The organism is Chryseobacterium bernardetii, from assembly GCF_003815975.1.
Lineage (GTDB): Bacteria > Bacteroidota > Bacteroidia > Flavobacteriales > Weeksellaceae > Chryseobacterium > Chryseobacterium bernardetii.
Genome location: NZ_CP033932.1, coordinates 3,375,590 through 3,433,260, shown reverse-complemented (window position 1 = coordinate 3,433,260; position 57,671 = coordinate 3,375,590). Strand labels below are relative to the sequence as shown.

Sequence of the window (57,671 nt, the reverse complement as noted above, 5' to 3'; positions counted from 1 at the left end):
GGAATTACCACAACAGAATTCGGAGTGATTGGAGTATTGCCGGAAATTGCCGCCACATTTAATATTTCCATTGAAAAAGCAGGTTGGCTGTTGAGTGCCTTTGCCTTAACTGTGGCTGTTTTTGGTCCGTTTATGCTAATTGCATTGTCATCATTCAAAAGAAAGAGCCTGCTGATTTCTTCTCTTTTTATTTTTACAGTAACCAATATTCTTTCTGCTTATATTGGAAATTTTTATGGATTATTGGTGGTGAGAATGCTTCCTGCATTTTTTCATCCCGTTTACTGGTCTATTGCTTTATCTGTTGCCGGCATGACGTCTGATCCTTCTGATAAGTCCAAGGCAGTGAGCATCATCTTTTCCGGGCTTACATTGGCTACTGTCCTGGGTGTTCCTTTAGCCACTTTAATGTCTGATCTGTTTTCCTGGCAGTCATCATTTTTATTAACCGCTTTTATCAATATGGCTGCATTAACTGGAGTCCTGTTTTTACTGCCTTCCATTGAAAAAGAAACTGAGGCTCCAATGGTATTTGATTTTAAAATACTCTGGAATAAACATCTCTGGAGTGGTTTGTTCATTGCATTTTTTACGATTTCGGCTATGTATTCCACTTATGGTTATATGGCAGATCTTTTGAAGAATGTAACGCAAATGAATGGAAAACAGATCAGCATTATGCTCTTTATGTTCGGTATGGTTGGAATTCTTGGAAATAAAATAGCAGGAAAGTATATGAGCAGGTTTCCGTTTCAGATTACTTTTATATTTCTTATTTCATTAGCAATCATCCATCTGTTGATCTATTATTATGGGATTTATTTTATTCCAATGGTCTGTATTATTGCATTTTGGGGACTCGTTCATTCGGGTGGATTTCTCATCAGCAATATAAATGTAACCTCTTCTGTTTCCGGTTCTCCGGAATTCATCAACAGTATTTTTACTTCCTGCGGAAATTTTGCAGTCACTGCCGGAACTTTATCCGGTGGGTTCTGGATTGCTCATTATGGTATTGAGAATATTATGGGATCCAGTATAATTACCATAGCATTGGCTCTGATGATGATACTCACCAAGGGTAAGCGTGTGAAATAAGCAGCTTTCGGTCTCTATTATAAGATTTTAAAACCTGAGTGTATTCAGCTGGCTGAAATCCTCCTTATCATATATAGTCTGAATACTTCCGTTTTGCAGCAATGCAATTTTATCGCAGGTATGAAAAAGAGTTTCAATAATATGAGAACTGATCATAACCACTTTGTTCTCTGATTTTAACCGTCTGATAATATCATAAAGGAGATGTACACCTTCAAAATCTACTCCGTTGAAAGGTTCATCCAGAATATTAACGGGCTTATTCAGCATCAGCATTCCAATCAGCGCCAGCTTTTTCTTCATTCCACTGGAATAATACTGCACATATTTTTTCAGTGGAAGTTTGAATTTTTCAATCATTTCTTCAATCTCATCTTCTTTTTTTGAGGAGAAATAAGACAGATATTCTTCTCCGGTAATATAAGGGTAAAAATAGTTTTCCGTTTCCAGGTAAGAGATCTGCTTCCGTTGCAAACGCTCATTTTTCCAGTTAATATTTCCGGAAAATGACAGACTTTGATATAAAGTCTCAAATAAGGTGGTCTTGCCTGCTCCGTTTTTTCCGAGAATTCCCAAAATACACCCTTCTTCAATAGATAAGCTCAGATCATTTAAAACTTTCTGATTCTTAAATTCTACATTTATATTTTTAATTTCCAACATAATTTCTAATCGTTTGGTTAGCCCCTCTTATTCCTGATTTAAGAAGAAACAGCGCGGGAATAATGGTGATACTACACAGCAAGTATTCAAAATACACCGCCATACTGTAATCGCTTTCCTTATTTTTATGATTATAATTTTTATATTTCCTAACGAGAATCAACAGGAGATATAGATTCATAAAAGCCAAATAGTACAGTATATAGAAGCTTTCGTATGGATTTAGAATTAAAAACGAACAGCAGACCGGCAAAAGCAGTGCATTGAAAAGCACAGTGTTTTTTCTTATCTTTTCCTGTAATGTATACTTTCTGAAATACATTTCAAGCATTTCCTTACTCTCATGCGGCTGATAAACAGGAGAAATGAAATCCAGTACAAAAGTTCCTGCCAGGATGAGTGTTACTATATGATAAGAGGAAAACATAACAATAACAAATCCAAGGATTACCTTCCAGCTGTTCTTTCGCAGAAATCCTTTCCACTCAAACAGAATGTTGGGTATAAAGCCCCATTTTAAACTCAGCCAGGGGGTTGCTCTTGGCGGAACAAAAGCTAATACAGCTATCAGTAAATATAATATTAATCCTGTTTCTTCAATTTTATAATTGATATTTCCCAATAGTAAAACACTGTACATAATTACTGTTTCCAACAGAATGACCCATCTCCAGCTTTGTACAAAAACCTTTTTCAGAAACGGAATGTCCTTCCTTTCTCCATGAAAAAAGCCTATAAGTATAAAAAATATGGCCGGGTAATAGTAATATTCCGGCAGTTTTATAGCGACCAGAGCGCCTAAAACAAGCAATACCGGGATACTGACCTTAGGATTGAGATTGAATATCCTGAAACTCTGACTGATTCTGAATTTAAAATGGCTGATTAGTTTTTTCAAAAGCTACTGATAATATCTTATAAGTTTTAATGAATATGCTTTATCAGATACAATTTGCTCTGACTGGCAGTAAAAAGCTGAAAGTTGAGATTTTTATCTGAGAAATACAAATAGGAAACATATTCTTTCTCCAGCTCAGCTTTGGAAATTATGATCTTAAGAAATACATTTTTCTTTTCCTTACGTTGTTATTTTCCTCTCCTGCTTCCTGCCTTTACAAAAAACCATCAAACCTGCGCTACTGGCAAAGGTTTGTGCTTTTATATTGTATTTTGGTTATCACTATGGTTCCTGCATGATTTTTTTAACTTCATTAAATTCATTTTCGATAACTGTATCAGGCTTGTAAGTTAATAAGGAAACGATAATATTGGTTACTAAGGAAAGAATGAATCCCGGAATGATTTCATACCATTCTTTCAATGGATGCTGAAGATACACCCAGGCCAGCACAGTAATTCCTCCTGCCATCATTCCTGCAAAACTCCCCTGCCAAGTTGTTTTCTTCCATAAAAGAGATAAAAGAATCAATGGTCCGAATGCAGAACCAAAACCAGCCCATGCATTCCCTACCAGATTAAGGATGCTGTCTTTAGGGTCTAACGATAAAAGTCCGGCAATAACCGCCACCAACAGAACAGATAGTCTGCTGGCCACCAGGAGCTGCTTGGGAGTTGCTTTTTTATTCAGGAAAGCTTTATAAATATCCTCCGTTAACGAGCTTGAAGTTACCAATAACTGAGAAGAAATGGTACTCATTACTGCTGCCAGAATGGCTGTTAACAGAAAGCCTGCAATAAACGGATGGAATAAAATACGGGAGAAGTAAATGAAAATAGTTTCTGCTTCAGTTTTTGATCCGTCAAACCTCATCATGGTTTCGATATCAAATTTCTGCAGGTAAGCAATTCCTACCAACCCGATAGCTAAAGCTCCGGCAACAGTAAAGATCATCCATGTAATCCCGATCTTTCTTGCTTTTACCAGGTCTTTTGGCTTATCAATGGCCATGAAGCGAACTAAAATATGGGGCTGTCCACAGTATCCTAATCCCCAGGCTAATAAAGAAACAATACTTATTGTAGTGGTTCCCCGGAACATATCCAGGTATTTTGGATCTTTAGCTTTAATCAGTGATAAAGTTTCTCCTACTCCTCCAATCTGAGTAACGGCAACAATAGGTACAATAACCAAAGCCAATACCATAATGGTTCCCTGAACGAAATCCGTAAAACTTACTGCCAGAAACCCTCCTAAAAACGTGTATAAGACCACTACTAAGCTTGTTAACAGCAGCCCTGCGGTATAATCCATTCCGAAAGCTGATTCGAAAAGTTTTCCGCCGGATACCATTCCTGCTGAGGTGTAAAGAGTGAAAAATACCAGAATAAAGATAGAAGAAGTGATCTTCAGAAGATGGTTTTTATTTTTAAATCTGTTTTCAAAAAATACGGGCAGTGTAATGGCATTTTGGGCAACTTCGGTATAAATCCTGAGCCTTGGTGCCACAATAATGTAGTTAAGAAATGCGCCAAGTGTTAACCCTATTGCGATCCATGAACTGGAAATACCGGAAAGATACATAGCTCCCGGAACTCCCATCAGCAGCCAGCCGCTCATATCCGCAGCACCAGCAGACAGTGCCGTAACAGCAGCTCCCATTTTTCTTCCTCCAATTAAAAATTCCTCCGAATTGTTTGTTGATTTTCTATAAGAATATATGCCTATACCTATCATTAATAATAGATACAACCCCACAGAAATCCCTTCATATACTTGCATATCATTTTTTTTATGAAGCCGAATATAGCCATTTTTTAAAAAATGAAGAAACACCAATCCAAAGCAGTATTACCTGCTATATGCTAAAAAGTACGTCCAATAAAGGAGACTTTATATAATTTGTAAACCGGTTGAAAGGTCTTTAGGATTACATATGCATAATACTTTTCATATTGTTTTGCTCTATTAGCACTTACTTCATCAACTTCTGAGCTCTTCTCAGGTTATCGGTGGCCTGTAGAATTTTATTTTTCAGAATAGGATTATAATCAGGATTTTTCAGAAGGAACTGATTAACTACCTCAAGAGCCTTTGGGTTCTGATAGCTGCCGAATGTAGAACGAAGCCAGTTATCCGGAAAAAATATATCTCCTGTTTTCTGAATCTCCTGTAAAATTTCCAGGCTCTCAGGAAGATAATGAATGGAGGTATGCTGCCTTAACGGATGATGCAGATAACTCAATGCTGAGCCTACTGCCGACTCATTGGCTCGGTTCTGTTTTTGCATAAGCCCGTTGAAGAAATCATCACGAACTTTCTGATCAGACGAAGCAGCCTGCATAATAATTTTAAAACGGTTTACCCGATCCTGGTTTTTAATTCTTGTCAGCTGCTCCTGCAAAAGCCCAGTATTATTTGAATTTCTTATTGATAAGGCTAAAGCAAGATTGGTGAAGTCTTCATCATTAAGCGAAACTCCCTGTGGCGGAGTCTGAGATTTCCAGATCGTGTACAGATTATCATATGCCTCCTTGGATTGGAAAATATTCTGATAGCCATCAAACACAATTTTCTTATTATTTTTTGCTGTTTGCTCCTGTAATGCTTTCCATAAAATATTTTCCAGATTTACAGACTCTTTCAGCCTGGTATTTTCCGGTAAGAAATTCCAGTAAATAGAAGAAATATACCCTGTAATCAAGCGAAGATTCAGTTCCGTAGTTTCTTTAGACAGCTGTGTTGCAAAAAATGTTAATAATTCCTGAGCGTCAATCCCTGAGCTGTTCATCATATTTTCATATAACGAAATATAGGCGCTGGCACGGCTTATCGGATCTTTTACCAGAGAAAAGTCTGAGATAACCGATTTATCCGTTTTGAATACTCCATAGGCAATCCCTGATGAATTTTGGAGGATAAACAAAGGCCTTCTCTTTCCTTTTAATCCGGAAATATCCTGTTGCTTTGCATCTAATTTAACATTAACCTTTTCAACACTGTCAGGATAAAATAAACTGATTTCGAATGCCTGTGGCCATAATTTATGTTCTTTTCCATATTCCGGCTTTTGGATAACGGTAAAACGTTCTATTGTATCACCATTATATTTCACATCATAATCAATAACAGGTCTTCCCGGTTCATTTACCCATACTTTATTCCAGCTTTGCAGATCTTTTGGCGTGTGTTTATCAAGAATAGCAATAAGATCCGGCCAGCTTGCATTATTAAAAGCATATTGGGTAAGGTATTCGCTTACTCCTTTTCGGAAGTCTTCTTCCCCGATCAGCAATTCCAGCTGCCGCATCATAATAGGTGCTTTGTTATAAATAATAGGTCCGTACATCATTCCTGCATTCTGGAGGTTATCTAAAACCTGACGGATGGGATTTGCTCCTAATGTACGGTCTACAGAATAAGCCGCCGGGAAATGAGTTGTTAAAAACTTAAGATCATATACCCTTTTATCTGCAGATGCTCCGGTACTTTTATCAGCCATAAAATTGGCAAAAACTTCCTTCATCCAGACATCATTGAACCAATCCATCGTAACCATATCCCCGAACCAAAGGTGAGCCACTTCATGGGCAATCAGATTGGACCGGTTGTTCAGCTGATTCTGCGTAGCATTCTTATCTAAAAACAAGGTAGAATTCTGGAACAATATGGCACCCGGATGTTCCATACCTCCGAATTGGAAATCCGGAACAACTGCCATTCCATGCTTTTGGAAAGGATGTTTAATACCTGTCCATTTTTCATAATAGACAAGTGAATTGTGGTATAATGTAAAAATAGAGTCCATGCTGTTCTTAATTTTCACAGAATCGGTTTCACGGTATAGCATTCTGGAATCCTGCTGGCTGATTTTTTCAGTATGGTTCTTAAAATCGCCGGCAGCGAAAGAAAAAAGATAAGTAGGAATAAGATCTGACTGATTAAACTTCAACGTTTTCTGTCCGTGCTGAACAAAGGTATCACTAAGTTTTCCGTTGGATATGGCACTCCATTTTTCAGGAACTGTCAATACCAGGGAATAGTTAGCCTTCAGGTTCGGCTGATCGAAACATGGAAACATAGTTCGGGCGCGATCCGGCACAAATAAGGCATACAAGTAGCCATCCCGTCTGTTCAGCGCTCCGTCTCCTGCCAGAAAATTAAAATGAATCTGGTTAGACCCTGATTTAAGATATTTTGCATCAATAATCACATGTTCATTTTCCAGAACCGGCTTTATTTCCTGCCCGTTCACTGATACGGATAAAAGAGATGAGGGATTCTCCTTAAAATCGATTAGCAATGGAGACTCATTTTGTTTTTTATACTGAAAACGGAGAACTTCAGTTCCGGAAATCCTTTCTGTCTTATTTTCAGGAATTTTCAGGCTGAGTTCATATTGAATCTCACTTAATGTACTTTTTCTCAACTTTGCCAGCTCATATGAAACTCCTGATTCTATCTTGGCCCAAGATTTCATTTGTGCATGGTAGCCGGTATTGAAAACAACTAAGAATAATGCTAACAGACGTACTTTTTTCATACATCAAATATAAGGATTGGAAGCTAAGGGAAAAACATCAATTTCGGATACAGCTGTAAAATTGAGTTTTTATTTCAAGCACCAACGAGGTTCTTTTTACCGGACAGCTATTATTTACTTATCATTTATCATTGTATACTACCAGAATCCGGTTGAGGAAAGCGGTTATCTTTGTAAATCTCTCTTTTAAGCAGTTTATTGAGTAAAATGACATTCCCGCTGTATTTACGGCAACAATATCATTTTCTTTTAATAAAAGGAATAGAATAATCATCACTTTTTCAGAATACTCAGCATCTTCCAATGCAAAATCTTCTCCGATGATACTGCTTACTTCTTTTCTTAATTCTTTAATATTACGTTTTTTTAATTTTTCATAACAAAAATCCACTTTTAAACAGTCGCTATCCGGAAAATTAAGAAATGCGAAAATATCAGAATGGTTTTTAACATCACCTTTCATGTGGCGCAATTTCCCTGAATTGATATCATTTACTAAATAAACCTTTCCTTTTTCAAAATGCATACTTCCTATTATTTAATGATTTCTAAAAATGCCAATACTGTAACAAGAATCATAAACCCTAATGCCGCATGGTACCCCATAAGTGCAGTATAGGTACTTTTGTGATAAGCATCCAAATGTTTAATATTTACCAAAATCCCAACACCATTTAAAACTATAACAGCGGCCAGAATTATTTTTCTACCTGTAAAATTGTTTCCCAATATCCAATAAAAGAAAACAATTCCTACGGTAATAATAATCAAGGAAAACAGTTCTAATTGAGTTTTCTTCATAAATTTTTTATCAGTTCTTATTAAAAAAATGATTCCTTACCTTTATAAATACTACATACAAAAGAGTTAAAACTGCAGCACCCACTACAATAAGAATCCACCAATAAGGAAGCACCCAAAACAGGAAATATTTAAAAGAATTAATACTATAAGACAATATATTATCTGATGGATAGATTTGTTGAAAAGCGCTGTCTGTAAGCCCTAAAGCGAAAATAGGTATCGACAGCAATATCACGCATAAAATAAAAGCCTTTATTGTATTTTTTCTCATCATCCGGTCATTTATATTTGAAGTTTTTACAGTTCCATTAATTATTTCATAAAGCTACATACTATTGTTTCAGCTTACAACTACTTTTTTTTCAAAAAATTAAATTTATTTTTAAATAAAAAACACATATACAGGATCGTTAACAAAGGTTTTTCAAAGAAAACTGACAAATTATTTTTTCATCTATTTATAATAATTCCAGATAAACGAAATTATTTGTACTTATTATCATAAATTATTAATACTTTAGCGGAATAATTGAAACGAATGGGCATACTCCTTAAACCAATTGATATTGTAGATGACATTTCACAGGAAGACTTCCTTGAGAAATACTTAAAGCCATGTAAGCCCGTGGTCATAAAAAATATGGCAAGAAAGTGGCCTGCATATCAAAAATGGACCATGGAATATATGAAAGAAGTAGTAGGTGACGTTGTTGTTCCTTTGTATGACAGTGCCAAAGCAGATCCTGCAGCTCCTATTAATACTCCCACTACCAAAATGCCTTTTGGCGAATATGTAGACCTGATTCAACGGGAGCCCACAGATCTCAGAATTTTCTTTTTCGATCCAATTAAATTTGCCCCAAAACTGTTGGATGATTATATTCCGCCTAAAAGTTTAATGGGTGGATTTTTAGATAAATATCCGAGTATGTTTTTTGGGGGTAAAGGCTCTGTGACTTTCCTTCATTACGACATCGATATGCCGCATATCTTCCATACCCATTTCAATGGAAGAAAACATGTCCTTCTTTTCGAATATAAGTGGAAAACCCGTTTGTATAAACTTCCTTATGCAACTTATGCACTGGAAGATTATGATATTGCCAACCCTGATTTTGAAAAATTCCCAGCCCTGGATGGTATTGAAGGAATAGAATGCTTTCTGGAACATGGCGATACCCTGTTTATGCCTACCGGCTGGTGGCACTGGATGAAGTATCTGGATGGTTCATTCTCTCTTTCTCTTCGTGCATGGGATAAAAGCTGGGCTGTAAAAGCACATTCTCTATGGAATCTTGCTGTTCAGCGTAATTTTGATAATTTCATGAAAGGCAGATATAAAAAAAGATATATGGACTGGAAGGAAAGAAAAGCTGTTGAAAGTGCCAACATAGCTCTGAAGAAAGGACTTCCTAAATAATTGCACTTTAATTTACCGGTTTTATGGGAAATGCAATGTAAAAATGATTAAATTGCATAATGAACCCGTTCCCTTAATACCTGATGTATGTTCGAAAAATTGATTGACAGCTTCGAGAAGCTGTGTCTTCAGATTATTATTGAAATACTGCTGGTGCCGGTAACCATTTTTAAATTGTTCCAGGATCCCCGCCGCTGCTACGACCTTTCTGTTCATGAAATGGAAAAGGAAGAAGGTGAACGGTTTCACGACTACCTGTCTCCTATTAAACTCTCTGTATATACGTCAGTAATTGTATCTGTTTTATTAATGGATTACAGCGGGGAGCATAATTTCCTGTCGAAAATCAAAGGATTAAGCATGGTGGAAAAAGCCCTGTTTATATTCCTCATGAATAATATTACTGCAGTACTGTTCAGTGTGGTATTATTATGGTATAAAAAAGAAAAAGTAAATACTGTAGCTTTCCGTACCCTGCTTTTCTCTTTTATCTATACTACAGTTTATACTTCTACTCCGTTTTTCATTCTGATTTTCTCGGTAATGTTACTGGGTCAGACCATAGATGTACAATCTTATATCAACCATATTGACAAACTGGCTAGCTCAGGAACGTATAGTTTCAGAGATTACGTATTTTTTATCATCTTCATATTGTTTATTATCCTGATCATAGTTGGATTGTTCAAACTATTCAAAGCCCTGCATCATATTCTTAAAGAAAATTTCCGCTACCATCCTTATGTGGTGTGGTTTTTCACTTTACTGTTTTTTCTTATACAGCTTTATTATACCAAAGGTTTTGTATAATAAAAAACAAACCGCCTCTCAATTCCATATTACCATACAGTCAGAAATTATTTTCGCAAGGAAAGGCTTACAAAAGAAGACTAAGCAATAATAAAGTAAATAGAATGATTTTTTAACAGCATACCGCCTGTTCATTTTTGTTTAAATTTGTGAAAAACATCAGCCAATGTCCAAACCTCGCGAAAGAATATTAAGTACTACTTTGCTCCTGTTTCATAAACAAGGTTTTAACAGTACCGGTATTAATCAGATTATTGAAGAAGCCAAGGTTTCAAAAGCAAGCTTCTACCAGCATTTTAAGTCGAAAGATGAGCTGTGTATTGAATTTCTCAACAGAAGATACGATTATTGGATATCTGAACTTGAGAAGTTCATTTCCGGTGCTTCATCTCCTGAAGAAAAGGTCCTTAAATCTTTTGATTTTCTCATTTATATGAATGGAAAAGAAGATTTCAGAGGCTGCAGCTTCTGGAATATCTTATCTGAAATACCTGTTGAGAAAGAGGAAATTCATTCCATTTTGCGCTATCATAAGAATAAGCTGAGAATATTCTTCAATAATGAAATCAAGGATGAGGCAGTAGCAACCCATATTTATCTCCTTTTTGAAAGCGCTATACTTACCAGCCAACTCTATAGGTCAGATGAATTCATTCAAACATCCAAAATTATTATTAAAAATATACTTCACTCACACCCTTCCTGCTAATAAATCCTATATTCAGGGGAGGATAATGATTAAGATTTTATCGAAATTCTTTCAAAACAACCAATACCCTTGTACCGCAGTGCAATCTTTCAGTGCGGTTTTTGGTAAGGCCCTGTCATCCTTTCAGGCCATCAAAAAATTCCCGCATTATTTTTGAACTCTCACCGGGAACTCTCAAATGAACAATTTACCGTATTCATCTGTAGTCATATGTCCTTTAAAGGCATCCGGCATTCTTTCATACTGTTCATTTACCTGTTCCAGCAGCTCTCTGAACGATCTATAATCATATTTTTCAACAAGAAAAGGAAGGGCGTTCTTTCCTCTTAACAGCTCATATTCCTGATAGTTATATGGAGTTGTTTTCTCTGTTTTTGCTAATGAAATTTTCATTCTGTCCACTAATCTGCTGATGTCTTTTTCTTCTGCAAACTGTGCCCATCCACGCAGGGCATACACTTTCATATCAAGATATCTTTCTTTTCTGCATGCCATTTCAAAAAACGGATGAAGCTCAGGATATTGATGGGTCGTACAGCAGCTTCAGAATTTTATTGCGATAAGAAATCTCTTTGGTGTTCGTATAAATCCGGATCAGATGATTCAAGTTTTCAGTAGTAATATTCTCAGTGTTAAGTTCAAATAATGCTTTTTTAAAGTCAGGATGCCTTTCTTTTGCATTTTCGTCTGTTAAAACTTCCGGAAACGGGTTCATACCAGAGTAACTTTTAATTGGGATAATTCTCGTATGCAAATTGGGAAAAATAATTTATAATTCTGCAATAGGTTGGTATTTAAGTTTTGTGTAATCTGTTAAAACTATTTTCTCAATAAACCATTTACAAATGTTATTGTTTGCTCATGAACCTTGGATATAATTTTGTGTCATAACAATATCTTTATGAAACATATTATCCAAGAAGTTTTCACTAATATTTTAGAAAATCCTGTATTTGATTTGTCATTAATTGAACAATACTTTTCGAAAGATTATATTCAGTTGGTAGATCATACCCAACTCAATTATGAAGAATTTATTCTGCACATTAAAAAACTCAAAGAAAAAGTATCAGGACAAAAAATTGACCTCATTAATTATGCTGAAAATGGTAATATCATATTCACTCATCATATGGCAAGATCAGTATTGAAAGATGGAAGTATTGTACGGCATAAGGTATTGGCCGAGTTCACCATTCACGAAGATAAAATTATACGATGTGATGAATTGACCTTACTGTTGGAAGGTGGCCAAACAGAAAGAAATCTGGGTTCCGAAGTTTAGCTAAATGTCATTCCTTCCCTTCTTTATTAACAAATCTTAAAACAATGTTAATTTTAACTTCAAACCGTTTACCAAACAGACGTTTAATTTTGTTGTGATTTTTATCTAATTACAAGAAAGTGAAGAAAATTTTTACATCTGTATTGTTCTGTGCTTCTCTATTTTTCTACGCACAAACCGGAACTCTTTCCGGAAACATTAACGACGACGCTAAAATTGCCCTGCCGGGAGCCAAAATCTCCCTAAATCCGGGTAATATTTATACAACTTCTGATGAACATGGAAATTTTGTATTTCTGAATGTTCCTCCCGGAAATTATACCATGAAAGTTGATTATCTGGGCTACGGAACTCATCAGTATAATGTAACCGTAGAGCCTGAAAAGAATACGAAACAAAATATTATTTTCAATAAAAACGAAACAAGCATTGGTGAAATTGTGGTTTCGGGAGCTACATTGAAAAACCAGGCAAGAGCTTTGAATAAGCAAAAAAATAACTCCAATATTACCAATGTTATTTCTGCCGACCAGATCGGGCGCTTTCCTGATGCCAATATCGGAGATGCCTTAAAACGCGTTCCGGGAATTACGATCCAGAATGACCAGGGGGAAGCCAGGAATCTTATCATCAGAGGGCTTGCACCTAATCTGAACTCTGTTACCCTGAATGGTGACAGAATTCCTTCTGCTGAAGGAGATAACCGTAATGTTCAGATGGACCTGATTCCTTCGGATATGATTTCTACCATTGAAGTCAATAAAACCCTGACGCCCGATATGGATGCCGATGCCATTGGTGGTTCCGTTAACCTTATTACCAGGGCTTCTCCTAATGGACAAAGAATTTCTGCAACATTGGCAGGAGGATACAATCCTATCCGTGAAAAAGGAAATTACACAGCAGGACTGGTCTACGGAAACCGTTTCCTGAATAAAAAACTGGGAGCCGTATTCAGTTTTTCCTATAATAACAATAATTTTGGCTCAGACAATATAGAGCCTGTATGGAGCCAGGCTAATGACCGCGCCCAAACGGTTTATGTAAGCAAAATGGGTATACGGTATTATAATGAACACCGTATCAGGCATAGCTTTGACCTGAATATGGATTATGAATTCAACTCTAAAAACAAGATCTATGCTTCTGCAATGTACAATTTCAGGAATGATAAGGAAAACAGGTTTGCACTGGGATATAAAATAAAACCTGTTTATAATGCTGATGAATCTGAAATTACAGATTGGAAAGGGAGTATTACAAGACAAAACAAAGGTGGTGATGCCGCTAATGACAACACCCGTCTTGAGAAGCAGAAAGTTCAGAATTATGCATTACGGGGAGAACATTTATTAGGATCTAAAGTAGATCTTGACTGGTCTGTGAATTATGCTACAGCAAGTGAAGATAAGCCTCACCAGCGTTATATTGAATTTGAGAACAGCAAGATGAACTTCTCTCCGGATTTAAATGATCCAAGGAAACCAATGTTTACCCTTATTGCAGCAGATAACCTGGGAAGCTATAAACTAAATGACCTTTCTGATGCGAATAGCTTCACGCAGGAAAAAGAATTCGGGGCCAAAGTAAATATACGTTTTCCGTTTTCTGTAATTGACGGTCAAAAAGGAAGACTTCGTACAGGAGCAAGACTCCGTTTAAAGGAAAAAGAAAGAGAGAATGATTTTTTTGCATTTACCCCTGTAAGCAGTATGGGAAGCCTTCTGTCTGTACCTACTCTTCATCTTGACGGCCACAACTTTCAACCGGGAAATTATGTCCCGGGAACATTTGTTGATCCCGCCTATTTAGGTGGATTGGATCTGTTTAATCCCTCTTTATTCAACGGAAAGTCAAAACCGTCAAAGTTCCTTTCTAATAACTATAATGCCAAAGAACAGATCTATGCAGGATATATCCGTTGGGATCAGGATTTCAATGATAAGCTTTCCATGATCGTGGGAGCCCGTGTAGAAACTACCAAAATTGATTATACCGGAAACTACGTTATGAACGAAAAGGATCTGGTTGGAAAAATCAATAATACCAATACCTATACCAATGTACTTCCGAATTTGTCTTTCAAGTATGTACCGGTTCAGGACCTTGTGCTTCGTGCTGCATTTACTACTGCCCTTGCCCGTCCTAATTACTATTCATTGGTTCCCTATCTGAATGTCATTTCAGAAGATGAAATTGTTTCAGCTGGAAATCCTAACCTGAAAGCAACCTATGCATATAATTTTGATTTCATGGCAGAAAAATACTTTAAGTCTGTGGGAATTCTTTCCGGAGGTCTTTTCTACAAAAACCTGAAAGACTTTATTTATACTTTTTCCAGAAGAAACTACACTGCGAATGATTTTGCCAACGATTTTGCGGGGCAATCCAATCCTATTCCGGCAGGAGAAAGCAACTGGAAGTTTACTCAACAGCGTAATGGAGACAATGTAAGTATCTATGGTTTTGAAGTGGCTTTACAGAGACAGTTGGATTTTATTCCGGGTGCTTTCTGGAAAGGTTTGGGAATCTATGTAAACTACACTTATACTCATTCAAAAGCTAAAGGAATTACTAATGAAGAAGGCATTGAAAGAACAGATGTTGGGTTTCCGGGAGCTGCTCCGCATATGTTCAACGGATCGCTTTCATGGGAGAATAAACGCTTCTCAGCAAGGGTTTCTATGAATTATGCTTCCCATTATATTGATGAGCTGGGTGGAAAATCATTTGATGACCGCTATTATGACAAACAGCTTTTCCTGGATGCCAATGCTTCCTACAAAATTACAAGCCAGCTAAGAGTTTTTGCTGAAGCCAATAATTTAACGAATCAGCCGTTAAGATACTACCAGGGTATTCCGGACAGAACCGCACAGGCAGAATATTACAGACCTAGATTTACCATGGGGGTGAAATTCGATTTTTAAGAACATGAAGAAGATAACATTTTATATAGCAGTACTTGCTACTTTTCCTTTTGTAATGAGCTGCAAAGGGCAGAATCAATCAATAGAGAAAGTAAAACCAACCGTAATTACAGAAACTGTAGTTCATGATACCGATGATCCGGCCATATGGATTAATCCCCAAGACACCTCAAAGAGCATCATCATTGGAACAGATAAGGATACGGATGGCGGGCTTTACGCCTTTGATCTGAACGGGAGAATCATTCATAAAGTTCCAGGATTGAAACGTCCCAATAACGTGGATATTGAATATGGTTTTATTCTAAATGGGAAAAAGACAGACATCGCAGCGGTTACAGAACGGGAAACCAATAAGGTAAAGCTGTATTCACTTCCCGAACTCAAAGAAGTGGGCGAATTTTCTGTATTTGACGGAGAAACAGAACGTGGCCCAATGGGAACTTCTATGTATAAAAACCCTCAAACAAAAGATATTTTTGTGATTGTCGGAAGAAAATCCGGACCCAAAGAAGGCTATCTATGGCAATATAAGCTTTCAGAAAAGAATGGAAGCATTACTGGAGATGTTGTCCGTAAGTTTGGTAAATACAGCGGTTTGAAGGAGATTGAGAGTATTGCAGCAGACGATGAACTGGGATATATTTATTATTCTGATGAACAGTTTGGAGTACATCAATATTATGCAGATCCGGCCAAAGGAAATGAAGAACTTCTTGTTTTCGGACAGGGTGATTTTACATCTGATGTAGAAGGGATATCCATCTATCCTACTTCTAAAGGAAAAGGATATATTTTGGTTTCTGACCAGCAGAATGATTCTTTCAATGTTTATCTGAGGGAAAACCCGGCAAAAGGGAGAATTGCAGCAATTCCTGTTTCTACACTTGAAAGTGACGGTTCTGAGGTTACCAGTGTAAATGTAGGACCTCAATTTCCGAAAGGAATTTTTGTGGCCATGAGTAATGGAAAAGTATTTCATTTGTATGACTGGAGACTTATTGAAGAGAGAATTCAGGCAGCTCTAAAAACAAAACAATGATTTTTTAATACAAGTAATACTAATTTTTTCACCAATAGCACAATACTATTATTGCTAGATTCGTGAAAATTTGTAGTTCAATTTTCATTGAGATAACAACACTAAACCATTAAGATTAAAAAGCAATTAATAATAGTTAAGATAAGCTTCTGTTGAAGATGAGAGTTTTATTAAAATCGAAAGATTTACTCTTAATTTTCTTTTCTCTTCAAAAAATCTTAATGGTTTATTTTTATTTTAATCTATAGGATTCTTCACAAGACAATAACATGAATATTTTCACAAATAGTACAATTATGATTTTCAATATTACTGAACATCTGTGTTTCAATTTGTGAAATTTGTGTTTACATAATATGTTTTCTCAGAAATTCTGCAGTATAGGATATGTTATTTTTTAATAATTCTGCAGGAGTTCCTTCAAATAAAACCTTTCCTCCAAATTTCCCGGCACCCGGACCAATATCAATGATCCAGTCAGCCTGGGCAATGATATCCAGATTGTGTTCAATAACGATTAATGTATTGTCCTGGTCTACAAGATCATTAAAAAAAGACAGCAGTTTTTGAGTATCACTGGGATGAAGCCCTGTACTTGGTTCATCCAGCACAATGACCTGATTCTTATTTTTCAGTTCCCTAGTTAGTTTCAAACGTTGCCTTTCACCTCCGGAAAAGCTGTCCAGCCGTTGCCCTAATGTCAGATAATCCAGCCCCAGCTTTATCAGCAGATCAAAATGTCTGGTAATATTTTTATCCGTAAAAAATTTCTTTGCCTCCAATACCGTCATATTCATCACTTCTACAATATTTTGATGATGATATTGATATTGAAGAACTTCCGGATTAAAACCGGAACCTCCACATACCTCGCAGGGCTGTTCTGTATCATCCATAAACGCCATATCTATTTTTTCAACTCCCAGACCTTTACAGTTTTTACAGCTACCTTCACTATTCCTGCTAAAAAGTTTCTCAGAAACATGATTGGATTCTGAAAAAAGTTTCCGAACAGTATCAGAAATGTTTAAATAGGTTAAAAGGTTAGAACGGGCACTTGCTGTAAATAATGACTGGTCTATCACCGTTATATCCGGATACAATGCAGGCAGAACTTTGTTAATTAAAGTACTTTTACCGGAACCGGCTACCCCTGTGACAACAGACATCACTCCTACCGGAATATTGACACTTATATTTTTAAGATTATGAAGATTAGCATTTTTGATCTTAAGATAACCTTTAGGTTCCCGAAAATGACCTTTAACAACAGTTTTTTCCTTAAAATAGGCTCCTGTTTTTCCTTTGGATTTTTTTAAATTGATGAAATCGCCTTCATAAATTATTTCACCTCCGTTTTTTCCTGAACCCGGACCCATATCTATGACCCAGTCAGCCCTTTTAATAAGATCCGGATCATGCTCCACCAGCAAAACAGAATTCCCTTTATCTTTGATCTGCTGTATAATGAGGTTAATATTTTCAAGGTCTTTTGGATGGAGGCCGATACTTGGTTCATCAAAGATATATAGTAAGTCTACTAAACTGTTCCCCAGGCTTTTCACCATTTTTATCCGTTGAGATTCGCCTCCGGAAAGCGTATTGGTGCTTCGGTCTAATGTCAGATATTGTAATCCGATATTAATGATATTCTGAAGTTTCCCGGAAAGCTCTTTAATAATTACATCATAAGCTTCTGATTCCAGACTGCTGATAAATTCCAATAATTCATCAATGGAAAGTGCGGTACAATCTGCAATGCTCTTGCCTTTAACCTTACAGCTCAAAATCCTTTCATTCAACCGTTTTCCCTGGCAGGATGGACAGTCTTTTGTAATCACCACATTGCGTAAGGCATCCTTTCTTGTAATGTTCTCTCTGGAATCTTTTTTAAGAAATGTTTTTTCAATCCGGGGAATAACTCCTTCATATTTTACGGTTTTTCCCCAACTTTTATCCGGATGTTTTGGCTTATGTTCGGCTGCAAATAATAATATTTCCCATTCTTTGGCAGTAAAATCTTCCAGCTTTTTATCATTATCAAAATAACCGGACTGTGTATATCTTGTTAAACGCCATCCTCCGGGCTGAAAGGTTGGAAATTGAATTGCACCCTCATTTAAAGATTTTGTCCGATCAATCAGGGTCTTAACATCTACTGTCTGCACAAAACCCAATCCTTCACATTCCGGACACATTCCCTGTGGATTATTGAATGAAAAAACATTGGAATATCCTACAAAAGGATGTCCCATTCTTGAAAATAAAAGCCTCAGAGAAGCATACACATCTGCGGCAGTTCCAACAGTAGAACGGGCATTCCCTCCCAGCCTCTTCTGATTGATGATAATAGGAACATTGAGATTTTCAATTTTATCTACATCCGGAATACCATAATGCTGTAAGCGGTTCCTGATAAAGCTGTTCTGTGTTTCATTAATCTGACGCTGCGCCTCGGCTCCTATGGTCTCAAATACCAGGGAAGATTTCCCAGATCCTGATACTCCCGTAAAAACAACGATCTTATATTTGGGTATTTTTATGGAAATATTTTTGAGATTATTCTGTCTTGCATTTGTAATTTCTATGTTTTCCATTTTAAATCATTAACTTTGTTAATAGTTAACTAAGTTAATCAATTTATTCCATGAAACCCATTGAAAAAAAATTTTTTGATACATTTACCGATTTCCAATGTTTAATCCTTGCTCATATGAATAAGGGAGATATCAATGGTATAACAGCTTCCCATTACAATATCATAGAATTCATTCTCCGTAAAAAAGGATCAACAGGAAAAGAGATCGCTACGGCTCTTAAAATCAGCCCGGCAGCAGTTTCAAAGCAGTTAAAAACCCTTATCAACAATGATTTTATTACTCAGGAGCAGGATAAGGCAGACCGCAGAAAATTCAGGCTTAATGTCACTGAAAAAGGGAAATTTGTAGTTGAAAACTCTGAAACATTCCGGAAAAAAATCACCCAGCAAACTATGGCGATACTTAGCCCGGCTGAACTTGATCATTTTAATGATCTGCTAAGCAAGATTTTGAGTGAAATCAAGCTTTAGCCCTACATATTCCTGATAATTAATTGTATTTTTGAGGGACAGACAGTATCTATAACACTAAATTATTTAAAAGATTAATTTCAACTCTATGAGTGAACTCATCAAACTTTTCCCGGCCTATGAAGAGGTATTTTATGATGACCTGGAAAATCACAAAAAATATTTTCTTCCTATTTGTTCTTTTAACCTTCAGCTGCTGGATCCTTCCAAAAATGAATGGCTGCATATAGTTTCTGTAAAGGAAATTTATGAAGGCTGTGTGGGAGAAGAAAGAGAGGCTTATCATACCCAGTTTACGAAAGCAGATATGCTGGGCTTTGACATTATTGATGGCAAATACAAATTTGATGCAGACTGGAATTATTTCCAGACTTCTACAGAAATCACTCCGGAACAATATGGCGAGGAGTTTACTGAGCTGGAGATTGAATATAATATGAATGAAGCCATGTACCAGCTGAGAAAAGCTTATTACAGCAAATATGGTAAACTGTATGACAAATATTCTTACAGACCAGGACTTACCGTAAATGATATCCGCAGACTGGAAAGACTTCGCCAGCTGACGGTTGAAGATCTTGAAAAAGATGAAGATTCAGAGTATATGGCTGAAAGGGCAGAGAAAAAATTATATGGTATCTTTGAAGAGCTTAATATTGAGAAAAAGAGTCTTGAAGAGTGCAATTTCGGAGGTGAAAACCTCACTAACAAGCCAATCTTTAATGAAAAAGCATTAGACTATATCGGCTGCATTGAAGGCTATGATTTCCAGCAGAATGCGGCAGACCAGATCTATTTATTCCATGATGATTCAATCAAAAAGGCAGTAATCTGTTTTGAATACACTTAAAATTCATTAAAGATGTCAAAAAAATATACGGAATGCTCACTGCATGGAAAACAGGAAATAGGTTTATTGTGTACCCATCTCGCTCATAGCCTTCTGGATAGGATTCCTGTAGGTTTTCATGAATTTGATGACGCAGACCTTGGCCGCCCTGATGCCTGGTGTGATGAATGTGAAGAAGCTGAGAAACAGATTAAAACAGATCAGGATCAGGAGGATTGGTTTATCAATTGTGATTATAAAATCCTGTGTGTGGCATGCTGGGATGAAGCTAAGGAATTGAATGAAAATTAGTACTAGAAGCATTATTTCCAACGCAAAAAACGCAAAGGATTTTTTCATAATAATGATATAAAGTTCGCAAGGGCCTTTCACTCAGCAATGGGCTATCATCTTATGATAAATAAAATATTCTATGTATCGATATTGCTTAATTTTTTTTACCACATTAGGTACATAGAAAATACATTAGATTTTTTTTAAATATTCGGGCATTCGTGGCGGTTAAAAATCTGCGTAATCTCCAAAATCTGCGAAACTTTTTTAGGTTGGAAAACGCAATGGCGCAAAGAATTATTAATATCAACTGTTTGTAAGGCACAAGAGAATCAAAGATTCTCAGCAATGAAAAGTCTTTCAACTTGGTTCCATTATAATATTCTATAAGCAAATATATTATTCGTGAATTCGTGGCGATTAAAAAAACTTTGGAAAAATCTGCGTAATCAACAAAATCTGCGTGAGAATTTATCACTTCCTGTTTATCAACTAAAATAGCCAACTCTCCTATTTATAGGTTCCGAACAGTCTATCCCAGATAGAAGTATAAAATCCAAAATTTTTAGTTTCATCCAAATGGTGCTGGTTATGGAATCTGGTAGTTCCCACCAAAAAACGGTCAAAACTGGCCGGAAAAAATTCCCGGTTCAAATGTCCTATGGTACCCCAAACAAGATTAATAAACAGGTAAATGGAAATGGAGATCGCTGAGAAATCATAACATAACAATAAAGTCAGCATCATCAGCCCAAAGCCTATGGTTTCAAAAGGATGAAGGACAAAAAGGCTCAGATAGTTGGTACTTACATGTTCATGATGCTTTCTGTGGATCAGTTTATATACAAAAGGTAAATGGGCAGCATAATGGAAGAAATACATGAAAAGGTCCATGAGAATAAGCAATGCGGCAATTTCCAGACTTATCCTTACTGCTGACCGGGTATTTCCCAACTCAATCCAGCCGCTCTTCCATAAAAAAGCACCTATCAGCATAACAAGACTGTTACAAACCACGGTAAAAAGGCTCAGAGATAAATCTGTTGCCGAAACAGGATGATCTTTTTCCTGTAATGGACTTTTACGGCAGGTCTTATCTATGAAAAGATACAGCCCTATTGAAAATAAATACAAAAATACATTACTTATCAGGCTGAAAGCAATCCATTGCGGCCAGGAAAACTGCCAGAATAAATCTAAATAACCTGAAAGTGCAGTCACATTACCATTCATAAAAGCATCCTCTTTCAACTTGACGTTATAAATGTAGAAATTTTAGAATAAAATAAGGTAAGAAAGCTGCTCTAAACATCAGATAAAGATCTTCCGGTTCAGACAATTGTGATAGCTAATCGTCTTTTGAACATATTATTTCTGTCTTGCTTTTCTCTTGATTTCACGGAGTCTTACCGTCAGTTTTTTTCTCAGATCGTTATGATATGCCCTGTAGTTCTTTATACTTTCTTCAAGGTTCTTTTTATTCTTCAGATATTCTTCATACAAATGTCCTAACTCAGCAATCTGTGTAATGACATCAGAACAGGCTTCAGACTTATCTGCTGCTTCTATCAGCATACGGTAATATTCTATACGGCTGGTAAGGCTGGTATGAAGTTTTGGTTCTATTCCCTGCATGGCTGTAATTTTTTAAATATTAATAGTCAATACATATTCTACAAATCTTTCCCGACAGCTATAGGAGGAACATCGCTCTGATATAAGATCTTCACTCCTTCTGCAGATATTTTCTGATTTCCAGATTTAAAATAGGTTCCATTCAATACAGAGGAAATCAAGGTTTCATCGGGATGGCCTAAAGGCAATAACGGTAATATTGTAAATTCATTAACCGGGACCTTTGGTGAAATTCCATTGCTGTAGTCACCTGCTCCATTAGCATTGAACACTTTATAAATTACCGGATGCATCTGCCAACGGATTTTTGGAGGCTTACGTTTATCTTCCACTATGAATCCCGCCATATCTTTCCCCAGCGTTACATCTCCTATCTGAATAACCTGTACATAAGGCTTCAGATTATTGATCACTATTTCAGCAGCAGACGCTGTGCTGTTTGAGGTCAGAATATAAACTTTATTCAATCCTAAAGCATTTGTACGTAAAGTATTAAAATCAAGAGCTTTCGGATCATAGGCAATCTGCTGGGAGAATGTTCTTTTTACTTCGCCACCGTTTTTATTTCCTTTAAAAATGATGAACGGAGAAGCAGATGATATTCCGGTAGGAATGAGGGAGCAAAGAGCAGCGGCTGCAGAAACTGATCCTCCATAATTGTACCGGAGATCCAGAATAAGTTCCCCTATACCGGCAGCTTTAAACTCTGCAAATTTCTGGCTTAGTTTCTGTGTCATCCCATCCGGAAAATCATAGATATACAGATAGCCTGCCTTTTTGCCGTTTTTTTCAAAAATTTTAGACAATAACGGCTGTTCGAAAGATAATCCATAGTATACTTTAATCTCTTTTTCATTGATAATGGTGTTATTATTCCAATTTCCTACAGTAAGATCCAGAACTGTAAGATCTTTCATGGTTGAAGTTAGAGATTCAGCATTGCCTGCCGTTACTGTTTTCCCGTTGATTTTGGTAATGACCATGCCGCGTTCAAGTCCAGCGTTGAAAGCCGGAGAGTCCTTAAGAACCAATTTAATAACTGTTACCACCTCTCCATCTGGCCTCTGAATAACTGTATAATCAAAGCCGTACATATTTCTGATGGAGCGTGGATAGCTGGAAGGTTCTTCCGTATTAACGATAAAGGAAAACCGATCCTGAGGCGCCAGCTGACTTTTGAAAAAATCTTTTACAGGGAGATGATAATCCGGTTTGGCAGGCATCTGATCTGCCCAGTAATAATACCTTTTCAGACTGTCCCTTACCCAAAGGTTAACGGCCTCTGTGCTTCCTTCAGGAAAGACGGGAACGTTTTCCTCATTATCTGTACAGGAAAAAAAAATGATAATAACTGCTAAGAGCTGAAGTTTTAAAAATGTTCTCATCCCTGATTATAAATATTCTGCGACATCTACATCTCCTTTTACCACCCATGTTCCATTTTCTGGTTTTTCCTGCAATACGATCATATTAGCTCCCATATCCTGCTTTATTTTCACTTTAATCATCGTAGATCCGGCATAAGGTTCCATAGTTCCCGGCTTATACAATTCGAGATATACAGGAGCTGCAATATTGAAAGAACTATAGATCTTTACCGGAGTAAAGCTGTTTTTTCCAATATTATCAAATTCCGCCAATACAGCACCGTTTTCCTTTTTTAAAACTCCTTTCACATTAGTAAGGGATGACCCTGAAAATTCTCCCAGATTCGGAAAAATAAATTCAAAACCTACTTTCCCGAAGTTTACCTGAGGTTTTATGACTTCGGCCTGCAGGAAAATTCCCGGGAGATTAAAGAAGTAGAGATTCTTATATTCATCTATATTATCATAGGTCATACTGTACTGTATAATTTCCTTTCCGGTCTCATTATTATATATTGCCAGCTTGTTGATTTCTCCCTGATCAATTACAAACTGAAGCGTAGTTTCTATTTTGTTGGTATAAGAAGTTTTTCCGTCAATTGATATGGGTTCTCCATTGAACCTCAGCTGAAGGGCATCCGGTTTAGAAAATCCTTTGATATTCACTTCTCCGGGTTTTTGTGCCACATCATATTTTTCCATCACAGTATGGTCTGTACAGGAAGAAAACAGGATACATAATAGCAGTGCAAAGATCTTATTCATCTTTTATATTATTTTAAACTTTAAAATATTGCCCTGCCCATTGTGCAGGGCAATATAACAATTATAAAAAAACTAGTTGGATATGTTCTGGATAGCTTCCGGCTACCCATTATTATATATTAAAATGGTTTCATGGTTAGTTTAAAAACAGAAGTTTATTTTTTTAGAAAATTCAAACGTTCCGTAGTTTTTCCATCAGTTACTTCCGTTATATATACTCCTTCTGATAAGCCTTCTACATTAATTGATTTTGAATATAAAGTGGTAAGAACTTTCTGCCCTGCTGCATTATAAAGGGTAACGGTTGTATTATTTTCTTTTAATGCAGGGTTAAGGTGTAGCTGTAAATATTCTTTTACAGGATTTTCTGCAATTTTTGTCAGATTTTCTTTCTTTTTTACATCTTTTGTGCTTAGGGTTGTAGCGGTGGCATATATCGCCATTTCATCAATATTGATATTCATGATATTATTTCCGTTGGCATTTCTGTTGGCCCACATTCCTATATAAATTTTCTTTCCTGCAAAAGCCGAAAGATCTACAAGACTTTCTCCAAACTGGGTAAGGTCAGCCGGAAAAGGATTAGTGGAAGATCCTACCTGTATTTTATACGGACTTTGAAGGTAATTTCCAGATCCATCTACCGTCATAGCCTGGAAATCTGCTAAAACAGGAACCGGTTTTTGAGGAGTACTTACATAGATATAAAGATCCCTGCTCACAATGGTATGGGAAGTTCTCTGCCTTCCAATAGAAGAAGTAAGTGTGATTGTACCTGATGCGCCTGTAAGGTCAATCTGAGGAGAAATAATCCAGTCATCTTCAGTCCCAAACCCTGATGCGCTTCCGGAAGGAACCAGGTTGATAGAATGTCTTAGAACGCCTGCATTTCCATAGGTTAAAGAGGTACCGTTATGATAAATATTAGCTCCCTGAACCCACCCGTTGTTGTTACCATTCAGATCATGGAATGTCCATCCCTGAAGATCGCCAGGTGCATCAAAAGAATTGCCCCAAACCAGAGATTGTGCTGCAGCCAGCTGAGATAAAAACAGAACAGATGATAAAATTATTTTTTTCATGATACTGATTATTAAGATTTTTAAGGAAAAAGAAAGCAAGGAATGAACATAAGCCGTTCCTTGCTTGTATAATTTTTTAGTTTACAATGGCAAAATTGTATTTTGTCCAGATTCCCTGGAATCCGCCACAGTTTCTTGGAGATACATTCCAGCTTCCTTCATTAAAGAATGGCTGGCTCATACCCCATAACGCTGCTGTGCTTCCTGTAAGAAGGTTTGCTGTTGGGATTCCTGCAGTACCAGCTCCTGTAACAGAAGTTGTAAATCCGTGTACCTGGATAGAAGCGAAGTTAGAAGCTGAAGAAAGCTCTGAACCTGCCCCTTCTACTCTGATTCCGGTAGGATATCCTGTTACCACAGCATTGTTTAATGTTAATTTACCATATCTTCTGATGTGGATCCCATTTTCATACGCAGCTCCCTGCCCTGCAGCACCAAATTTAGGCCCTACGATGGTAAGATTGTTGATCACAGGATTTGTAATTAATGAGGTAGCTGTACCTGTTGCATTGTTATCAAGCTCAATACCGTTAGAGTCAGGACTTCCTCCGCTTACTGTGTGTGATGAATTATAATCAGCTAAAGAAAGAGCACATGTAATAGTTCCTGTATATCCATTATCAAAGTCAAAATTATCATCTTCTGCAGCAAAAGAAATAAGGTTAGAAGCATTTACAGTTCCGCCGAAAAATTCAAAAGAATCATCCTGTCCATAAGATACCTGGATATGGTCTAAAGTAGTTCCATTTCCAACTCCTCCTAATGACAAAGCATTCACTTCATTACCAGAGTTAGCCCCTACAAAGTCATAGCCTGCAAATTCGATACGTACATATTTCAGTGTTCCTGCGTTATGAGAAGGGTTAGTTCCTCCAAAATAATAATCGCTACCGGTTAATCCTTCAATAGTTGTTGTAAAAGGCACATTGGTAGGTGCATCACCCAAAAGGATCACCCCGCCAAAATCTCCAGGAGTAGCTGTAGTATCTTCATCTCCATCTAAAAGCCTGTAACTTGTAAAAACAATTGGCTGAGATTCTGTTCCTGTAGCATTGATTTTTCCTGTTTTTGTAATAACAAGGATCCCTGAACCTTCTCCTATTGCATTAGGCTTTGCTTTGATGAATGTTCCCGGCTGAATAGTAAGTGTTGCTCCGTCTTTAACGGCTACAGTACCATCAATTTCAATGACTCCGCTCCATGTTGTATTGGAAGTAATGGGGCCACTCACTTTAGTAACAGGAAGTGCAGAAGCGGTAAGATATTCAGCTGAAGTAGACTTCATTTCAAAAGGAGTTGAAGAATCTGCTAAATGATCGTTCTGGCAAGCTGTAAGAGATAATGCAGCAGCTGCAATTAGAGTTAATCTTTTCATTGTTATAATTTTTGATAAATCCGGTTATGTATTTTTATGACCGGAAGTTTTTAATATTCAGAAATATCCACCTCTATATTTCTGCGATTTGGTTATTGTTTACATCCTACAGACCATGAGGAGCTGAACTGTATGAGTTCCCTGTTGAGCCGCTATTTTCCGGGAAAAGGCCATAGCGCCCGGTTTTTGACCGATCCGGTACTGCTGTGCGCATCATCAGTATTATTCCGGAACATTTTCCAGGTTACCGAAACCTGTACACCTCTATATGGAGAGCTCTTCTTTATTATTTATGAGTATTGAATAAGATATTAGAATGTATAGTTGACACTTAACCCGAACTGTCTTCCACTGTAGGCACGGAATAAAATCTTATCAATATCTTTATCATATCTTGTGGTAGCACCCGGTACAAGCTCCTGTAATTCCCGGGCAGTCTTATTTCCTGTATTATCAGTATATCCTAAATAAGAGTTGAAGTTGTTGTAATATTCCTTTACCCTGTTGAAGATGTTTCTTACATTCAGTTTCACTTCCAGGTTTTTATTTCTCAGCAGTTTATATGAAATCTGAGCATCTGCCACCGCATAAGGACGCTGGATTTCTTCCCCGTTATAAGCATATCCTACAGTAATATACTGGTCACCTTTGGCATTATACAAAAAGCTGAACCCCAATCTTTCCCCATCATATATTAATCCTAAATTATAGGCATAAGGAGTTTGCCCGTAAAGAGGCCTGTCTACTTCATAGGTAGCGTCCTGGTCTGTTGTTGCTGCCCTGTCTTTAAAAGCAATCACTTTCGTAATATTATAGGTGAAATTTCCATTGATGTAGAGTTTCTCCAGGAAAGGATGAGCTGCAATGAAGCCTAGGTTTTTCCTTACTTCTGCTTCAAATCCTTTCAATTTTGCATTTTTAGAATTTCCGTTGTAAAGCTGAAGGTTTCCTTCGTTGGTAATGTATCCTTCTCTTTCAATAGGTCTGTCAATATTTTTGTAATACAGCCCTGCTGAAAATATTTCCCCTAATCCCGGAAACCACTCAAATTTAAAATCGTAATTATTAACTGTAGATGATACCATATGGGTATTGAATATCTGCCCGTTAGCTATGGGATCAAAATAAGGCAATCCGGTTCGTTCATTAAACTGGGGACGAATTACTGTCTTGTTGTAAGCTAACCTCAGATTTATTTTATTGGTGGGGCTATAAGTAAAATTGGCAGAAGGCATCCATTGCCATGGTTTATCATCTATACCCGTTTTAGGGAAGTTATTGGAGTCTTTAGATTCCATTTGCTGAGAAACAAGGTCATATTGAAAATATTCTGCACGCAATCCCCAGACTAATCTGAATTTATTTTTCCAGCGGTTATCAAACATCACATACATGGCATGCTGCTCTACTTCCCCTTCATATTTGCCATCTACATACAGTGGCCTGGTTTCCCATCCGATTCCTCCCGGAACATAATGGGAACCATCAAACCAATCGGCAAGAGAACCATACATTTCCAAAACTTTCGGATTCGGGACGTTCCTGTTTCCATCTACTCTCAATAAAAATTTCTGCTGTTGATTGGTATTGGTTTTCGAAGCTCCGGCATATCCTACTTTTATATCATTTTTAAAGCTCCCCCTATCCAAATTCCATTTAAAAGAAGTTCCATAATTATAATCTGTTTCTTTGCTGGCAATATATCCCCTTGCAAAATCACTTGAAGAATTATTGGCTACGTGATAATTCAGGATCTCACGTCCTATAAATTTATATAAAGTATTGTACTGGGTGTAATCTTTTGTGTCTGATGAAACTCCTGTTCTGGCGGCAAACCAGTTAACTTCCATATTCCCGAACTTATGATTTCCTTCCAGCTTATTCTGTAAAAACATCTGATAAACAGGATATACGGTATTATTGGTAAAAGGTTTATCTAAAGATGCAATTTGTGAAGGATCGTTATTGGGAATTATCCCGTGATAAAAATAATTGTATGAAGTCTCAGCTGCGGCCGGCGAACCGCTTCCGTTGGTATACTCATCCCAGCCTGTAATTCTTGTAAGTGTGTTATCATATATGTGCGTATATGAATTACGGAATGAAAACCTGCTCTTTCCTAACTGCAACCCAAGATTCAGCATTCCTGCTACTGTAGAATTATAATTATAGGATGCTCCCGAATTCTTGAAATTATAAAAAGGCATTTTCCCGTTGGCATCAAAAGCTGTACCTGTAGTATCCAGCCAGTTTCCTCTTCCTGTATGATCTATATCCAGTTTACTCTGTTCATTCCTGATAATAAATGCTCCTGCAAAGCCCCATTTGTTATTATTTTTAAGAGCATACGTCCTTCCGAGTGCCAACTGCAAATTGGATCCCATATCCCCTCTTGTTTTATAGGTTGTGAAATTGTCATTCTTAAATTGGCTGGATTGTTCAAAAAACATGGGATTATTCCAGTTCATAGCCTGAAGACCCTGTGGAAAATCTCTTGTTCCGTCATCGTACCCGAAATAATCATATTTTCCACGCTTGCGGGTCAGGAATTCTTTAAAAGCAGACTGATCGTTATAAGAAGTTCCCATACTTACAGTGGTAAAGTTTTCATTGGGGATATCTTTGGTTTTTACTTCTACAAAACCACCTGCAAAGCTGGCATTCATATCCGGTGTTGCAGATTTACTTACTACAACACTTTCCACCATTGATGTAGGAATAATATCGAAAGAGAAATTCTGGTTATAGGCTTCGGTACTCGGCAGATTGATTCCATCCATGGCAGCCGTATTCCATCTTTCTCCCATAGATCTTACCACTACATATTTATTATCTATAGTAGTGATTCCCGTTACTCTCTTCAAAGTTCCTCCCAGGTCATTATCGGGTGTTTTAGAGATCTGTTCGGCAGAAATTCCGTCACTCATCTGGGCTGCTTTTTTCTGCTGGGCTAATAATCCTGCCTGGGTATCTGCTTTACGGGTTGCTGTAACCACTACTTCTTTGATGTCTGTAATTTTATCAGAAGCCCTGTTCAATGCAAACGAGACTGTGTTCGTCTCTTTATTGGCAACTGATAATTTTTCTACCCGAAGCGCGTTGTATTTTGGTGCTTTTACAGTCATATTATAAAGTCCCGAAGGAAGATCCAGAGAAAAATCCCCATTATTGTCTGTTACGGCTGTTTTCCCTGCGACCTGTACTTCTGCGCCAACAACAGGATTTCCCACTTCATCCACTATTTTTCCGGAGATACGTCCGTTTCCAGGTACAGATGCAGTGGCACTTTCATATTTTATTGAGATAAGATCCCCATGCAGCCGAAACACAACCGGCAATCCATTGGTTATATCTTTCAGACAACTGCTGATCGTAGAATTTTCACATTTTATCCCTTTTACCTTCAGCTCTTTAATGTCTAATTTTGAATAGGCCAGCCTCATACCTGTTTTTCCTGCAAATTCTTCCAAAACTTCAATTAATGGTCTACTTGCAGGAACAGAAAATGAAACTTTCTGAACCAATTCCTGCGCTTCTGCAGCAACAGTAAAAAACAGGGCTGCTATGGTAAAACCACATTTCAAACTTTTCATACGTAAGTATTCTCTTTGATTAAGATTATCTGATTATTTGTTTTTTGATCATTATTTTTTCAGGATATAGACATTATCGTTTTTCTGAACTTCAAATCCCAGAATAAAGGCTAATGCTTCAATGTTTTCGCTAACAGTTCCTCCTGTAAAATCTGCTGTAATTTTTCTATCTTCTGCTTCTTTAGGATAATGAATCTTTGTACTGTAATTTCCTTCCAGAACTGTAATCACTTCTTTTAGAGGAACGTCATTAAAACTTAAAGACAATAGTTTAGGATGCTGCTTTCCGGAAGCTTTGTCTGGCGCGAATGAAATTATAGCTGTAGTACGGGCAATGCCGAGATTGGTCCATTTCTGATTGGGTTTCAGATAAGAAACAGGTACCCCAACAGAAGAAACCGCCACTTTTCCTTCGTAAAGATCCACCGCTTTTTTCTTTCCGGATTGGGTAACTTTGAATACTGTTCCCAATACTTTTGTGCTGAATCCTTCAGCATGAACAATGAAAGGATGGGTTTTTGATTTGGCTACGGAAAAAATAGCATCTCCTTTTAAACCTACCACTCTTGTAGAGGCAGGAAATGATTTTTCTACCGTAAGTTCCGCTCCTGGCAATAAAGTAACCACAGATCCGTCTTCAAGATGAACAATCCTGTTGTCTGAAACAGCAAGATAAATATCCGGTTTGATGAAGGTATAATACGTAAAGATTCCTCCCAGCGTTAAAAGCAGAATAATAACTGCTGCTATTTTGTAGGTATTCGTATGAAGACTGTTTCTGTATCCTAATTTTTCATTAGAAACAAAATAATGCTCCAGTCCTGCCAGAACTCTTTCTTTGGATTCCTGCAGATCAGCCTCATCCAGGTCTTTTTCTGCATGAATCTTCCATCTCTTTAAAATTTCCTTTTCTTTTTCAGAGATCTTTTCCTCTGAAACTTCACGTGTCCAAAGTCTGAAAACAAAGGCCTCGATATTTTTATAATTAAAACGTTTCATAAAATATTTCATAGTATTCACAGATACTTCTATCAATAAGACTATGAAAATGAGAAACTTCCCCAGCCTGTTTTTAACATTCCGTTCATATTACCGTGGCCATATGATGATTTTTCAACCTATTTTACAATTACTAAACATTAAATTCACAATCAGGGGATATTCTACAGAAATATTTAACCTTACCATAATTAAAGTTCACAAAAAGTTAATTTTCCTTTAGGTAATTTTGTTGCAGCAATATGAACCTAACAGATTCTACTTTATTAAGGAAAATAAAATCAGGTGACAGACCTGCATTTATGCTGATGTATGACCGGTACTGGGATCATCTGTACCGATTCGTTTTTGTGCGGACAAGAGATAAAGAAGCTTCTGAAGAACTGCTTCAGAATTTGTGGATAAAGATCCTGGAGAATACAGAAATGATACAAACCGATGAATCCGGAAGTGCAAAAGGCTATTTGCTGCGCCATCTGCATTACCGGATCCTGGATTATTACAATAGCTTTAAAAAAGCTCCTCCAACACTGAGTATTGATGAGTTTGATATTCCTGCGGAAATAGATGCTTCAGACACTGAATATTTCGAAATACTTGAAGAAAATGAGATCAGTGTTTTGTTATCCATGATTGATAAGGTTGTATCACAGTTTCCTACCACAGAACAACAGGTGTATGACATGAGAATCCGCAGAAATATGTCTGTAAATGAAACAGCAGAAGCACTGGGAATAAGTAATAAAACAGTAAGCAATAAGCTGAGTAAGGCTTTAGGCGAAATCCGTGAACAGCTCAACCCGGATTACCGGTCTTCCAAAAAATTAATTTCCATTTTAATGCTGATGGAAATCCTCACAAAATACTGACTCTAAACAAAATGAAATTCAGAAGGTGGCGAATGGAAGTATTGAAAGCCTTAATAAATAATGACAGTTATTACAAGCTTATAAAACAGGAAGCTGAACTGATTCAAAATTTAGGATTTTAAAATCAGCATGCTCAAAATCTATGTCTTCATCATTATTGGTAAAAACAATGGTTTTCATTCCGGCTGCTTTGGCTGCTTTTAACCCGGAATGGCTGTCTTCAATGGCAATACAATATTCTGGTGATATGTTCAACTGCTGGGCAGAACTAAGGTATACGGCAGGATGGGGTTTTCCCAGTTCTTCAAATTCGGAAGAGTGAACCGTATCAAAATAATCCCGCACCTGAAGTTTTTCAAGTACAGCATCTGCTACACGTAATGGAGCATTGGTTGCTAATCCTATTTTATATTCTTTGTTTTTAAGACCTTTAATAAACTCCTGAACCCCGGACATTACACAGTCTTCCAGCTGTATCAGCTCAATAACCCTGGAAACCACTTCCTGTTCCAACGCAGGCACATCCAGATTTCCCCAGGGAAATCTTTCATACCAGAATTCCGTAACTTCTTTTGTAGTCATATATTTCGTCTGTGCAGCCAGATCATCCGTTATCTGAACTCCATAAGAAGAAAATACTTCCATTTCTGCTTTTGCCCAGAATCCTTCAGAATCTACAAGAACTCCGTCCATATCAAAAATTACTGCCTTTAAAGCCATAAGTAAGAATAAATTAATAGTGAATATATATTACTGACTGATTTTATAAACACATCGCTGCCCTCCAGAAATAATATGGTCTACCCTTTCTACTTTATAATCATTTCCAATAAGTAACCGGAAATTTGACAGTTCTGCCCTGCAGAATCCCTGGCATTCTGTAGCAGCAGCACAGATGGGACAATGATTTTCAATCAGGAAATATTCTTTTCCTTCTTTTTTCCATTCTGCCATATACCCCTCTTTGCTTCTGGCTTCAGCAAGGACTTGAAGGCGTTGTTCTAAAGTTTTGGTTTTGGAAAGAGCCTTTTGATACCGTTCATAAGTATTTTTTTCACGGTCGGTAATCAACAGATCCAGTGCATTTTCTCCCAAAAGGTTTTTTACGGATTGTAAAAGTTGAACTGTCACTTCTGCATGAGTGTCCGGAAACTGAGCAAGGCCTTTATCCGTAAGGGTATAATAAGTAGAAGGACGCCCCACTCCTTCACTTTTCATGGTCGGTTCAATAAGCCCGGCTTCTGCAAGATTCAGCAAATGTTTTCTTGCTCCTTCTTTTGTGACGGATAATTCTTCAGCAATCAGAAGTGAAGTAGCTTCTCCTCTGGTCTTTAAAAACATCAGAATGCGATCTGCTGCCGGCTTCTTCATTTGACAATATTTAGGTTGTTTTATTTTTCAACAACAAAGATAGTCATTTTCTATAATCCTTAAAAATAAATAACAAACACATGATTTACAGTAATTGGCAATAAAAACAAATCCAACCAATAAAACAACTAAAAAGTTGTTTTATTGAAATATATTTCTACCTTTGTCTTACATTAATCAAAAATAAATGCAATGAAACCATTTACACTACCTACGTTGCCCTATGCCTATGATGCACTGGAGCCATTTATAGATAAAAACACCATGACTATTCACCACCAGCGCCACCACCAGGCTTACGTAGATAACCTGAATGCAGCACTGGAACATACTAATGAAACCAATCCGGATCTTAATTCTTTATTACAAAGGGTAAGCGAGTATAGCCCGGCAGTGAGAAATAACGGCGGCGGACACTTCAATCATTCCTTATTCTGGGAAATTCTTTCTCCACAACCTAAATTAACCCCAGAAGGAAAGTTGAATGAAGCCATTATCTCTACATTTGGAACCCTTGAAGATCTTAAAGCTGAAATAAAGAAGGCAGGACTTGGGCAATTCGGATCCGGATGGGTTTGGCTATATGTAAAATTCAACGGTTCTCTTGCTGTGAGCGCTACACCTAATCAGGACAATCCAATGATGGATATTCTTCCTATAAACAGAGGCTTCCCCATCCTCGGAATTGATGTTTGGGAACATGCCTATTATCTGGCATACCAAAACAAAAGAGCAGATTACCTGGATTCTTTCTGGTCTGTATTAAACTGGTCATCAGTAGAAAAAAAATATGAAGACGCCCTTTTAAAAATAAGATAACCCATAACATTTCATGACAAAAACAGAAGCAATGGATACTCAGGTTTTCGTCAATAAAGCAGCTGCTTCAGGCATTATTGCTTTTGACTTTTCAGATTACAAACCCACTACAGAAATTGTAGAATTAGATATTAAAGATCACCTTTTTATGGGAATGATTGTCAAGGAAAAGGAATTTAAAGAATCAATTTCGGCAGTAGATTATTCCATCTATCAAAACAAGGCTGTTGGAATTGTTTGTTCAACAGATGCTATTATTCCGCCCTGGGCTTATATGCTTCTCATGGAAAAACTTTCGCCCTATGCTGTTTATGTGGATTTAAACAGTGCTGAAACAGTGCTACTTGATCTATGGAAACGGCGCCTGATCTATGCAGACCTAAAGCATTTTAAAGATCAGAAAGTAGTGGTGAGGGCAAGCAATTCTCATGACCCAGCTCTTTATGTATTAGCCACCGAGCTTTTAAAACCTTTGGTAAAGAGTCTTATGTATGGTGAAATAGGCCTGCCGAAAGTAATTTTCAAAAAATAAAACAAAATGAAAGCCATCATATTCAACGGATCTCTGGAAAGAAGAACAGAGTCCACTTCCGGATTGATCTCTGCTTATATATCCGAACAGCTGGAAACACTTGGGATTCGCACTGATATTTTTACACTTGCAGATTCAGGAATTCCTTTGTTTGATCTTACTCTAACCAAAACCCCTTTGGCGGTGGAACGAATGACCCAAATGTTTCAGGATGCGGATCTTCATTTCTGGTTGGCTCCACTCTATCACGGAAGTATTCCTGGAGTGATGAAAAATTGCCTGGACTGGCTTGAAGTAACAGCCAGTTCTTATGAGCCTTATCTTACAGACAAAACCATAGGACTGGTGTGCTGGGCGGATGGCTTACAGGCGATGCAGGGGATTAATGCAATGGATACCATTGCCAAATCATTAAGAGCATGGCCACTTCCTTTCAGTGTCCCGATTCTCAAAGCTTCATTATTTGAAATTGGAAATCCGAAACAGATCTCAGCATTCTATACCGGTAAACTGAACAGGCTTATCAGTATAGCGACCACCAGGAAAATAGAAAAAATGATAATAAATCAATCATTACATGATAGGAACGGATATACTGATTAGTGACGCCGGTCCTACAGGGTTATTTCATACCCAACCTATCTGGCAGCCCCAAATAGATGTTTTATTCATGCGAATTGGGGCAGATTAACAGATTCAAAAACACAAGTTTGCACAGTTTATGATATAATAAATTATTGAAACTGTTTTAATTAAGTTTAGTAGGGATTTCTAAAACAGTATTATGTTGAAGGAATCCCTTTTACAATATTCAAAAATTAATATTATGGCTATTAAAATAACAGATGACTGCATCAATTGTGGTGCCTGTGAACCTGAATGCCCTAATTCAGCCATTTACGAAGGAGCTATCGACTGGCGTTGGCAGGATAAAACAAAGCTTGCAGGACATATCACCTTCCCCGATGGTACAGAAGCAGATGCGGGATCCTATAACCAGGCAGTTTCTGATGAAGTATATTATATTGTATCAGGAAAATGTACAGAATGTAAAGGGTTTCATGAAGAACCCCAGTGTAAAGCGGTATGCCCGGTAGACTGTTGTATTGATGATCCGGATCACCGTGAAACGGAGGAAGTTTTATTAAACCGTCAGAAGTTCATGCATGGAGCTTAATCATCCAACAATATAATATTTTCCTTTTCTAAATTAACTACATGAGCATAGTATAATGCTGCTAAATTTCTATTCAATGAATAAAGGCGGGTTTTAACCGCCTTTATATGATGTTATTAATCAATTAGCTTTAGCCAAAATCTATTTTCCTTTAATTTCATTATAGATTTTTTGGGTGAAAGGAGTATCAATATGGACTTCTGTACCATATTTTAAAACTGCTCCGGCAAACAGTTCCAATTCATTATCTTTCTTCCCGGAATGAATATCCAGCTGTAAAGATGTTGGTGTTTCAAAAGGAAATGTAGATGCTTTTTCAAAGGTTTTCTCAATAATATCTTCCGAAAGATGAATTCCTTTTTTATCTGCAATCTGCTTTATTTCCTTCATAATATCTGTTGCTTCCTGCTTCTGTTTTTCATCAGCACAAACAGTTCCAATAGATGAATTATGTCTGGCAGTTACCAGTCCAAAACTTGCAATAAAGATAAATTTGGTCCAGATATCCGTTAAAGAATTATCTTTAAAGTCAAAATCAATTTTACTTTCCTGAAGCAGGTCTGTTACCCATGCAATATCACTGGAGAAATGTTCAGGGTCTCTTCCTACAATCATCTTTCCTGCTTTTCCTTTATGTTCCACCGTTCCTCTTTCTTTAATATGAGACGCTACATAAATACACGTGGGCAGGATAATATGATCAGGAATTATTTTTCGGATTCTGTCATAAATATCCGCTCCATTCATCATAGGAAGCAGAATTGTATCTTTAGTGATAACCTCTTTCAGCTGTTTGCAAACATTCTCCAGATCATATTCTTTAACGCCGATTAATACAAGATCAGGATTTTTAATGTCGCTGATATTCTGTTCTATTGCATTCGGATGAGTACGGTTATTGGAATGCTCCGGTGAAATCAGAACCAATCCGTTCTTTTTTACTTTATCATACGTTTCTCCTCTTGCTACAAAGGAGACTGTATATTTTCCGGAAGATTCATTAACCTGATTGATCTTGAAACCAAAATAGCCGCCTACTCCACCCAATCCAACAATAACAATATGTTTTTTATTCATGAAATTATTTTTAGCAAAGATGGATGACAAATTTCAATCTATCACTTGACAAATGAAAAGAAATGGTAAATAGTTTGGAAGTCTGGAGCTGGAAGCTGGGAGTTATAGAAGTTTGAAAGATAATTAGAGTTTATTATCAATTACTGTTTTGATTTTTCTTAAACGCAGAGAGCACAAAGATGTATTTTGTAGCGTCCTATTTTTGATCGCAAAGGCACTTCGTTCAGCTAAGAAATAACTATACGTTCTACATTGCTGAGTGAAACGCCATTGCGAACGCATCTTAAGTATTACACTCAAAATCTTTGCGCACATTGCGTTTAAAGCTGCATAATAATGATTTCAAATTTCCTTAAACGCAGAGAGCACAAAGATGTATTTTGTAGCGCTTTATTTTTGATCGCAAAGGCACTTCGTTCAGCTAAGAAATAACTATACGTTCTACATTGCTGAGTGAAACGCCATTGCAAACGCATCTTAAGTATTACACTCAAAATCTTTGCGCACATTGCGTTTAAAGCTGCATAATAATGATTTCAAATTTTCTTAAACGCAGAGAGCACAAAGATGTATTTTGTAGCGCTTTATTTTTGATCGCAAAGGCACTTCGTTCAGCTAAGAAATAACTATACGTTCTAAATTACTGAGTGAAACGCCATTGCGAACGCATCTTTAAGTATTACACTCAAAATCTTTGCGCACATTGCGTTTAAAACTGCATAATAATGATTTCAAATTTCCTTAAACGCAGAGAGCACAAAGATGTATTTTGTAGCGTCTTATTTTTGATCGCAAAGGCACTTCGTTCAGCTAAGAAATAACTATACGTTCTACATTGCTGAGTGAAACGCCATTGCAAACGCATCTTAAGTATTACACTCAAAATCTTTGCGCACATTGCGTTTAAAGCTGCATAATAATGATTTCAAATTTCCTTAAACGCAGAGAGCACAAAGATGTATTTTGTAGCGCCTTATTTTTGATCGCAAAGGCACTTCGTTCAGCTAAGAAATAACTATACGTTCTACATTGCTGAGTGAAACGCCATTGCAAACGCATCTTAAGTATTACACTCAAAATCTTTGCGCACATTGCGTTTAAAGCTGCATAATAATGATTTCAAATTTCCTTAAACGCAGAGAGCACAAAGATGTATTTTGTAGCGCCTTATTTTTGATCGCAAAGGCACTTCGTTCAGCTAAGAAATAACTATACGTTCTACATTGCTGAGTGAAACGCCATTGCGAACGAAAATAAAACATCTTAATCAAACCTTTGCGGACGTTGCGTTAAAAAACTTTAAGAAATAATTAGACTGACAGAAACTTTCAGCCTCCATCTTCCCACTTCCAGCCTTTATTTAATATCTCTTCGGATCCTGCTTAATGAACTGTCTTTAATTCCTAAGTAAGAAGCAATGATTTTCAAGGGTACATGCTGAAAAATATTCGGATCTTTCTTCATGAGGTTAGCATACCGGGTTGAGGCCTTCTGGCTTGCCATTTCAATCAGCCTGTCATGAATACTGTGATAATTCAGGACAAAAAGAAGCCTGCTGAACTCCCGGAATTCTGGAATATTATGGAAATTATACTGTACGTTTTCCAATCCGGTTTCCCAGAATGTACAGTCTGTAACGGCCTGATAGATTTCTTTGGTAGGCTGCTGTCTGAAAAAGGATAAAAAATCGTTCACAAAACAGGGTGCTGCGTAAATATTGGTAGTAATTTCTTCATTATCCTCATTCAGCAGATAGGAACGCACGTATCCTTTTTCAAGAAAATAAGTCTTTGTACTGATGGTATTCTGATCCAGCAGGACAGCATTAGCTTTTAATTCAAAATGGCTAAAGGTTTCCGTGATCTTCTCAACCACTTCATCTTTAATACTAAACAGGGAATGGAAATAATTATTGATTGATGATTTATCCATTGGAAATTACGATACTGTCTATTTTTAACAGGCTAAAATAGGAATATTCTGTGAATTTGGATTAAAATACAAGTCGAAGATCTGTTGAAGTATTGAAAATACACCCGTCAAAATTTTTAAATTTTTGCCCCTATTAGAGAAGAATGATTATGCCTTCAATTGTAATATTCACAATTTTTAATATATGGGAAACCCTAATACCGATTATTTATATTCAATTCATTTTAAAAAAGGTTGTTTTTGAGTTCTAAATCTAAAAAAGTGATTTTTAATTATAATTCAACTACCACTTTTCCTATGGTACGTCCTGTTTCAATCTGTTCATGTGCTTTCGCGATTTCATGAAAACCAAATACATGAGAAATATGAGGTTTTATAATTCCTTTTTCCAGCAGGGAAGCAATTTTCTGCATGTCTCTGCCATTGGAATACACAGACATAAAATAACAGGCATGCAGGTTCTTTTCACGAGCAAGTTTTTCGTCCTCTTGAGTATGTCCGGAAGGCAGGGCTACAATAGTCCCGAAAGGTTTTAAAACCTGAACGGATTTCTGAAAATTATCACCGCCAATCGCTTCCAGAACAAAATCAATATCATGAAGAATGTCTTCAAAATGGTCTGCTTTATAATCAATATGTTGATCTGCTCCCCGATTTAAAATAAAATCCCGGTTAGCAGCGGAAGAAGTAGCAATGACATGCGCTCCAATATGTTTTGCAATTTGTACCGCAAAATGTCCAACTCCACCTGCTGCGGCATGAATCAGTACTTTATCTGTTGATCTCAGCTTACCATAACTGTCGAAAGCCTGCCAGGCAGTAAGTGCTGCCAAAGTACTGGCTGCTGCCTCAATATGAGTGACATTTTCAGGTTTAAGAGCTAAATGTTCTGCCGGAGCTGCCACATATTCGGCATAGGCTTTTCCATGACCGGCAAAATTAACCATCCCGAAAACTTCATCCCCTATTTTAAATGAAGTGACCTCACTTCCGATATCAGCAATAACTCCTGAAATATCCCAACCCAAAATCAACGGATTATATTGTGCTAAACTTTCTGCCAGCGGAGCCTTTCTGCAGCGTACTTTAACATCCACAGGATTAATGCTGATCGCTTTTACCTTAACAAGGACTTCATTATTTTTAATGGTAGTTTTTTCAATTTCTTTCTCAATAAGATGTTCCGTTCCACCGAACCTTTCTAATACAATTGCTTTCATAATTTTTATATATCCACAAAAATAAACTGGCTTGAAATGTTAAAACAGGTATATTTCAAACATATTCAGGTATATTTTTAAATGCCGCGAATGCACGGATTCATTATGACTTAAATACTCAATTATCGGGATTTAGATATATTTTTGTAATTTAATCTTTAAAGAATACTAACTTTTTATTATGGATAATAATTTCCAGTTCCACTTTATTGAACCGGATCAGAATATTTCAGATTTTGTAGAAAATCTGGGTACCTTTTATAACCGTTCAGACGAAGCAAAGGAAGTGGTTATTATCCCGGATGGAAGGGTTGATTTATTTTTTATGCAGTCTTCTGCAAAACCTTTTCAGGTTACCCTTATCGGATTGGAAACGTATCCTGATCAGAGGCAGATTCCTCCGCAAACACAGGCTTTTGTTGTGAGCTTCAAACCTATCGCCGTTGAATATATTTTAAATACTACAATTGCTGACGTATTAAATTCAGCAAAAGAACTTCCGAATAATTTCTGGGATTTTAAAGCTGATGATTTACAGGATTTTGAACTTTGCTGTAACAAAGCTACAGAACGGATAAATGCACTTATTCCTCAAAAAACAGATGAGAGAAAACATAAGCTGTTTGAGCTTATCTATACCTCAAAAGGAGAAATGAGTGTGAATGAACTTGCCGAAAAAGTAAACTGGAGCAGCAGGCAGATCAACCGTTATTTCACAAAACAGCTGGGCTTATCTTTGAAAGCCTATTCTACTATTTTACGCTTCAGGGCATCCTTGGAACATATTGCACAGGGCAGGTTATTTCCGGAACTTAATTATACAGATCAGAATCATTTTATTAAAGAAGTGAAAAAATTTTCCGGGGTTGCTCCCAAAGAATTATCTCAAAATAAAAACGACCGATTTATACTATTATCAGTATTGAAGGGACAGTAATTTTGTCCTGTAAAATTTAAATACAATGCTGATAGACAATATATCAATAGCCATTATTGGCGGTGGTCCTGCCGGACTTACCTTAGCCAGACTTTTACAGCTTAAGAATGCCAGCGTAAAAGTATATGAAAGAGACTTTAATAAAGAAGCACGCGTACAGGGATCGCCTCTCGATATGCATGAAGATTCAGGACTGGCAGCCTTGCGTAAGGCTGATTTACTGGAAGAATTTAAAAAGACCTTTCGCCCGGGAGCAGATAAAACCCTCATCATGAATGAACAGGCTGAAATCCTGTTTAGTGACCATGACACTAAGCCAGAGGAAGATTTCGGAGCGCAACATTTCCGTCCTGAAATAGACCGTGGACCTTTGAGAAATATGCTGCTGAAATCCCTTCAACCTGACACCGTTATATGGGACAGCCATTTTATATCTATGGAACCCCATAACGGAGGCTGGATGCTTCATTTCAAAAACGGAAAGTCTGCTTATGCAGATGTTGTGATTGCTGCCGATGGAGCCCGTTCCAAAATCCGTCCTTATCTCACAGATATCAAACCTGTTTATTCAGGAATTATTATGCTGGAAGGAATGGTGTCTAAAGACCATGCTCCCAACATTAATGCATTGATTAACGGTGGAAAAATAATGGCTTTTGGAAATTCTAAAAATATATTAATGGGGCAGAAAGGAAATGGTGATCTCGGTTTTTATGCCAGTTTTAAAGCTGATGAAAACTGGGCTGTAAATTCCGGACTGGATTTCTCCGACAGTGAAGCAGTTCTTCAATGGTTTAAAGCTGAATATCCTGAATGGAATACAATATGGCACGAGTTGTTTGTAAACGCTACCACACCCTTCATTCCCCGCCCTATTTACGCTATGCCATTAGACCAGACCTGGGAAGCACAACCCAATATAACCTTAATTGGTGATGCAGCCCATGTTATGCCGCCCTTTGCCGGAGAAGGAGCTAATATGGCCATGCTTGATGCCCTGGAATTGAGTGAACAATTAACTGATAACCGTTATAATACTTTGCAGGAAGCTATTTCCCAATATGAAATCAAGATGCGGAACAGGGCGGCGGCGGCTACCAAAGAATCCCTTGAAAATGGAAACAGAATGCATACTGAAACAGCTCTGGCAACAATGCTGGAATTCTTTAACGGACATTCATCTGTATCCTGATTTATTATTCCCTGTCTTATTAACGAAAAAAGGCTGCCTCATCTGAGACAGCCATTTTCCCCTCTAAAATAATATTTTTCTCTCCTACTAAGAACCTGATTGCGGAGATTCATTTGTGTGTTTTTAGGGTATTTCTTCTTGTATTTGTGGAAAATTCCACAATATCAAAAAGATTATAGGATTTAATTAATAGCACAGCCGAAATACATTAACAAATCTATGTTTTAAATTGAAAAAAGTAAAAAAACTACCTACTACACTCATACAACATTAAAATAAAATACTGATTATCAATATATTAAAAAGCCAAAATAAAACAATCTACATATTCCCCCGGAAAAAAAGAAACTGAAACAGTATATAAACAAATCCTTTACAGAGATCTTTTCATATTCTGTAAATACATGATATTTACAATCTATTTTCAAGTCCTGAAATAAATTGTACAAATTGAACTCAAAATGAAAAACATTAATAAACCATTCATTTACAAATAAATACAGTTGAAACCATTAACTGTAGTACTCGTGTAGTACACCTATTTTTCATTATTTGGCTAAAAATTTTCAAATTTGAGCATGGAACCACTGAGGAAATTCAGGTGGCGAAAAAAAAAATATTTCGAAACACTGTCTGAACTAATGAATCAGACAGTTTTTTTGCTTTAAGCTAAATCATCAAAAAACTGGTAAATATCAGTTTCTGTAGGAATATTAAGCCTCTTTCTGATTCTATATTTTTTCTGCTGAACGGTGCGATGCTGAATAAGAGTATAGCTGGCAATTTCCTTAGAACTGAAATGCAGCTTCAGCATAGCACAAAAAACCTGTTCTGAAGTTTCAAGGCTGGGGTTAATGGTTAAAAGCCTATCTATATATCCGGGATACACTTCTTTAAAACGGGAAAGAAACTCAGGATCATTTCTTTTGGCCATTTCTATAACCTCTTCATGCCTGTTATCATTAATCCTGTTTTTCAGATGCTCAGCCTCCCATTTCAGATCTGCTTTTCTTTTTTTCAGTGTATTAATAATTTTCCATGCATATATAGACAACACGGAAAGCCCTGCAAGGGAAAGAAATATAACCCATCGTATATTGTTTTTATGGCTTTCTGCATCTTTTTTTGTTTCTGCAATAAAGGACTCCATATCTTGATTAATGGTAGATAATAAGGAGCTATTGGTTTTATTATAAGCCTCAGTATAAGCTTTTAAATAGAAATAAGCTTTTTCTTTATCTCCTTTATTTTCATAAACTACTCTTAAATTGTTATATATAAACTTAAGGTAATAAGCATAAATACGTTTAATTTTGTTATTTATTCTCAGGGCTTCCTTCAATACTTCCTCTGCTTTATCATATTGTTTGTCCGCAATATAATATTCTCCCATAATGGTATTGGCATATAATGCTACGCCATCTTCTTTTCCTCTCCTGATGGCTTTATTGTAGGCGAGTGTTATGTATTTATAAGTTGAATCTTTATTTTTATTCATATATATATAATCACTTATGGCACAGTCTGCCATTCCGGTGTTATCTACTTCCCCTGCTTTTTTAAAGAAAAATAAGGCTTTATCAGGTTGCTTTTTACCTACTAAATAGGTTGCCTGCCTAAGATAAATATTAAAAAGGATATTCTGTTTAAGTTCTGATTCTCTGGCTCCCTGAATCAGCTCTAATGCTTTACCATTATATTCAAGGGCTTTATTACGCCGTCTCATTTCGCTGCTTAAACGGCTATAAATGTTATAGAACCGAGCCAGATGAATATTATTTTTTGAATCTTTTAAAATATTTCCGGCCGCATTTAAAAAGAACTGGGACTTCTGATAGTTTTCTAATGAAATATTGAGTTCCGCCAAATTAACATAGCAAAGGGCCTTTCCTTCTTCATATTCTTTATCTTCAGCAATCCGGTAATATTTTTTGTTAAGGGCAATCAAGGAGTCATATTCACCAGCCAGCCGGTATTCTTCGTTTTGTTGCATTAAAGGAAAATCAAACCTTTTTTCATATTTCTTGAAGTCTGGCCTGCAGGAAATCAAAATAATAAGTAATATAAAAAGTAAAATACGGATCATAATGCTTTTTCCCTTGACTTAATTTTTGTATAAATTAAGATTAAAAAATGTTTTTTTAGATAAAAATAATATTACATTTTTTTTAAAACTGTATATAACACATTAGTTTATCACTCATCAATGGCTATTTTATCAAAAAAGTCATAGATGTCCTCTTCTCCCGGAATGTTAAGCCTTTTCCTTATTCTGTATTTTTTCTGCTGAACAGATCTGTGCTGTACAAAGGTATAATCTGCAATTTCTTTGGATGAAAAATGCAGTTTCAGCATTGCACAGAAGGCAAGTTCTGAGTTTTCAAGATCCGGATTGATTTTTAAAAGAGTAGTTATAAAATCAGGATATAACCCCTTGAATTTCATCAGAAATGAAGAGTCATTTTTTTGAGCAAGTTCAGTAACTTCCTTCAGCATTTTTGCTTTCACATGATTTTTCAATTCTTCTGTTTCTTTTTTTAAAGCTCTTTTTTTCTGTTGTTGAGCTTTAATTGTTTTCTGAACATATATCCCGGAAATTGTTAATGCAGCAATGGACAAGGCAATGGCCAGGGGTAAATCACTTCTGTGCCAGTCAGATTCCGGCTTTATTCCGGAAATAAAATTTTCGGTTGATTTATTCATTGCTGCCATCCTTACAATTGCCATTCTTTTTTCCTCCTCCATATATTTTTTGAGGTAATAGTAAGCTTTACCACCATCATTCTTTTTCCTGTACAATTCTGCCAGGGCTTTATAAACAATGTAAACTTTTGAAGAATAGGTACGGCGGGTTTTTATGTTTATTTCCAGTGCTTTTTTAAAAGCTTTTTCGGCCTCATCATTATTATTAACAGCATTATAGTAATATCCCATCGCAGAATATACCCAGAAAGATTCTACATCACTTGCTTTCTGCCTCTGTATCATGTCATTGGTCTTTGCAATATATACCCTGGCAGAATCCAGTTGGTGTCTTATTAAATAATATTGAGCCACCATACAGTTGCTGTATACTGAATTTTCAAGTTCATTTCCCTTCATAATGCATTTCAGAGAAGTTCCGAACCATCCTTTTCGGGCAAAATAAATTCCTCTGGTCAAGTAAAGCCTGGGAATGAGCTTTTTTGTAAGTGCTGATCTTTTTGCCCTATTGATATAATAAAATGCTTTATCATTATACATTATACCTTTATCAATTAAATTGAGATAGGAATAATATTGAGAGTAATCATCATACAACACTGCTTTATGATAGCTGCTTTCCGAATCTTTCAACTGCTCTCCTGCTTTCTCAAGAAGAAATAAGGCCTTTTCATAGTTTTCGGTAGAAATATTTACTTCAGCAATATTAAGATAGCAAAGAGCCTTGCCTTCTTGGTATTGCATTTTGGCCGCTTTTTTTAAATACTCGATATTAAGTTGAATCAGCTTTTCATACTCACCGGAAAGCTGTAATTCAGTATTCTTTTTCAATAAAACAGAATCGAAATCTCCCTTCTTTTTCTCCTGAGCATTTTTATTACATGAGACAACACATAGCAATATACCCATGCCAATTGCACAGATCATCATCTTTCTTAGAAATATTGTATATGTTGTATACCCTTTAATATCGATATATTTTTAATTTTTCTCCTCCTTATCCCATTGCATTTTATATACCTACCTATTCATACCTTAGCGGACAATGAAAAAGACTTTCATTATATTTTATTAATCTATGATAATAAATATACATAATTTATGTTATCAATTTCCATATAAAAATACAAATTCGGTAAACTTTATGATTAAAATAAATAGTTTTAACTTCTAGCTACAAATTTTTCAATGCTTACATTGAAGCCAGAGAAAAATTGAAGTAACTGAAATTTATTTAGAACTGGTTTATCATCTATACAAAAAGAATGGATTTCGTGAAATGAAAGATGAAAAATAGCAAGGGGAAGCAAAAAAGGTTACTGTGATAAAATATACAGTATAAAAACAAAAAAGAACTACAGTGAAGTAGTTCTTTTTCATTTTGTGACCCGGCTGGGATTCGAACCCAGGACCCATACATTAAAAGTGTATTGCTCTACCAGCTGAGCTACCGAGTCGGCCACTTACTTTTTCAGGTAAATCCCTTTGTTTAAGGGACTGCAAAGATAGTAAAACATCTTTTAAATCCAATTTTTTCAGAGCTTTTTTCATCTAAAAATTCAGATCTGGCCATTGAAAGAATCCGGACATTTTCTTATTTATATAACTCCTGTCACACAAGATACTGATAAGTAATTGTTTAATAAAAATGCGATATGATGTTTTCATACCGCATTGTAATTGTTCCATCGAAAAAATTTATGCTTGAATATCATTTGTTTTCATCATTGCTACCAAATAAGCGGAGCTTTATCACCATATTTATTTTCAGCATAATAAAGGGAAGGAAGAAGCTGTGCGAGATAGGTGAATTCACTATAGCAGTGTTCCATTAATCCGAACCCCACTTCCTCTGACAGCTTATTTTCGCTGTCTGCCATCAATGCTCCAAGATAGAAATGACTTCTCAATGTACATCCCTGCACTGTATCTCTCACCACGTGAAACATATAACCGTCAACAGGATCACCATTATCATCTACAGGAGCCTCTTCACCGAAACCTATCCTTGCATAAATTACTGCACTTACAGATCCATCAGCATAAGCCTTCTTCAAAGTTTCAGGATCAAATACTTCTGCAGGATCATGAAATTTTATAGTTGCAGGTACTGGTGGAATATCTCCCAGAGATTCTGTAGCATGTATGGTTGCTCCAATATAATTTTTATTTTTTATCCATTTGCTGTCCCATCCACCATGCTCTACATGGTCATGAGGATGCCAGAGTTTGAGATCTGCTGTCGTTTCAAAATATTTAAACCACCAATCCAGCATTTTTCCTTTACATTGATGCAGAACATTCCTCATTGCAATATGGAGCATTCCGTTGTCCAGTCTTCTGATTCCTGCTTCAAGAGCTATGGGTTTGGAGGATAATAGCGCATTAATATCCCTGAATATTACTTTTTCGGTTTCCTTTGTAAGTTTCATACCTGATATTTTAATTAGATTAATTGATCTTTCAACAACCCTTGTATACGGGCAGAAGTTTATTTACTCCTTCCCCACTCAATTTTGAACTGCTGATTGTTGTACAAATTTAATCCAGCAAGAATTTCAGGTTATTGTATTATTCTCTAATTAACCTGTACAATTAGGAAATTTATTGTCATAGGAAATTGCTTCAATAGCCGTTTACCGAAACGATTTAAATTTCAAAAGAAATATTAGAAAAGGAAGACCTCACTTTACTACAGACAGCCATTCAGCTTCTTAAATTCCTCCGGAGTGTATCCTGTCTGTTTTTTATAGAACCGGGAGAAATATGCGGGATCTTCAAAGTTCAGATCAAACGCAATCTCTTTTATTGTAAGTTCTCCAGAAATCAGCATCCTTTCTGCCTCTACTATCACTCTTTCATGCAGTAATTGCGTAAGGGTCTTATTCATTTTTTCTTTCAGAATCTGATTGATCCGTTTTTCACTGATCCCCATTTTTGCGGAATAAAAGTCTGCCTTACGTTCGGTTTTGTAATGCTCATCCATCAGCATAATGAACTGATACACTCTCTTCTGATGGATATCCTGATGTAAAAAATAATGCTGGCTGGCACGGATCAGGTTTAGAAGAAATACTTTCAGTAATGATTTTAGTACCAGATAACTCCCCATTGAGTTCTTATATTCTTTTTCAATCAATATCCTAAGATAATGGAGTGTGTCTACAATATTATTATCCGGATAAAAGCTTGTATACTGCCCATGTATATTGAAAAGCTTGAAAACATCCAGTGCAAATTCTTTGTCATCTTCTTCCAGATATTCTCTTTTGAAAGCGATTACATATCCTTTCTTTCCATCAAAACTTATTTTTTCAGAACGGTACAGGGGAACCAGATACATGCAATGACCTGTATTAACTGCAGTATGATCACTCAGCAGCCAGATGATTTCAAAGAGATGAACCCGCTGGATACTGTTCATATAGTTCTGCGGACAGTGTTGAAGTTCAAAAAAAATAAACTTCGATGAATCTATCTGATGGATGAATTTCATATTCTTCACTCCATTTTTTGGAATGTTGTACAAATATACGGGACTGTAAGAGGTAAAAGAACAAAAAAAGAACTACTGTTTGAGTAGTTCTTTTTTATTTGTGACCCGGCTGGGATTCGAACCCAGGACCCATACATTAAAAGTGTATTGCTCTACCAGCTGAGCTACCGAGTCGGCCACTTACTTTTTCAAGTAAATTATGTTTTGTAAAACTACTGAAACAGCAGTTATTTTTGATTGTGACCCGGCTGGGATTCGAACCCAGGACCCATACATTAAAAGTGTATTGCTCTACCAGCTGAGCTACCGAGTCGGCCACTTACTTTTTCAAGTAAATTATGTTTTGTAAAACTACTGAAACAGCAGTTATTTTTTGATTGTGACCCGGCTGGGATTCGAACCCAGGACCCATACATTAAAAGTGTATTGCTCTACCAGCTGAGCTACCGAGTCGGCCACTTACTTTTTTCAGTAAATCCCTTTGTTTAAGGGACTGCAAAGATAGGAAAATCTCCTTTAAACCCAAGTTTTTTTAGACTTTTTTATTAGAAAAATTCACTCCTAATCAGCAAACATCTGTTTATAAATTAATTATGAAAATTATTTTTTTACAGAAAAGTATAATCCAATGTCAGTTATTGAAACAACCGGAAATTTCTTCCTGTATTTACCCTGTTCAATGCTTAAATAAAACTGTATGAAAGATTGCCTGAAATCAATTGTACTGACAGAAGCTTCTCCATGTTAGAAAATAATGATTCGGCGTGCCTTTGGCACGCCGAATCATTATAATAATATTACTTTTTTTAAAATTTTCAGCAGATTTTACAGCTTACACAGATTTTTCTTTATCAATATACCTGGAGTATCCTGGTGTGAAGGCTATTTCAATATAACTGCTATGATTTGTGCTGTTTGTAAATACGTTCCGTGGAATCAGTAGTTAAATCCTGCTGGTTGATATTCAAAAATCTTTGCAATAGTATCTGCAAGTTCCCGCCCGTGTTGTTTTCCTACCAGATATAGAGCTGCATCTATGCCGGCTGTAATCCCTGCTGTAGTAATTAACCGACCCTGATCAACGAAACGGGCATCTCTTTTCACAGTACTTTCAGTATTATGCTGCTCCAAAGTATCCAGCATCATAGAATGGGTCGTAATTTCATAATGATCCAGTATCCCAGTTTTGGATAGCTGCATACTTCCTGTACATATGGTGAAAACAGTAGTTCCGTTATGATAATGATCTTTTACCCATTGAATGACCGTATTCTGAAAATCATCATCTTCCAGATATTCCATTACACGATCAGGATTGGCACCAGGAATGACAATCATATCAGGTTGGGGAGCCGTTTTCACATCATATGTTGGAATAATTGCCATTATATTGGCTTCCATAAATACGGCCTCCCTGGTTTTCCCAACAGTATAGCAGTGATAGCTGCCTTCGGCTATTGCATTCGCTTTAATAAAGACGTCCAAAGGACCATTCAGATCAAGAGCTTCTACCTGATCATAAATTAAAAATGCTACATTCATTGTATTGTTCTTTTGTTGTTGATTTATAATAATATTCTAAAAAAATAATGGATCATATAAAAACATATTTATCTCAGCTGATAATTGATTATCAGCTTTCGTCATTCAAAAAATAAAATAAATTATACTGTTCCGGTACAGATTTTCCGATATTGGGCCGGAGAGATGGATAGGTATTTCAAAAATAACCTTCGAAGAGAAATTGCAGTGCGGAAACCACATTTTTCAGCAATCATATCAATGCTCATACCTGTATATTCCAACATATTCTTGGCCTGATCCAGTCTCATTTTTTCAAGGAACCTACCAGGTGTCATTCCTGACTCCTTCAGAAATACCCTGGAGAAATTGCGGGTACTCATGTGTACGGCTTCAGCCATATATTCTATACTGATGGACTGCCCAAGCTTATCTTTAAGTAAGTTTCTGATTATTTTTGTGAGCGGAGAAAGCATTTCATAATCGGAAACAGCATTTCCAAACTGGGTTTGCACACCGGGTCTTTTTAAATGTAAAACAAGATGCTTGGCTACTTCTGAAGCGATTGCCTTTCCATAATCTTCTTCCAGTAATGCCAGTGCGAGATCTATTCCGGAAGAAACTCCTCCTGAAGTGTAGATTCCCTGGTCCTGAATAAAAAACGGATTGACATTTACATTCAGATCGGGATAAATTTGCTGTAGCATGTCAGCATATTTCCAATGGGTAGTAACCTGTTTTCCTTTTAACAATCCTGCTTTAGCCAGAACAAATGCTCCTACACAAACAGATCCCATACGCCTTACTCTTCCTGTAATATTTTGCAGATAAGGATAAAGGTCGGGATTAATATCATTCAGTGTTCTAAGATCTGTACCGGCAACCAGTAATGTATCTATCGGAAAGTCTATATCATAAATGGTATGGCTACACGATAAAGGGATTCCCGAACCTGAATAGATGATATTGTCTGAAGTACCTGATATCAAATGAACCTGATATTTTATACCGGATTTATCATCCGGCAAGAAGAGATTGGCTGCAGTAAATACATCACAGGGGCCGGCAACATCCAGCAACTGAACCTGTGGCAAAACCAAAAGTGCTATATTTTTTATTTCTGTTTGTGCTGCATTTTCCATATCTCAATATCTATAATGCAAATCTACAGAGAATGTCATCTGGCTGCAATGACAAAAAACAGACAATTTCGGCCATCTTTTATTCCTTTCATCAACAAAAAAAAGAGACTGCCTTAAAAAAGACAGTCTCAGCACTCTCACTATAAAATTAGCTAATAAGCTATACTTTTAAAATTTACAGTTATGCAGGAGATAACCTTCGGGATTTTAAATAAAGGGCTGTACGGTTCAGATAAGGAAAAAGAAGAATTAGCAGCAGCGCCCCGGCCAGAAGCCATACCATCATTTCGTAGTAGTCCATGGCAAACCGTACATGATCCTGAACATTCAGTCTTCCTGCCAATAGTTTGTTGGAAGCTTTTACTGCATGATCCTCAGGCATTCCTTGGGCTGTAAGTTTAGCGGTCTGCTTGTGAAGAAAATCTTTCACAAAGGGATCAATTGCCGTTATATGATCCTGAAAAGCATTGTAATGACGGCTTTTCTCGAAAAGTTCAAAAAAGTTGATCAATGCAATACTGGCACAAAATCCCAGATAACGGATTGCCAAGGCCGTTGCCGCAGCAGACGGCCCAATGGATGCAGGAACTGATGATATGATGAAAATAATTGTTGGAACCATAATTAATCCTACTCCTAATCCCTGAAGGAATAACGGAATATAGTAATTGAACTCATCTGCCTGTACATCAAAGGAATAATACATCAAAGCATGGAACAGCAGTAACATCAGAAAGCCTGGCGCCCATACATACTGTATTTTTTTCTTCTGTAAAACCATACAGCAGGCAATGATAACTCCAGCCACTAATCCCGAAAGATTAAAAATATTGATGTAAGAGATATAAAACGGATCCAGATGAAGCTCAGTCGCAAAATAACTGTTGGTGATTCCTGAAGCGAAACGGCAAATATACATGACAAAAAGAATCAATAGCCCTACTTTGAAATTCCTGTATCTGAAAACCCGAAGATCAATATAGGGCCTTTTAATCGAGTTCTGACGGAAGATTGATATTCCGGCCAATACGATGATAGTGATTACACTTCCTAAAATCCTGCTATCTTCCAGCCAGTAATATTCCTGTCCGAAGATTGCAATATATCCTGCAAGCACTAAAATGGTGCTGAAAACGGCAAAGCTCTGCCAATCCAGTTTATACAGATGGAATCTCACATTAGGGCGGTAATTAGTCATGGCCAGTGTCAGAAAAATAAGTCCCGGCAGGTAAGAAAATATGGCTGTTTTATAAACAATATTAAAATTGTAAGAATCAATAAGATCAGCTGTAATCAGATTATTAAATGGCAATGCGCAGATCAGGATTCCAAAGAATACGGAAAAACTGATCTCTCTTCCTCTTTCACTGTTCAAGCGTGTAAAAATCAAGGTTAGTGAAAGGTTCACATTTCCTGCAAACAGGATTCCCTGGATAAAACGTACAGGAAAAAGAACATACACTTCCCGGGTAAAGTAGCAGATGAGACAGGCCACAATCTGCAAGGTAGTAAATAACAGAAAATACTCTTTTGCCGCCAGAAAGCTGAAAAATCTTCTTTCCAGACTGTAAAATCCTACATATCCGGCATAGAATAATGCTACTGAGAACTGAATATCAGCAGGCTCACTTCCATAATATCCCGCAGCCGCATTAATATTGGTTAGCGGCAGAAAGAATATGATGATTCCCGGTAAGGTCATTGAGAAAAGAATGATTTTTACCAGCCACTCCGGTGCCCATCTTTTAAAAAAGGGCATTTGTCTTTTAGCCATCAGGAATGTTTTTTATTGGCGTAAACATTAACGTTCATGCCCATTTTAAGAATATCAATATCTTTTCTTTTCCCTTCCACTTTGATTCTCACAGGAATACGCTGTACAATTTTCACATAATTCCCTGTAGAATTATCGGGTGGCAGTAATGAAAAACTGGAACCGGTTGCCGGTGATAATGAAATAATGGTTCCCTTAAATTCTCTGTCAGGATAAGAATCTGCAACAATTTTTACCTGATCTCCAATTTTCATATCCTTGATTTGGGTTTCTTTATAGTTGGCAACCACCCATTTATCAGTTTCATTATTGACAATGAAAGCCAGTGTTTCTCCGGCATCAATCATCTGCCCTACTTCAACGGTTCTTCTCCCCATTCTTCCGTCGTATGCCGCTACAACTGCTGTATAACTAACATCTAATTTATGGCGGTCCAGTAAAGCTTCCAATCTGGCAATTTCGGCCTGCACTACTGTTTTTTCGGCCTGAATATCGTTAATTTTAGATACCGAAGCTGCATAATTATCCTGAGACGATTTATAATCACTTTCATTGACATCCAATGTTGCTTTTACATCTTCCAGCCTCTGTTTGGTGGCAGATTCCTCATCATAAAGCTTTTTATAACGGTTATAATCGAGCTGTTGCTTCCAGACTTTTGCTTTGTTGGCATCTACCTGTGCAAGCGCTGCAGCTGCTTCCTTTTCCGTGGTTCCGGTATTACTCTCTAAAACCTTCAGTTCTGCACGGGCTTTCTGAAGCGCTGCCTGAGTTTGCTTTTGCTGGAGAATATATTCGCGGCTATCAATCAATAAAAGAGTATCTCCTTTTTTCACTTCCTGGTTTTCTTCAAATTTTACCGCTACAATAAATCCGCCTGCCCTTGAAATCACGGGGTTTACATATTCCTGAACCTGGGCATCATTGGTTTGCTCGTATCTGTAGTAATTTTTTAAGGTAAAACCGCCCCAGATTGCAAGTGCGGCAACGATTAAAACTGAAATCCATCCTGTGATCTTGGTAATCAGCCTGTCGGTTGGTGTATATTTTTTTTTCATTGTACTTTATAAAACGCCTGTAATATTCTGTAGTAAATAATAGTTATTCTGTGCCATGATCTTCGCTGCTTCCAGTTCAAATTTTGTCTGGAGCAGCTGGATATCTGCATCCAAAAGTTCTGTAATAAGGGAGGTTTGATTGAAATAGGTATTTTTGATAATGCGGGCATTCTCCTTAGCCTGGGTAACATTGGTTTCAGCAACCTTAATCTGTTCCAAAGCTTCCCGGTATCTTAAATAGGCTTCTTTTACCTGCTGTCTTACCTTATCTTCAGTGTCTTTGTGAGCTTCTTCCTCTTTTTCAAATTCAAGCTTGGCCGCTTTTACTTTATTCGTATTATGGTAAAGAGATGAGATTGAAAATGATGCTTTTAAACCAACAATTCCCAGTGAATACCAATAAGGATTGTAAGGATAAAGAAAGATCTGTGGATTGGCATAATAAAATTCTCCGTACATTCCTATTTTAGGGCTTACATTGGCTTTTACCTGCTTAAGTTTAATCTTACTTAATTCCGTATTCTGTTCGGAAACATGATAATCAAATGAGTGGTCTAATGCCAGTCTCAGATATTCTGCGTAAGTTGTATTGGCATCCCACTGACTGGAAGGAGCTTCAGGAATAATGATCTGCTCATCCGGAACTCCTAAAATAATATTCAGTTTCTGCATGGCGATCAGAATATCATTTTCAATGGTTACCAGAGTCATTTTACGTTTGGAAAGTTCAAGCTCTATTCTTAAAACATCACTTTTTAAAACCACTCCGTTTTTATATAAGGATTTAATTTCTTTAAGCTGTACTTCCTGATCTTTAATATCCTGTTTAATAAGATCCCTGAAGATCAATGTTTTCTGAAGTTCAAGATAAAGGGTTGCTGTTTTGTAATGGATATCGGAAACAGCCTGTTCCTTCTTAATTTCTTTAACCTTCTGCAAAGTCTGATTTTCTTTGATCTTAAGGTTTAATTTATTTCCGTTGTAAATATTCAGGTAAAAATCAGCTCCTAATCTGTAAAGGGTATGGATAACTTCGTGTTGGGCAGGTTTGGAAAAAATTCCGTTTTCATAGATGGGGATGTTGGATGCCTTTTCTACTGATCCTTTCACTTCTATTTCCGGAAGGCGTTCTCTCTTGGTGTCTTTTACTTCGGCTTCCGCAATGTCTACACTAATGGTATTGATTTTAATATGACGGCTGTTTTCTTCAGCTCTCTGCCATGCGTCTTTCAGGGAAATGCGTATGGTATCATTTCGTGGACTGCCTGTTTGGGCTGATATAAAGTAGGAAGCTCCTAACATCAGCAGTCCGGTGACATAGATTTTCATTTGAATTTTTCGAATTATTGCATTGCAAATTTATTGGCAATCCATAAATTTTATTTACCTAAAATAGTCAAGTTTTACATGATTCCGGCCAAATGATTATATTTGCGTTTTCATTCTTATTTTGATTTTTTTATGGGATTAATTGCAGCGCTTCCGGATATAGACAAACATGAGAAAAGTGTATTTGTAATGCATGAAAAATCTGAGAAACTGATTCCTTTCCATAAACATACAAAGGGACAGTTGAGCTACGTTGAAGGTGGTATTGCCTATATTACCATTGATAACCGGACGTATGTGGTACCTGCCAGGCACTTCTTTTGGATTCCGCAGGGAATGGAACATATTTTAGAGATTGGGCATACTGCTACTGTTCTTCGTTCCCTGTATTTTTATGCCCATGATGATATTTCAGATCCGTTTTACAGCAGACTGGGAATTTATCCGGCATCAGAGCTTTTGATCCAAATGATAAAATATACGGAAATGTGGGATGAAAAACATGTCACGGATAAAGATGAGAACTTTGAATTTCTGGTGGCTTTAAAAAAAATCCTTCCTAAAACCCACAAACAGCCCTTACCTATTATTCTTCCTGCTACCCATAACAAGCAGATGATGAAAATAGTATCTTACCTGGAATGGAATATCGGCGAAAAGCTGACTCTTTCCAACGTAAGTGCCAGATTCGGACTGAGTGAACGCTCTATGTCCCGTCTGTTTAAAGCTGATATGGATATTTCATTTCTCCAGTATCTGAAAACATTACGAATCATCAAAGCTATTGAGCTTCTTTTAAATACAGACAAACCTATTAATGAGATTGCAGATGATGTGGGTTACAGCTCCATTAGTGCTTTCAGCGATACTTTTCATGAATTTACGCAATCCAGACCTTCAGATCTCAGGAAAAGCAGTAAAGCACTTTGATTATCAAATGGCGAAAACCCATACGATGTCTACACTTCTATCCTATATTTATGATCTTTATCAAACTTTATTCAAATAAAAGACAATTTTATCTTTTATTTGAATAAAGTTCATATATTTGTCCTGTAAAATTCATAAAAAAATGTTTTCAAAAACCTGCGAATATGCTTTAAGAGCTTTAATTTACATAGCCCAGCAGTCTAAAAACGACGGCAGGGTTGGTATAAAGGATATTGCGAAAAGCATTAATTCTCCTGAACATTTCATTGCTAAAATTCTACAGGATTTAAGCAGAAAAGGATTTGTACAATCTGTAAAAGGCCCCCACGGAGGATTTTATATGGACCCAAAAAACCTGGAAGTTCCTATTGCTGAAATTGTAAGAGAAATAGATGGTGACAAATTATTTTCAGGCTGTGGACTTGGACTTGAAGAATGTTCTGAAGCCCACCCCTGCCCGCTTCACAATCAGTTTAAAAGTATAAGACAGGACCTGCGCATCATGCTTGAGTGCTCTAAAATACAAATGTTTGTAGATAACCTGGATTTAAAACTGACACATCTTAAAGTATAAAAAAAATTAAAATAATAAAAGATAAAAAGATCTTAATATATTAAATAGTTTACGTTTAATTCTCAATCCCTTACATCATTTAAAACTCAATTTCATGAATACAGAAAAAATAGAGAAAATGTCCGGACATTGGCTATTAGCAAAACTTGGCAAAAAAGTACTTCGTCCTGGTGGAGTTACCCTTACCCAGAAAATGCTGTCAATGCTCAATATCACATCCAATGATGATGTGGTAGAGTTTGCTCCCGGCCTTGGTTTTACGGCTCAAATGTCAATAAATAGAAGGCCTAAATCTTATATTGGTATTGATGCAGATAAAAATTCAGTGAATTATCTGAGCAAAAAGTTTGAAAAAAGTAATGCTGTATTTAGACTGGGTAATGCAGCACAAAGCCTTTTGCCTGAACAGTCTGCTGATAAGGTATATGGAGAAGCCATGCTGAGTATGCACGCTAACCACAGGAAAGCTGAACTAATTCGGGAAGCTTACAGAATTTTAAAACCACAGGGTTACTATGCAATTCACGAATTAACCTTAAAGCCGGATGATCTGGATGAAAATGTAAAATTATATATCCAGAAAGAACTCGCTTTGGCTATAAAAGTGAATGCCCGCCCACTTACCATTTCTGAATGGACAGAACTGTTAGAAAAAGAAGGATTTAAAGTACTGAGAACAGAAACAGCACCTATGCACCTTCTGGAACCACAAAGAATAATAAATGACGAAGGTATTTGGGGTTCAATAACCATTGCTAAAAATATATTATTACATCCCGCTATGAGAAAAAGGGTTCTCAAGATGAA

At 36.7% G+C, this 57,671-nt stretch carries 51 protein-coding genes and 4 tRNA genes (2 of these 55 running past the window's edge); 20 read left to right on the top strand and 35 right to left on the bottom strand.

Annotated elements, in window-relative coordinates; all coding sequences use genetic code 11:
* A protein-coding gene (locus EG339_RS15645; protein ID WP_123870897.1) for an MFS transporter crosses the window boundary here: on the top strand, nt 1–1,098 show its 3' portion. 45 nt of this gene lie to the left of the window's left edge; only the last 1,098 of its 1,143 coding nucleotides appear in the window; the start codon falls outside the window, past its left edge; the stop codon is at nt 1,096–1,098.
* A 27-nt stretch (nt 1,099–1,125) separates the two neighbouring features.
* Here EG339_RS15645 and EG339_RS15640 read toward each other — a convergent pair whose 3' ends face one another.
* The 6 genes from EG339_RS15640 to EG339_RS15615 form a co-directional block, all read right to left on the bottom strand.
* Nucleotides 1,126–1,761, bottom strand: a complete 636-nt coding sequence (locus EG339_RS15640) for an ABC transporter ATP-binding protein (protein ID WP_123870896.1) — start codon at nt 1,759–1,761, stop codon at nt 1,126–1,128.
* Nucleotides 1,748–2,659 carry a hypothetical protein gene (locus EG339_RS15635; protein ID WP_123870895.1) on the bottom strand — a complete coding sequence of 304 codons (912 nt, stop codon included), beginning with the start codon at nt 2,657–2,659 and terminating at the stop codon, nt 1,748–1,750. The genes EG339_RS15640 and EG339_RS15635 overlap by 14 nt, the downstream gene beginning before the upstream one ends.
* Before the next feature lie 282 nt (nt 2,660–2,941).
* Nucleotides 2,942–4,441 (bottom strand): sodium/proline symporter PutP, encoded by a 1,500-nt coding sequence (gene putP, locus EG339_RS15630; RefSeq protein ID WP_123870894.1) that lies wholly within the window; start codon nt 4,439–4,441, stop codon nt 2,942–2,944.
* 193 nt (nt 4,442–4,634) lie between these two features.
* Entirely contained in the window at nt 4,635–7,202 is a 2,568-nt protein-coding gene (locus EG339_RS15625; protein WP_123870893.1) for a M1 family metallopeptidase, read from the bottom strand.
* Nucleotides 7,203–7,323: 121 nt separating this feature from the next.
* Entirely contained in the window at nt 7,324–7,728 is a 405-nt protein-coding gene (locus EG339_RS15620) for a hypothetical protein (protein WP_123870892.1), read from the bottom strand.
* 8 nt (nt 7,729–7,736) lie between these two features.
* On the bottom strand, nt 7,737–8,003 hold the full coding sequence (locus tag EG339_RS15615) for a hypothetical protein (RefSeq protein ID WP_123870891.1): 267 nt from the start codon (nt 8,001–8,003) through the stop codon (nt 7,737–7,739).
* Between the two features lie 541 nt (nt 8,004–8,544).
* Here EG339_RS15615 and EG339_RS15610 point away from each other — a divergent pair.
* The 3 genes from EG339_RS15610 to EG339_RS15600 all read left to right on the top strand — a co-directional run bounded on the left by EG339_RS15610 (nt 8,545) and on the right by EG339_RS15600 (nt 10,945).
* Nucleotides 8,545–9,426: a cupin-like domain-containing protein gene (locus tag EG339_RS15610; RefSeq protein ID WP_123870890.1), complete on the top strand. Its 882-nt coding sequence runs from the start codon at nt 8,545–8,547 to the stop codon at nt 9,424–9,426.
* An 87-nt stretch (nt 9,427–9,513) separates the two neighbouring features.
* The gene (locus EG339_RS15605; protein WP_123870889.1) at nt 9,514–10,236 is read left to right on the top strand and encodes a hypothetical protein; all 723 of its coding nucleotides are present in this window, start codon (nt 9,514–9,516) and stop codon (nt 10,234–10,236) included.
* 166 nt (nt 10,237–10,402) lie between these two features.
* Entirely contained in the window at nt 10,403–10,945 is a 543-nt protein-coding gene (locus EG339_RS15600) for a TetR/AcrR family transcriptional regulator (RefSeq protein WP_123870888.1), read from the top strand.
* 174 nt (nt 10,946–11,119) lie between these two features.
* Here the strand turns inward: EG339_RS15600 and EG339_RS15595 are convergent, their stop codons facing one another.
* Together EG339_RS15595 and EG339_RS15590 are read right to left on the bottom strand one after the other, a co-directional pair.
* Nucleotides 11,120–11,440: a hypothetical protein gene (locus EG339_RS15595; RefSeq protein ID WP_123870887.1), complete on the bottom strand. Its 321-nt coding sequence runs from the start codon at nt 11,438–11,440 to the stop codon at nt 11,120–11,122.
* Nucleotides 11,441–11,459: 19 nt separating this feature from the next.
* Entirely contained in the window at nt 11,460–11,660 is a 201-nt protein-coding gene (locus EG339_RS15590) for a hypothetical protein (RefSeq protein WP_123870886.1), read from the bottom strand.
* Between the two features lie 186 nt (nt 11,661–11,846).
* Between EG339_RS15590 and EG339_RS15585 the strand changes: the two genes are divergently transcribed.
* From EG339_RS15585 to EG339_RS15575, 3 genes are all read left to right on the top strand, one after another.
* Complete coding sequence (locus EG339_RS15585; RefSeq protein WP_123870885.1) at nt 11,847–12,230, top strand: hypothetical protein; 384 nt, start codon at nt 11,847–11,849, stop codon at nt 12,228–12,230.
* Nucleotides 12,231–12,349: 119 nt separating this feature from the next.
* On the top strand, nt 12,350–15,160 hold the full coding sequence (locus EG339_RS15580; RefSeq protein WP_123870884.1) for a TonB-dependent receptor: 2,811 nt from the start codon (nt 12,350–12,352) through the stop codon (nt 15,158–15,160).
* Between the two features lie 4 nt (nt 15,161–15,164).
* Nucleotides 15,165–16,202 (top strand): phytase, encoded by a 1,038-nt coding sequence (locus tag EG339_RS15575; protein WP_123870883.1) that lies wholly within the window; start codon nt 15,165–15,167, stop codon nt 16,200–16,202.
* A gap of 347 nt (nt 16,203–16,549) precedes the next feature.
* Here the strand turns inward: EG339_RS15575 and EG339_RS15570 are convergent, their stop codons facing one another.
* Complete coding sequence (locus tag EG339_RS15570; RefSeq protein ID WP_123870882.1) at nt 16,550–18,799, bottom strand: ATP-binding cassette domain-containing protein; 2,250 nt, start codon at nt 18,797–18,799, stop codon at nt 16,550–16,552.
* A gap of 116 nt (nt 18,800–18,915) precedes the next feature.
* Between EG339_RS15570 and EG339_RS15565 the strand changes: the two genes are divergently transcribed.
* From EG339_RS15565 to EG339_RS15555, 3 genes are all read left to right on the top strand, one after another.
* The gene (locus EG339_RS15565; RefSeq protein WP_228459630.1) at nt 18,916–19,272 is read left to right on the top strand and encodes a MarR family winged helix-turn-helix transcriptional regulator; all 357 of its coding nucleotides are present in this window, start codon (nt 18,916–18,918) and stop codon (nt 19,270–19,272) included.
* An 88-nt stretch (nt 19,273–19,360) separates the two neighbouring features.
* On the top strand, nt 19,361–20,122 hold the full coding sequence (locus EG339_RS15560; RefSeq protein WP_123870880.1) for a hypothetical protein: 762 nt from the start codon (nt 19,361–19,363) through the stop codon (nt 20,120–20,122).
* Between the two features lie 12 nt (nt 20,123–20,134).
* Complete coding sequence (locus tag EG339_RS15555; protein WP_123870879.1) at nt 20,135–20,413, top strand: hypothetical protein; 279 nt, start codon at nt 20,135–20,137, stop codon at nt 20,411–20,413.
* Nucleotides 20,414–20,905: 492 nt separating this feature from the next.
* Here EG339_RS15555 and EG339_RS15550 read toward each other — a convergent pair whose 3' ends face one another.
* From EG339_RS15550 to EG339_RS15515, 8 genes are all read right to left on the bottom strand, one after another.
* On the bottom strand, nt 20,906–21,646 hold the full coding sequence (locus EG339_RS15550) for a sterol desaturase family protein (RefSeq protein ID WP_228459629.1): 741 nt from the start codon (nt 21,644–21,646) through the stop codon (nt 20,906–20,908).
* A gap of 117 nt (nt 21,647–21,763) precedes the next feature.
* Nucleotides 21,764–22,030, bottom strand: coding sequence for a hypothetical protein (locus EG339_RS15545; RefSeq protein WP_123870877.1), 267 nt, complete (start codon nt 22,028–22,030; stop codon nt 21,764–21,766).
* Nucleotides 22,031–22,068: 38 nt separating this feature from the next.
* A complete protein-coding gene (locus tag EG339_RS15540) occupies nt 22,069–23,415 on the bottom strand; it encodes a S41 family peptidase (protein WP_123870876.1) in 1,347 nt (448 codons plus the stop codon).
* A 6-nt stretch (nt 23,416–23,421) separates the two neighbouring features.
* Nucleotides 23,422–24,162, bottom strand: coding sequence for a hypothetical protein (locus EG339_RS15535; RefSeq protein ID WP_228459628.1), 741 nt, complete (start codon nt 24,160–24,162; stop codon nt 23,422–23,424).
* A gap of 155 nt (nt 24,163–24,317) precedes the next feature.
* Nucleotides 24,318–25,244, bottom strand: coding sequence for a T9SS-dependent choice-of-anchor J family protein (locus EG339_RS15530; protein WP_123870875.1), 927 nt, complete (start codon nt 25,242–25,244; stop codon nt 24,318–24,320).
* A 76-nt stretch (nt 25,245–25,320) separates the two neighbouring features.
* Nucleotides 25,321–26,619, bottom strand: coding sequence for a hypothetical protein (locus EG339_RS15525; protein WP_123870874.1), 1,299 nt, complete (start codon nt 26,617–26,619; stop codon nt 25,321–25,323).
* A 311-nt stretch (nt 26,620–26,930) separates the two neighbouring features.
* Nucleotides 26,931–30,212: a TonB-dependent receptor gene (locus tag EG339_RS15520; RefSeq protein WP_123870873.1), complete on the bottom strand. Its 3,282-nt coding sequence runs from the start codon at nt 30,210–30,212 to the stop codon at nt 26,931–26,933.
* A gap of 51 nt (nt 30,213–30,263) precedes the next feature.
* A complete protein-coding gene (locus tag EG339_RS15515) occupies nt 30,264–31,211 on the bottom strand; it encodes a FecR family protein (RefSeq protein ID WP_228459627.1) in 948 nt (315 codons plus the stop codon).
* Between the two features lie 242 nt (nt 31,212–31,453).
* Between EG339_RS15515 and EG339_RS15510 the strand changes: the two genes are divergently transcribed.
* Entirely contained in the window at nt 31,454–32,080 is a 627-nt protein-coding gene (locus EG339_RS15510) for an RNA polymerase sigma factor (protein ID WP_123870871.1), read from the top strand.
* A 78-nt stretch (nt 32,081–32,158) separates the two neighbouring features.
* Here EG339_RS15510 and hxpB read toward each other — a convergent pair whose 3' ends face one another.
* Both hxpB and EG339_RS15500 read right to left on the bottom strand, forming a co-directional pair.
* Complete coding sequence (gene hxpB / locus EG339_RS15505) at nt 32,159–32,800, bottom strand: hexitol phosphatase HxpB (protein WP_123870870.1); 642 nt, start codon at nt 32,798–32,800, stop codon at nt 32,159–32,161.
* 30 nt (nt 32,801–32,830) lie between these two features.
* The gene (locus EG339_RS15500) at nt 32,831–33,451 is read right to left on the bottom strand and encodes a helix-turn-helix transcriptional regulator (protein ID WP_123870869.1); all 621 of its coding nucleotides are present in this window, start codon (nt 33,449–33,451) and stop codon (nt 32,831–32,833) included.
* Nucleotides 33,452–33,643: 192 nt separating this feature from the next.
* On the opposite strand from EG339_RS15500, the gene EG339_RS15495 reads away from it, so the two are divergent.
* From EG339_RS15495 to EG339_RS15480, 4 genes are all read left to right on the top strand, one after another.
* Nucleotides 33,644–34,270 carry a superoxide dismutase gene (locus tag EG339_RS15495; RefSeq protein WP_123870868.1) on the top strand — a complete coding sequence of 209 codons (627 nt, stop codon included), beginning with the start codon at nt 33,644–33,646 and terminating at the stop codon, nt 34,268–34,270.
* 13 nt (nt 34,271–34,283) lie between these two features.
* Nucleotides 34,284–34,802, top strand: coding sequence for a DUF2480 family protein (locus EG339_RS15490; RefSeq protein WP_225717978.1), 519 nt, complete (start codon nt 34,284–34,286; stop codon nt 34,800–34,802).
* Between the two features lie 6 nt (nt 34,803–34,808).
* Entirely contained in the window at nt 34,809–35,405 is a 597-nt protein-coding gene (locus tag EG339_RS15485) for an NADPH-dependent FMN reductase (protein WP_123870867.1), read from the top strand.
* Between the two features lie 223 nt (nt 35,406–35,628).
* Nucleotides 35,629–35,979: a 4Fe-4S dicluster domain-containing protein gene (locus tag EG339_RS15480; RefSeq protein ID WP_123870866.1), complete on the top strand. Its 351-nt coding sequence runs from the start codon at nt 35,629–35,631 to the stop codon at nt 35,977–35,979.
* Between the two features lie 141 nt (nt 35,980–36,120).
* Here the strand turns inward: EG339_RS15480 and EG339_RS15475 are convergent, their stop codons facing one another.
* The 3 genes from EG339_RS15475 to EG339_RS15465 form a co-directional block, all read right to left on the bottom strand.
* Nucleotides 36,121–37,056: a ketopantoate reductase family protein gene (locus EG339_RS15475; RefSeq protein WP_123870865.1), complete on the bottom strand. Its 936-nt coding sequence runs from the start codon at nt 37,054–37,056 to the stop codon at nt 36,121–36,123.
* A 1,356-nt stretch (nt 37,057–38,412) separates the two neighbouring features.
* Nucleotides 38,413–38,988, bottom strand: coding sequence for a Crp/Fnr family transcriptional regulator (locus tag EG339_RS15470; protein WP_123870864.1), 576 nt, complete (start codon nt 38,986–38,988; stop codon nt 38,413–38,415).
* A gap of 272 nt (nt 38,989–39,260) precedes the next feature.
* Nucleotides 39,261–40,208, bottom strand: coding sequence for an NADP-dependent oxidoreductase (locus EG339_RS15465; protein ID WP_123870863.1), 948 nt, complete (start codon nt 40,206–40,208; stop codon nt 39,261–39,263).
* A gap of 181 nt (nt 40,209–40,389) precedes the next feature.
* On the opposite strand from EG339_RS15465, the gene EG339_RS15460 reads away from it, so the two are divergent.
* Nucleotides 40,390–41,145: a helix-turn-helix domain-containing protein gene (locus EG339_RS15460; RefSeq protein WP_123870862.1), complete on the top strand. Its 756-nt coding sequence runs from the start codon at nt 40,390–40,392 to the stop codon at nt 41,143–41,145.
* Between the two features lie 25 nt (nt 41,146–41,170).
* Nucleotides 41,171–42,337 (top strand): FAD-dependent oxidoreductase, encoded by a 1,167-nt coding sequence (locus EG339_RS15455; protein WP_123870861.1) that lies wholly within the window; start codon nt 41,171–41,173, stop codon nt 42,335–42,337.
* Between the two features lie 664 nt (nt 42,338–43,001).
* Here EG339_RS15455 and EG339_RS15450 read toward each other — a convergent pair.
* The 13 genes from EG339_RS15450 to EG339_RS15390 form a co-directional block, all read right to left on the bottom strand.
* Nucleotides 43,002–44,330, bottom strand: a complete 1,329-nt coding sequence (locus tag EG339_RS15450; protein ID WP_164466446.1) for a tetratricopeptide repeat protein — start codon at nt 44,328–44,330, stop codon at nt 43,002–43,004.
* A gap of 203 nt (nt 44,331–44,533) precedes the next feature.
* Nucleotides 44,534–45,949, bottom strand: coding sequence for a tetratricopeptide repeat protein (locus EG339_RS15445; RefSeq protein WP_123870859.1), 1,416 nt, complete (start codon nt 45,947–45,949; stop codon nt 44,534–44,536).
* 475 nt (nt 45,950–46,424) lie between these two features.
* A tRNA-Lys gene (locus EG339_RS15440) sits at nt 46,425–46,497 on the bottom strand.
* A 273-nt stretch (nt 46,498–46,770) separates the two neighbouring features.
* Nucleotides 46,771–47,472, bottom strand: coding sequence for a DAPG hydrolase family protein (locus EG339_RS15435; RefSeq protein WP_123870858.1), 702 nt, complete (start codon nt 47,470–47,472; stop codon nt 46,771–46,773).
* 260 nt (nt 47,473–47,732) lie between these two features.
* The gene (locus EG339_RS15430; RefSeq protein WP_123870857.1) at nt 47,733–48,536 is read right to left on the bottom strand and encodes a helix-turn-helix domain-containing protein; all 804 of its coding nucleotides are present in this window, start codon (nt 48,534–48,536) and stop codon (nt 47,733–47,735) included.
* A gap of 101 nt (nt 48,537–48,637) precedes the next feature.
* Nucleotides 48,638–48,710: transfer RNA gene (locus EG339_RS15425), tRNA-Lys, on the bottom strand.
* Between the two features lie 66 nt (nt 48,711–48,776).
* A tRNA-Lys gene (locus EG339_RS15420) sits at nt 48,777–48,849 on the bottom strand.
* A 67-nt stretch (nt 48,850–48,916) separates the two neighbouring features.
* Nucleotides 48,917–48,989, bottom strand: a tRNA-Lys gene (locus EG339_RS15415).
* A 483-nt stretch (nt 48,990–49,472) separates the two neighbouring features.
* Complete coding sequence (locus tag EG339_RS15410; RefSeq protein ID WP_123870856.1) at nt 49,473–50,078, bottom strand: DJ-1/PfpI family protein; 606 nt, start codon at nt 50,076–50,078, stop codon at nt 49,473–49,475.
* A 122-nt stretch (nt 50,079–50,200) separates the two neighbouring features.
* Nucleotides 50,201–51,199: a GlxA family transcriptional regulator gene (locus EG339_RS15405; protein ID WP_123870855.1), complete on the bottom strand. Its 999-nt coding sequence runs from the start codon at nt 51,197–51,199 to the stop codon at nt 50,201–50,203.
* Nucleotides 51,200–51,380: 181 nt separating this feature from the next.
* Nucleotides 51,381–52,973: an efflux MFS transporter permease gene (locus tag EG339_RS15400; RefSeq protein ID WP_123870854.1), complete on the bottom strand. Its 1,593-nt coding sequence runs from the start codon at nt 52,971–52,973 to the stop codon at nt 51,381–51,383.
* A complete protein-coding gene (locus tag EG339_RS15395) occupies nt 52,973–54,031 on the bottom strand; it encodes an HlyD family secretion protein (RefSeq protein ID WP_123870853.1) in 1,059 nt (352 codons plus the stop codon). Before EG339_RS15395 ends, EG339_RS15400 begins: the two co-directional genes overlap by 1 nt.
* Nucleotides 54,032–54,037: 6 nt before the next feature.
* Nucleotides 54,038–55,360, bottom strand: a complete 1,323-nt coding sequence (locus EG339_RS15390) for a TolC family protein (protein ID WP_123870852.1) — start codon at nt 55,358–55,360, stop codon at nt 54,038–54,040.
* Between the two features lie 132 nt (nt 55,361–55,492).
* Here EG339_RS15390 and EG339_RS15385 point away from each other — a divergent pair, with 132 nt between their 5' ends.
* The 3 genes from EG339_RS15385 to EG339_RS15375 form a co-directional block, all read left to right on the top strand.
* Nucleotides 55,493–56,290 (top strand): AraC family transcriptional regulator, encoded by a 798-nt coding sequence (locus EG339_RS15385; protein ID WP_123870851.1) that lies wholly within the window; start codon nt 55,493–55,495, stop codon nt 56,288–56,290.
* 142 nt (nt 56,291–56,432) lie between these two features.
* Complete coding sequence (locus tag EG339_RS15380) at nt 56,433–56,864, top strand: RrF2 family transcriptional regulator (protein ID WP_123870850.1); 432 nt, start codon at nt 56,433–56,435, stop codon at nt 56,862–56,864.
* A gap of 94 nt (nt 56,865–56,958) precedes the next feature.
* A protein-coding gene (locus EG339_RS15375; RefSeq protein ID WP_123870849.1) for a class I SAM-dependent methyltransferase crosses the window boundary here: on the top strand, nt 56,959–57,671 show its 5' portion. Its footprint extends 64 nt past the window's final position; the window shows 713 of its 777 coding nt (coding positions 1–713); the start codon lies at nt 56,959–56,961; its stop codon lies off the right edge, out of view.

What these genes read in the sequence shown, in the direction of transcription:
- EG339_RS15515 (WP_228459627.1), bottom strand. Translation starts at nt 31,211, where the DNA reads ATGAAACGTTTTAATTATAAAAATATCGAGGCCTTTGTTTTCAGACTT.
- EG339_RS15555 (WP_123870879.1), top strand. Translation starts at nt 20,135, where the DNA reads ATGTCAAAAAAATATACGGAATGCTCACTGCATGGAAAACAGGAAATA.
- EG339_RS15395 (WP_123870853.1), bottom strand. Translation starts at nt 54,031, where the DNA reads ATGAAAAAAAAATATACACCAACCGACAGGCTGATTACCAAGATCACA.
- EG339_RS15450 (WP_164466446.1), bottom strand. Translation starts at nt 44,330, where the DNA reads ATGCAACAAAACGAAGAATACCGGCTGGCTGGTGAATATGACTCCTTG.
- EG339_RS15435 (WP_123870858.1), bottom strand. Translation starts at nt 47,472, where the DNA reads ATGAAACTTACAAAGGAAACCGAAAAAGTAATATTCAGGGATATTAAT.
- EG339_RS15640 (WP_123870896.1), bottom strand. Translation starts at nt 1,761, where the DNA reads ATGTTGGAAATTAAAAATATAAATGTAGAATTTAAGAATCAGAAAGTT.
- EG339_RS15430 (WP_123870857.1), bottom strand. Translation starts at nt 48,536, where the DNA reads ATGAAATTCATCCATCAGATAGATTCATCGAAGTTTATTTTTTTTGAA.
- EG339_RS15510 (WP_123870871.1), top strand. Translation starts at nt 31,454, where the DNA reads ATGAACCTAACAGATTCTACTTTATTAAGGAAAATAAAATCAGGTGAC.
- EG339_RS15575 (WP_123870883.1), top strand. Translation starts at nt 15,165, where the DNA reads ATGAAGAAGATAACATTTTATATAGCAGTACTTGCTACTTTTCCTTTT.
- EG339_RS15560 (WP_123870880.1), top strand. Translation starts at nt 19,361, where the DNA reads ATGAGTGAACTCATCAAACTTTTCCCGGCCTATGAAGAGGTATTTTAT.
- EG339_RS15465 (WP_123870863.1), bottom strand. Translation starts at nt 40,208, where the DNA reads ATGAAAGCAATTGTATTAGAAAGGTTCGGTGGAACGGAACATCTTATT.
- hxpB (WP_123870870.1), bottom strand. Translation starts at nt 32,800, where the DNA reads ATGGCTTTAAAGGCAGTAATTTTTGATATGGACGGAGTTCTTGTAGAT.
- EG339_RS15495 (WP_123870868.1), top strand. Translation starts at nt 33,644, where the DNA reads ATGAAACCATTTACACTACCTACGTTGCCCTATGCCTATGATGCACTG.
- EG339_RS15540 (WP_123870876.1), bottom strand. Translation starts at nt 23,415, where the DNA reads ATGAGAACATTTTTAAAACTTCAGCTCTTAGCAGTTATTATCATTTTT.
- EG339_RS15480 (WP_123870866.1), top strand. Translation starts at nt 35,629, where the DNA reads ATGGCTATTAAAATAACAGATGACTGCATCAATTGTGGTGCCTGTGAA.
- EG339_RS15595 (WP_123870887.1), bottom strand. Translation starts at nt 11,440, where the DNA reads ATGGCATGCAGAAAAGAAAGATATCTTGATATGAAAGTGTATGCCCTG.
- EG339_RS15545 (WP_123870877.1), bottom strand. Translation starts at nt 22,030, where the DNA reads ATGCAGGGAATAGAACCAAAACTTCATACCAGCCTTACCAGCCGTATA.
- EG339_RS15600 (WP_123870888.1), top strand. Translation starts at nt 10,403, where the DNA reads ATGTCCAAACCTCGCGAAAGAATATTAAGTACTACTTTGCTCCTGTTT.
- EG339_RS15380 (WP_123870850.1), top strand. Translation starts at nt 56,433, where the DNA reads ATGTTTTCAAAAACCTGCGAATATGCTTTAAGAGCTTTAATTTACATA.
- EG339_RS15530 (WP_123870875.1), bottom strand. Translation starts at nt 25,244, where the DNA reads ATGAAAAAAATAATTTTATCATCTGTTCTGTTTTTATCTCAGCTGGCT.
- EG339_RS15390 (WP_123870852.1), bottom strand. Translation starts at nt 55,360, where the DNA reads ATGAAAATCTATGTCACCGGACTGCTGATGTTAGGAGCTTCCTACTTT.
- putP (WP_123870894.1), bottom strand. Translation starts at nt 4,441, where the DNA reads ATGCAAGTATATGAAGGGATTTCTGTGGGGTTGTATCTATTATTAATG.
- EG339_RS15615 (WP_123870891.1), bottom strand. Translation starts at nt 8,003, where the DNA reads ATGAAGAAAACTCAATTAGAACTGTTTTCCTTGATTATTATTACCGTA.
- EG339_RS15520 (WP_123870873.1), bottom strand. Translation starts at nt 30,212, where the DNA reads ATGAAAAGTTTGAAATGTGGTTTTACCATAGCAGCCCTGTTTTTTACT.
- EG339_RS15525 (WP_123870874.1), bottom strand. Translation starts at nt 26,619, where the DNA reads ATGAAAAGATTAACTCTAATTGCAGCTGCTGCATTATCTCTTACAGCT.
- EG339_RS15460 (WP_123870862.1), top strand. Translation starts at nt 40,390, where the DNA reads ATGGATAATAATTTCCAGTTCCACTTTATTGAACCGGATCAGAATATT.
- EG339_RS15570 (WP_123870882.1), bottom strand. Translation starts at nt 18,799, where the DNA reads ATGGAAAACATAGAAATTACAAATGCAAGACAGAATAATCTCAAAAAT.
- EG339_RS15455 (WP_123870861.1), top strand. Translation starts at nt 41,171, where the DNA reads ATGCTGATAGACAATATATCAATAGCCATTATTGGCGGTGGTCCTGCC.
- EG339_RS15410 (WP_123870856.1), bottom strand. Translation starts at nt 50,078, where the DNA reads ATGAATGTAGCATTTTTAATTTATGATCAGGTAGAAGCTCTTGATCTG.
- EG339_RS15475 (WP_123870865.1), bottom strand. Translation starts at nt 37,056, where the DNA reads ATGAATAAAAAACATATTGTTATTGTTGGATTGGGTGGAGTAGGCGGC.
- EG339_RS15620 (WP_123870892.1), bottom strand. Translation starts at nt 7,728, where the DNA reads ATGCATTTTGAAAAAGGAAAGGTTTATTTAGTAAATGATATCAATTCA.
- EG339_RS15470 (WP_123870864.1), bottom strand. Translation starts at nt 38,988, where the DNA reads ATGGATAAATCATCAATCAATAATTATTTCCATTCCCTGTTTAGTATT.
- EG339_RS15565 (WP_228459630.1), top strand. Translation starts at nt 18,916, where the DNA reads ATGAATAAGGGAGATATCAATGGTATAACAGCTTCCCATTACAATATC.
- EG339_RS15500 (WP_123870869.1), bottom strand. Translation starts at nt 33,451, where the DNA reads ATGAAGAAGCCGGCAGCAGATCGCATTCTGATGTTTTTAAAGACCAGA.
- EG339_RS15585 (WP_123870885.1), top strand. Translation starts at nt 11,847, where the DNA reads ATGAAACATATTATCCAAGAAGTTTTCACTAATATTTTAGAAAATCCT.
- EG339_RS15485 (WP_123870867.1), top strand. Translation starts at nt 34,809, where the DNA reads ATGAAAGCCATCATATTCAACGGATCTCTGGAAAGAAGAACAGAGTCC.
- EG339_RS15610 (WP_123870890.1), top strand. Translation starts at nt 8,545, where the DNA reads ATGGGCATACTCCTTAAACCAATTGATATTGTAGATGACATTTCACAG.
- EG339_RS15625 (WP_123870893.1), bottom strand. Translation starts at nt 7,202, where the DNA reads ATGAAAAAAGTACGTCTGTTAGCATTATTCTTAGTTGTTTTCAATACC.
- EG339_RS15405 (WP_123870855.1), bottom strand. Translation starts at nt 51,199, where the DNA reads ATGGAAAATGCAGCACAAACAGAAATAAAAAATATAGCACTTTTGGTT.
- EG339_RS15535 (WP_228459628.1), bottom strand. Translation starts at nt 24,162, where the DNA reads ATGAATAAGATCTTTGCACTGCTATTATGTATCCTGTTTTCTTCCTGT.
- EG339_RS15385 (WP_123870851.1), top strand. Translation starts at nt 55,493, where the DNA reads ATGGGATTAATTGCAGCGCTTCCGGATATAGACAAACATGAGAAAAGT.
- EG339_RS15445 (WP_123870859.1), bottom strand. Translation starts at nt 45,949, where the DNA reads ATGGGTATATTGCTATGTGTTGTCTCATGTAATAAAAATGCTCAGGAG.
- EG339_RS15490 (WP_225717978.1), top strand. Translation starts at nt 34,284, where the DNA reads ATGACAAAAACAGAAGCAATGGATACTCAGGTTTTCGTCAATAAAGCA.
- EG339_RS15400 (WP_123870854.1), bottom strand. Translation starts at nt 52,973, where the DNA reads ATGGCTAAAAGACAAATGCCCTTTTTTAAAAGATGGGCACCGGAGTGG.
- EG339_RS15605 (WP_123870889.1), top strand. Translation starts at nt 9,514, where the DNA reads ATGTTCGAAAAATTGATTGACAGCTTCGAGAAGCTGTGTCTTCAGATT.
- EG339_RS15590 (WP_123870886.1), bottom strand. Translation starts at nt 11,660, where the DNA reads ATGAACCCGTTTCCGGAAGTTTTAACAGACGAAAATGCAAAAGAAAGG.